The organism is Falsiruegeria sp. JB4-1 (genome assembly GCF_055693495.1).
On record NZ_JBVFTZ010000001.1, the window covers coordinates 3,126,209 to 3,181,154 of the forward strand.

Genomic DNA, 54,946 nt, shown 5'->3' on the forward strand with positions numbered 1-54,946 from the left:
CCGGGAACTCGGGCACCGTCGGCCAGCCGCCGGTTGCAACCAGGATATGCTTGGCGGTTTTGCGAGTGCCGTCGGCCAGTTCAACCGTATGCGGATCAACCACGGTGGCGCGCAGATCAAAGCTTTCGACGCCGTTGTTCTTCAGAATGTTGCGATAGATGCCTTCGAGGCGGTCCAGCTCGGCATGCAGCTTGCCCTTGAACGCGTCCCAGTTGAAGGCGCCCGGCTGAATGTTCCAGCCATAGCTTTGTGCATCCTCGACCATGCCGGAGTATTCGCTGGCAAAAACCATCAGTTTCTTTGGCACACAGCCCCGGATCACGCAGGTGCCGCCATAGCGGTCCTCTTCGGCCAGCGCCACTTTGGCACCGGTGTCACCCGCGGCCACGCGCGCAGCACGTACACCGCCCGAACCGCCGCCAATCACGAAGAGATCATAGTCAAAGCTCATGAGTTTCTGCCTCATCTGTCTGCCTGTACCGCGTGCGCGGCTCAGAAGGGGTGTACCTTATCGAGGGCTGCTGTCCAGCCCGTAGCGCCTGATTGTCGCTTAAACAGCGCACCGATCAGATATGTTGCCGTGGTTGGAATGTAAGGGGCGTCCTTGGAGATCAATCCGCCAGATCCGTGAAAAGGTTATCGCTTTCGACAAAGTCCAAACGATCGTGTTCCACCGTACCCTGATTGATGTCGCGCAGCTCGACCCGTCCATCGCCATAGCCGATGACTACCGTGTCGCAAATGTCGATGAACAGCCCGTTTTCCACCACGCCCGGCATCTGGTTTATCACCAGCGCCAATTGCCGCGCATTACCGATCCGGTTGAGGTGCAAGTCCAGGATATGGTTGCCTTCGTCGGTGATAAAAGGCGTGTCTCCGTTCATCCGCAAGGTCGCAGACCGGCCTAGCACATCCATCGAGATCAGTGTTTCCTCGATCAGCGCCTGCGTCGTCTGCCAGCCAAAGGGGATCACTTCGACTGGCAGCGGAAAGTTACCAAGGGTTTCCACCTCTTTGCCAATGTCTGCAATCACGACCATTTGATCCGAAGCGGTCGCCACAATCTTCTCTTGCAACAGGGCGCCGCCACCGCCCTTGATCAGATTCAGGTCGCCGTCAAACTCATCCGCGCCATCAATCGTGATGTCGAGCCAGCGCGCCTCGTCCAGACTGATGACGTCTATCCCCACATCGCGGGCTAGTTCCGCGGTGCGGGTCGAGGTGGGCACGCCCTTGATCTTGAGCCCCTCGTCGCGAACCATCTCACCCAGACAGCGTACCAACCAGGCGGCGGTCGAGCCGGTTCCCAAACCAACGCGCATCCCGTCCTCGACAAAATCGGCCGCCCGTTTGGCAGCCACGAATTTGGCCTTGTCGATGGGCGACAATTCTCCGGTCATGGCAGCTCTTCCCCCTTGTGTTCCGCACCCGGTTATAGGTCAGAACCACGGGCCGCGCGAGGCTCTTTTGCAGACAAGTTTCGCCTCTCGCCGACGAAACGGTTGATTTGCGGGCACGTGAACTCAGGTCTGGCGCGATCTTCTGCTATGATCGCTGTGAGTTGAGAAACTAATCTTTTGATGAATGGTGAATTGGGATGTTGAAATTTGATGAAGAAACCACCCTGGTTCTGGACAACGCATACCGAGGCCGGGATATCACAATCAGACGGCTGGAAAATCTTGCATCGCTGGCCCCAGGCCCTGGAGAGCGGATCCTCGACATTGGATGCGGCAACGGGTTGATGACCTCTGAACTGTCGCGGTCCGTCGGGCCTGATGGCCGTGTTACCGGCATCGACCCAAGTGGCAGCATGTTGAACTCGGCCAAGGCACATTGCGACACGCAATCAAATGTCTCGTTCGTTGAAACCACAGCGCACAACATGCCGTTCGAGGAACAAAGCTTTGATGGGGCCGTCTCGGTTCAAGTCTTCGAATACGTTGACGACATCTCAGCGGCCCTTGCCGAAATTTATCGCGTACTCAAACCTGGCGGACGTTTGGTCATCGGGGGAACACATTGGGATACGTTGGCGTGGTACAGTCGTGACCGGGATCGAATGCAAAAGATCCTATCGATCTGGGACGATCACTTGGTCGACCGCGAAACGCCCGCCAAGCTTCCGCACATGATGCGAACGGCAGGGTTCGCTTTTGATCACACGCGCCAGATCTCCTTTTGTGACACGCAGCTCAGATCGGATGGCATCGCCATGATGGGGCTGAAACTGATCCAGGCCTATGCGTTGCAATCCGGCGCGGTGAGTGAAAGCGAAGCTGGGGACTGGGCACAAGAGCAATATGATCTGGCTAAGCGACGGTCAGTTCTTTTTCAGCCTCAGTCACTTTATCTGCGTCGCTCAGAAACCTTAATCTCTGGGGCAACATTGCGCGTTTCCGATTGGAAACGTCGCAATCGAACCCACCTAGGGGCTTGCCGATCTGTAGGACGATAGCATGACACAGGACCTGCGCCTTCACTATGCCCCCGACAACGCCTCGCTGGTTATCCGGCTGTCGTTGCTTGAGATGGACGTGCCGTTTGAAACGGTACTGGTGGATCGTGGGATGCGCGAACAAGACAGCGCCGCCTATCGCGCGCTTAACCCGAATGGGTTGATCCCGGTGCTTGAGACGCCGCAGGGGCCGCTTTTTGAAACCGCTGCAATACTGTTGTGGCTGGTCGAGACATATGACCAGCTTGGGCCCGAAGATGCTGAGCGCGGCGCCTTTCTCAAGTGGCTGTTTTTTGCCTCGAACACGCTGCATGCGGATCTGCGCATTCTGTTCTACGCCGAAAAATACATCGCCGCGTCCGAGGCCGAGACCCTGCGGACAGGCATTCGCCCGCGTCTGCGACAGCACCTTGGTCTGCTGGATGCCCTCGCCAAGGAAGCACCGTCCTGGTTCAGCGCTGACACTCCATCGGTGATGACTTACTATGCCGCCTGCATGATGCGCTGGATGGCACTCTATCCGGCGGGCAGCGATCGCAGTTGGTACAACATCAGCGACACGCCCTATTTGCAACGGATCCTGCAAACACTGGAAACCCGCCCCGCCACCCGCACCGCCGTTCAGGCCGAGGGATTGGGCGCAACACCGTTCACCTCACCCACCTATGCCAATCCTCCAGAAGGCTCAGCTCTCTAACGATGTTTCTCTCTGTCTTCGATATGTTCAAAGTGGGCGTCGGCCCGTCTTCGTCTCACACCATGGGTCCGATGGTCGCCGCTGCGCGGTTTCTGGACCTGATGCGCGCCTCGCCGTTCGAGTTTCATGGTCTCAAGGGTTCGCTTCATGGTTCATTGGCCTTCACTGGCGTAGGTCACGCGACTGATCGTGCAACCATCCTAGGCCTCGCAGGTTTCCTCCCCGACACCTATGACAACGACAAGGCCGAGGCCACGCTGGCTGCGATTGCCAAGACACACACCGTGTCCCCTGAAGGCCTGCCCGAACTGAAGTTTGACCCCAAGGCCGATCTGATCTTTGACTACGACCAGAACCTGCCCGGCCACGCCAATGGCATGGTCCTGATGGCCACGGATGCCCAAGGCGACGTGATCCTGCGGCAGGTTTACTACTCGATCGGTGGCGGCTTTGTCCTGACCGAAGAGGAATTGGCCGAGGGCAAGGCCACGGACGAGGGCGACCCGGTCCCCTACCCGTTCAAATCTGCCGCCGAGATGCTCGAGATGGCCAATGCCAGCGGCAAGTCGATTGCCGAGATGAAACGCGAGAACGAGATATCCCGCGGTTGTGCCGTGAGCTTTGCCAACGGCACGGCCCGCATCTGGGAAGTGATGAACGGCTGCATCGAGCGTGGTCTGGTCACTGATGGCATCCTGCCCGGCGGCCTGAACGTGCGCCGCCGCGCCAAGGGCATCCACGATGCGCTGCAAGCCGAGCGGGGCATGAACCTGAACGCGCCGCACACCATCAATGACTGGATGAGCGTCTATGCGATGGCAGTAAACGAGGAAAACGCCGCCGGTGGTCAGGTCGTTACCGCCCCCACCAATGGCGCGGCGGGAACACTGCCCGCTGTGATCCGCTATTACCTTGACCACGTGCACTGGCGCATCCGAGACCCACATCGAAGACTTTCTTCTGACCGCGGCCGCCATCGGAGGGCTGGTCAAGTTCAACGCCTCGATCTCGGGCGCCGAAGCTGGCTGTCAGGCCGAGGTGGGCAGCGCAGCCGCCATGGCCGCAGCCGGTCTGTGCGCAGTGATGGGTGGCACCCCCCAGCAAGTGGAGAACGCAGCCGAGATCGCGCTGGAGCATCATCTGGGCATGACCTGCGATCCAGTCAAAGGGCTGGTGCAAGTGCCTTGTATCGAGCGCAACGGGTTGGCTGCGATCAAGGCGGTCTCAGCGGCATCGCTGGCGTTGCGAGGCGACGGGCAGCATTTCGTACCCCTGGACGCCTGCATCGAAACCATGCGTCAGACAGGTCATGACATGCACGAGAAGTACAAGGAAACCTCGCTCGGCGGGTTGGCGGTCAACATCCCCAACTGCTAGCCTCGGGCGCTAACCCTGGGTCAAGTCTGGAATGGGTTGATCACTGTCTTGCCATTCCATAGCGTTGCCGCATGTCACAAGACCGGCCTGTTCTGGGTATTCTCTTGATGCTTGGCTTTTGTGTTGTTGCTCCTATGGGCGACGCGGTCGCCAAACTGTTGAGCGGCGCCATACCGTTGGGAGAGCTGCTGCTGGTTCGTTTCGCGGTGCAGGCTACGGTGCTGATCCCGCTCGTCGCCTTAACCGGACGCCCTTGGCGTATTCGCGGGCGGCTGTTGCGACTGACGGCTTTGCGTACCGTGCTACATATCATTGGCATTGGCGCGATGTTCACCGCGTTACAGTATCTGCCGCTTGCCGATGCTGTAGCGATTGCTTTTGTCATGCCATTCATCATGCTTTTGCTTGGCAAATATGTTTTGGACGAAGAGGTTGGCACTCGCCGCTTGGGCGCCTGTATTGTTGGCTTTGTCGGTACACTTCTGGTCATTCAGCCAAGTTTTGTGGAGGTTGGGTGGCCTGCTCTTCTGCCGCTGGTGGTCGCGGTTGTTTTCTCACTCTTCATGTTGGTCACGCGTCAATTGGCCAAGGACACTGACCCCGTGGGCCTGCAAGCCGTGTCTGGCGTCATGGCCTCGGTTGTATTGCTGCCTGCCCTTCTGATTGGTCACCAAATGGGGGTTGAACCACTGACCCTGACCATGCCCGACGTCACGACCAGTTGGCTGATGCTGGCCATTGGTCTGCTGGGCACGCTTGCGCATCTGTTGATGACCTGGTCGTTGCGCTATGCACCCTCGGCCACTTTGGCGCCCATGCAGTACCTGGAAATTCCCGTGGCCACCCTGATCGGCTGGTTGATCTTCAGCGACCTGCCCAATGGGCTGGCCAGCGTAGGAATTTGCATAACAATCGCCGTCGGCCTCTACATTATCCTTCGCGAGCGGGCCACAGCGCGCGCTCAGTTGACCGAAACGCCTGCGTAACCAGATCAAAGGCGCTTCGTGGCACCATGACCAACAACCCGGGTTGATCGACCTCCAGCGTCACAGTTCCTGTACTGAGATTTGATGTTCCGATTTGTCCCGAGGGGTCAAACGTGAGGTGATCAATTGGCCATTCCAATCCTGTAGATCGGCCCGATACGCGCGCGAATGGAAACAATGACACCACGCTTCCCGGCTCCAATCCCAACTCGATCCGCGGTGGTGCATGGAACAGAACTTCATGCCTACCCAGCAACACACACGACATCGCAGCCTTGCGTACCAAGGTGTTGAAGACGGCCAACTGGTGATCCACTCTCCCACCAAGGAACCCGACCCCAACGACAAACGGCGCCCGAAGGTGACGCAGCGCCTTGTCGAAATCGGTGGTGTCTTGTTCTTGCACTGGAAACAGCCGTTCGGAAGGAACCTGATGCCTTACGTCATCCGAAATCGAGTCAAAATCGCCAATGACCGCATGCGGCATATGCCCTCTCGCAAGAGCCTGATCGGCTCCGCCATCTGCTGCCACAAGCGTCTGAGCCACCGAAAGAGCCAGCTCGAGGTCGTTTTCACCCACCTCTCCGCCACCAATCAGCGTTATTGGTTCCGATTGATCAACAATAAGGGGTTTCATTTGTCGATTTGGCCTTATTTTGGAAACGGGCCACAATCTGGTCACAAAATGATACGCTCATTTGCACAGATTCGGGCCGAAATTGACGCCTCGGGGATGGTAAACGGGTTGCCATAAGTATGTAGAGGACGAGCATCCCATGGTACAGAACAACAAGGTATTGACCGTCTCATACGGGACATTTTCCTGCACGTTGGAGGGTTTCGAGGACTCTTTCGACACCATGAAAGCCATTGCCGAGTATTTCAGGGATTTGGCCGCTGACGATCGTTACTTCGGTGCCGAACCACCGCAACCCGACGCCGACATGCTGGCACGGATTGCTCAACGCGAAATTTCCCGCCAGGTCGAAGCCCGCACCGATTCCAAAGGTATTGTCCTGCGTGCTGCAGAAGCAGCGCCAGTTGTCACCCCTGCTGCCGATGAAGCTGTCGAGGCACAGCCCGAACCTGCACCTGCACCAGTTGCCGACCCCGAGCCAACACCGGTTGAGGAAACCCCTGTTGTGGAGGCTCAGTACGAAGAGGCCGCGACCATCGCGGATGAAAATCCAGATGACGTGCTGGCAAAAGACGCCAACGAAGAAACCTCTGTCGAAGAGGCCGCAGACGAGTCCGTAGTCGAAGCGTCGTCGGTTGAAGAGCCAGTTGCCGCCCCCACATCGGAAAACGCTACGACAGAAGTAGCAGCTGATCCGGCCGTCGATGTAGACGTCGAGCAATTCGAAGAACAGATCGACGAAGAGTCAATCACGGATGTCCCGTCCGAAGCGGATGATCTGCAGAACGAAGCGGAAGCCGAAGTTGCTGCCGAAACAGTAATTGAAGTTGATGCACCTGCCATCGACACACCGACAATCGCAAAGGCAGAGGACGCACCCGAGTTCGAGACCGAGGACACAGCAGATGACGCTGATGAGGCTTTCGAAGTCGACACCAGCGCCGAAGAGATCGAAGAAGACGCGGCCTTGGCAGCCATCGCCGCGCGCGTAGCCGATCCCGAAGACGCAGCGCCTATCCTCGATGCCGAGCCCGTCAAAAAGGAAGACACAGTTCCTGCGTCTGATAGCATTGCAGCCAAGCTGCAACGCATCCGCGCCGTCGTGTCCCGCAACGAACAGGCGTCACAGGCTGAAACCTATGCCGAAGACGAACACGCCGAAGACCTGACAAGCCCGGCCGCGACGGCCATGGCAGCGGCCATGCAGATGGACGATGATCAGGAATACGAAGAAGACGTATCGGATGCAGATGATGCTCCACTGGTTCTGGCGTCCACGGACGAAGTCACCGATTATGACGATGACTTCGAGGACGATCAGGACGTTGCAGTAGATGACTCGGACAAAGTTCTCTTTTCTGACTTGGACGCAGAAGATGAAGACGAGGCTATGGACGACCTGGACAACATTCTGGGTACAGAAAAAGCCCCGGCAAAGCTTTCGCAGCCGGTAAGCCGCGTACTGAAGGTCAAGCGGAGTGACTTGGAGCACGTGCTTGCGGCAGGTGACCAGAACGAAGATGAGGCAACCGAGGAAACTGGCGGGTCAGAGGACTCGGACAGCAAAAGCAACAGTTCACTTCGGCCGGAAGATGAAGAAGATCTAATGCGAGAGCTGGCGGCAGTCGAGGCTGAGCTCAACCCGCAGGTCGAAGTTTCTGCCGAAATCCAGGACGCTGATGATCACGAAGTGGATCAGGATGCAGAAGATCACGAAGCGGCATCCAAGGTAGAACCAGAAGACATCGAATCTGATGAAGACGCTGAGTTCAGTGAAGATGCCCTGTCGACCGAAACGAACGACGATGATTTGTCGCGCCTGATGGCAACCGCGGAAGAAAAACTTGACGATCCCGACACTTCGTCCAACCGCGAAGCGTACACCCATCTGCGTGCAGCGGTCGCAGCGGCTCAGGCAGAACGCTCTGCCGGAGGCACTGTGGGCACCCACGCCAGTGATGACGAGTATCGCGAAGATCTTGCCAACGTTGTGCGCCCGCGTCGACCGGAAGCCAAAGTTTCCAGCCCACGCCCTCGTTCGGCAACACAACGCCCCGCTCCGCTCAAACTTGTGGCAGAACAGCGTGTTGATGTGCCATCGGAAACATCTCAGCGCGGGCCTGTCCGCCCACGTCGCGTAGCTTCTGTTGTAGCTGAGGAACCAGCCGTAGCTTCCGAATCTGGGTTTGCTGAATTCGCAGCCGAAAACGGTGCCTCAACCCTGCCGGATCTGCTTGAAGCAGCGGCGGCCTACCTGTCGTTCGTAGAAGGACGTGAGCAGTTTTCCCGCCCACAACTGATGAACAAAGTCCGTCAACTCGACAATCAATCGTTCAACCGCGAAGACGGTCTGCGCTCATTTGGGCAACTGCTGCGTGACGGCAAAATCGAAAAGGCAGGCGGTGGACGCTTTGTTGCTTCCGGAGATATCGGGTTCCACCCAAACAAACGCGCTGCCGGTTAATCAGAAGACCCTAAATTGCAAAGCACGCTGCTGGTTTCAGTAGCGTGCTTTGCGTTTTCGCGACATCGCGTCGACCGGTCAGACCGAATGGTTTTGCTGGTTGAATGTGCGTTCACGTGATTGAACTCATGCAATCACGCAAAGGCATCTATTCTTCCGGCTCGTTAAGGGAGTCTGGGTCGGCCTGACCAACACCGCGGAATATTGCCTTGAAAGGCAAAATCCAGGCAATCCCAAGCCCGATGTACACAAGCAACTCCACCCAAATTGGCGGGCGGTTCAGCAGGCTTAGAACAAACACCACCAAGATGATGTAAATCGGCATCCCTAGCAAAAGGATGACCAAGGCCCACCGACGGCGGGCTTTGTAGCTCAAACCGGGTTTCTTTTCGTCAGCCATCAGTCTGCAAACGGGTCAGTGACAAGAATGGTGTCCTCACGCTCGGGTGAGGTGGACAGTAGCGCGACCGGGCAGTCGATCAACTCTTCAACGCGGCGCACGTATTTGATCGCGTTTGCAGGCAATTCCGCCCAACTGCGGGCGCCTTCAGTGGATTCGCTCCAACCCGGCAGCTCTTCATAGATCGGCTTGCAGCGCGCCTGTTGATCGGCAGCCGTTGGCAGGTAATCCAGACGCTCCCCATCCAGATCATAGCCTACGCAAACTTTTAGCGTGTCAAACCCGTCAAGCACATCCAGCTTGGTCAGGGCGATCCCGCTGACACCGCTGGTGGCACAGGTTTGGCGCAGCAAAGCCGCATCAAACCAGCCGCATCGACGCTTACGACCCGTTGTGGTGCCGAACTCATGTCCGCGCTCGCCCAAACGCTGGCCGTCGTCATCATGCAACTCGGTCGGAAACGGCCCCTCGCCTACACGGGTTGTATAGGCCTTAACGATGCCAAGCACAAAGTCGATCGAGTTCGGACCGATACCTACGCCAGTTGCCGATTGACCCGCGATCACGTTTGAGGACGTAACAAATGGGTATGTGCCAAAGTCGATATCCAAGAGCGCTCCCTGAGCCCCTTCGAACAGGATACGCTTGCCTGCTTTGCGCTTTTCATTCAGCACCTTCCACACCGGGGCAGCAAAAGGCAGAATTTTGGACGCGATCTCTTTCAACTGCGCAACCAAGGCATCGCGGTCTACGGGCTCGATTCCCAGTCCCTTTCGCAACGGATCGTGGTGCTGCAAGGCCCGGTCCACGCGCGCCTCGAGCGTCGCGTCATCTGCCAAGTCCGCTACACGAATGGCCCGACGACCTACTTTGTCTTCATAGCAAGGACCGATACCGCGTCCGGTGGTCCCGATCTTGGTCCCTTTGCTGGCCGCTTCCTCACGGGCGCGGTCCAGCTCGCCGTGGATTGGCAGAATCAGCGGCGTGTTTTCCGCGATCATCAGCGTCTCGGGCGTAATCTCGACACCCTGCGCCTGCACAGTCTCGATCTCTTTCATCAAATGCCAGGGATCCAAAACCACACCGTTACCGATGACGCTCAGCTTACCCCCGCGTACAACGCCGGATGGCAATGCATGCAGCTTGTAGACTTTACCGTCGATCACAAGGGTATGCCCGGCGTTGTGACCGCCCTGGAACCGTGCAATCACGTCAGCGCGCTCGCTGAGCCAATCCACGATTTTGCCTTTACCCTCGTCGCCCCATTGAGCGCCGACTACTACGACATTGGCCATATCCGGTCCTTTGCTGCGAAGTATCAAACCCGCGTTCATATACAGAGGCGCATGCAACAGTGAAACCGCAAATTCGCCGCAGGCTGCCCGAAAAACTGACAAAGAGAGATGACCCGGGCAAATCTGCGCGTCAGAGGAAGGTTCATAATTGCAGCTTGGCTTATCAAGATCACCGAACAGTGTGCCCCAGTCGGGAATCTTGTCCCTGTCCCTGATCAAGGAATTCAGATAAAACTGACAGGAGTGTTCGGCTTCAGCTTACCGGACGGCTTCATGTGGAAGATGAGGATGGACAAACCTGACAATAGTTTTGAGCGGTTCTACTATACCAAGGTAGGCTTGGGTGAAGGATGCGGGTGCGCCGAAAAGATCATTGATGTGCATGAATTCAATCGGCTGGCTGGCAAGCCTCGGCTTAGCGCGCCGCGGTTCTCACTGCCCACTCGCACCAGTTTGCGAAGATTTTTGCAAAAAGCGGGCCTGACGTCACGCCCGCGTTCACGCAGCCAATAGTTTATTCCAATGCAGCAGGTTGTCAGGGCCGTCGACCTTGTAGCTACTCCGTGGAAAAACGGTGGCGGCCTGACCCGTGAGATCCTTACACAAAAAGAAGGCGATCGGTTGACCTGGCGACTGAGCATTGCAGACGTGGACAAGGACGGTCCGTTTTCGACCTTTTCTGGCTTTGTCCGCATCTTGACGGTGATCGAAGGCAGCGGGATGGATTTGATCTCTCCGGACGGTATTTTGCGCGCGAGACCGCTGCGCCCATTGACCTTTGCTGGGGATTTACCTGTGAATGGTCGACTTCGCGGTGGTGCGGTGCAAAATTTCAACCTCATCTTTGACCCAAAGCGCATTACACCGTCAGTGTGCCACTACGTTGGCACGCAAGAGTTTACCCTGTCGCAGTGCCAGCACGCCATTCATTGCCTGTGTGGAACAACAAGTCTGAACGGAATACAATTGTCGGCTGGAGACACTGGATTGACCTTTGGTGGCCGGGTTCAACTTGCAGCTGGCGCCCAAATCCTCACTGTCACATTGTAATCGGCCCTGCGCGACTTGCCCGTCTTTGAGGCAGACAATGCGCGGTCACCCGTCCAATTTGACTGCTGCTCCGTGTGGCGTGCTCAGAAAAGCCCGCTCCCAGGCGTCTTTGATCGGTGAAACCTCACCTTTCAAGGCTGCGCCGTCTTCGTCCAGCAATGCCTCTAACGTTTCCAACCAGGCATGAAAATAATCATCCCCGCCATCCAATTCACGCGACAACCCGTGCCGTTTCAGGGTTGCCGAAAACCTTTCGGCCCACTCGGGCCAGGCCAATCGCCCGCTTTCGTTCAGATGTACCGTCAGGGCAAAGACCTGAGCGTGCCAAGGCTCCGCAAAGACCGGCTCGCGAGCGCTTTGTGTCACACAATCACTCATGTCGGCTCCAGATAACTTTGCCACAAGTCCAGAACGACTTCATCGTCCGGGCTTTCCGCGTCGGCCCACAATTCAGACGCCGGAAATACCACCGCGTAGAGCGGCTCGGGGGCCTCGCCCAACCCATGTGCGTTACTGTCAGGCAAAACGTGGGTGCCATGCGCCAACAAAATCCGGCCCCTTGCACCTTGCGCATACGAGGGGAGCCGTGTGTGCCCGCCATCTACAAATCGGTTCGCCGACGGTCGCACCGTCCGCACTGTCTGCCCAACGACATAGATGGGTTCTACTTCCGATGGTCGATCTGCAGGACCACCTTTGGCCAAGACACCTGGCACAGCCGCCGCGGTCATCGCCTTGTGAGCCAAAGGATGCGACGTGTCTTCGCCTTTGTCTGTCAGATCCTCCAATGTCAGTACACCGGTCTGCACCAGCAGATCCGCAAGCGCCGAGATCCACTTCTCGTAATAGCTGAACCGTGTGTAATCCTTGGGTGACAACCGCTCTCGCGCATGGCGTGACACGTCGATGTTCCACTTGCCCAACGCGCCCGAGGCCAACGTCACCGCCAACGCCCGTGCATGCCAGTCTTTCTCGAACACCGGATCATCCTCGGCATCCGGCACCACTGGCCCATCGCCAAACCGTCCGCCCATATCGTGCACGCGAGTCATGACGGCACCTTTGGAAGGTCAGTGCCGATCATGCTGTCACGGGTCACCAGATCGGCCAACTCATCTTCGGACAAGCCTTCAGTCCCTTCTGGTCGCATTGGCAGAACCAGGTAGCGTACCTCGGCGGTCAGAATCCCAGACCCGCACAGAGGTTCCCTCGGGCAGGCTCACCCCAAAATCGGCCAGCACTTTGCGTGGCTCACGCACCGCACGGGCGCGGTAGGCATCAGATTTGTACCACCCCGGAGGTATGCCCAGCAAAGGCCACGGGTAGCAACTGCACAAGGTGCAAACCACCATGTTGTGCTGCTGAGGCGTATTCTCGACCACCACCATGTGCTCGCCCTGGCGGCCATAATAACCCAAGTCTGCCACCACTGGCGTGGCATCTGCCAGCAGCGCGGCCTTGAATTCCGGATCCGTCCACGCCCGCGCAACAACTCGTGCGCCGTTCTTGGGACCAATGCGATTTTCATAAGTATCGATCAACTCATCCAAAGCAGCCGGGTCAATCAGCCCTTTGCGCGTGAGAATCGTTTCCAGTGCCTTGACCCGCAGGGCGGGCTCGGGTGGCAACAGGGCGTGCGGGTGGTCGTGATCATCATGTGGCATGGGCCGCATGATTGAACCGCAATGGCGCCAAGTCCAGTGTCAAATCCGTGATAGAGGCAATCACGTGGTGTGATGGCAAACTCCTCCCTTGCCCCTGACCGCAAACTTGCCTACATACCGCGCGGTACATACCACGCTCTGCAGGGTCTCCATGGAAAACGTCGTCCTCATCATTCACCTTCTCCTGGCTCTTGGCCTGATCGTTGTCGTTCTGATGCAGCGGTCCGAGGGTGGAGGTCTGGGCATGGGCGGTGGCGGCGGCGGTGCCGTATCGGGCCGTGCGGCGGCAACGGCGCTTGGCAAGCTGACCTGGATCCTGGCGGCGGCATTCATCGTGACATCGATCACGCTGACCATTCTGGCCGCGCAAAAATCCGCGGGCTCTTCGGTCATCGACCGCCTTGGTGTTCCAGCGCCTGCATCCGAGCAGAGTACGCCTGACGTTCCAGCGGGTTCTGACCTGTTGCCGCCGACCCAAGGCGACAATGCTCCGCTGATTCCAAAGGCCGACTGAACCACTATACCTTGAATTCCGGATGAGAACCGCAACAGCATCTTGCGGTTCTCTTGCGTTTAGTGCGCGAATCCTTTATACGTGAAGTCCCGTGATGCTGTGGTTTTTGGGCGTGCGTTCGAAGCCACCGGGCACCTGAATTTTGACCACTCACGGGGGCAGCCGAACACTCATGGCGCGTTTTATCTTTATCACTGGCGGTGTTGTATCTTCGCTCGGCAAAGGTCTGGCATCCGCCGCCTTGGGATCGCTGTTGCAAGCGCGCGGCTACTCGGTGCGCCTGCGCAAGTTGGACCCGTATCTGAACGTCGATCCCGGCACCATGTCACCTTTTGAACATGGCGAAGTGTTTGTCACCGACGATGGAGCGGAAACCGACCTGGACCTGGGCCACTATGAACGCTTCACCGGTGTGCCAGCGCGCAAGACCGACTCTGTGTCTTCGGGCCGGATCTATTCCAACGTGCTGGAAAAAGAGCGCCGCGGCGATTACTTGGGCAAAACCATTCAGGTGGTGCCCCACGTCACCAACGAGATCAAGGACTTCATCTCGATCGGCGAGGATGAGGTTGATTTCATGCTGTGCGAAATCGGCGGCACCGTGGGCGATATCGAAGGTCTGCCGTTTTTCGAAGCCATCCGTCAGTTCAGCCACGACAAACCGCGTGGCCAATGCATTTTCATGCATCTGACGCTTCTGCCCTATTTGGCTGCTTCGGGTGAATTGAAGACAAAACCAACCCAGCACTCGGTCAAGGAACTGCAATCCATCGGGATCGCGCCAGACATTCTGGTCTGTCGTTCAGAGCACCCGATTCCGGAAAAGGAACGCGAGAAAATCGCGCTGTTCTGTAACGTCCGGAAAGAGGCTGTTGTGGCGGCCTATGACCTGAACTCGATCTACGAGGCGCCGCTGGCCTATCACGAGCAGGGTCTGGATCAAGCCGTGCTCGACGCCTTCAACATCTCGCCCGCGCCCAAACCCGACCTCGCCGTTTGGAACGACGTCAAAGACCGCATTCGCAACACCGACGGTGAAGTGAACGTGGCTATCGTGGGCAAATACACGCAGCTTGAAGACGCCTATAAGTCGATCAAGGAGGCCCTAACCCACGGCGGCATGGCCAATCGGGTCAAGGTGAACGTGTCCTGGGTCGATGCCGAGGTCTTTGATCGGGGCGACGCTGCCCCGCATCTGGAAGGGTTCCACGCAATCCTGGTACCCGGTGGCTTTGGCGAACGTGGCACCGAAGGCAAGATCAAGGCAGCTGAATTCGCCCGCTCGCGCAAGATCCCCTATCTGGGGATTTGCCTGGGCATGCAAATGGCGGTGATCGAAGCCGCACGGAATGTCGCGGGTATCGAGGCAGCAGGCTCCGAAGAGTTTGACCACGAAGCCGGTGCAAAGCGGTTCGAACCGGTGGTCTATCACCTAAAAGAATGGGTGCAGGGCAACCATACCGTTCAACGCAAAGCCGATGACGACAAAGGCGGCACCATGCGCCTGGGGGCCTATGATGCGGCGCTTGCCGAAGGGTCGAAAGTGGCCGAGGTATATGGCTCGACCGGTATCGAAGAACGTCACCGCCACCGCTATGAAGTGGACATCAAGTATCGCAAACAGCTGGAAGACTGCGGCCTGTCCTTCTCTGGCATGTCGCCGGACGGTCGTCTGCCTGAGATCGTGGAATGGAAAGACCACCCTTGGTTCATTGGGGTTCAGTTCCACCCCGAACTGAAGTCCAAGCCCTTTGCACCGCACCCTTTGTTTGCGGATTTCGTGCGAGCAGCCAAAGACACCTCACGCCTGGTGTGATCAGTTGATGGGGGCTTTTCCCCCGTCGCTTTGCTCCTCCCCGGGATATTTTGAGCATGAGGAAGATGGGCGATTGCGTTCTTCGCAGTCGCGCCGCACTCTGCGTCTGATGGCAAGAGGGAGAGGATGATGGCCAAAGGATATTGGGTGGCGCATGTCGACGTAGACGACATGGAGACCTACAAGAACTACATTGCGGCAAACGCAGCGCCGTTTGCGGAGTTTGGCGCGAAGTTTCTGGTACGTGGCGGAGAGCAGCAGGTGCGCGAAGGGCAAGCTCGGGCGCGCACCGTGGTGCTGGAATTTGAAAGCTACGAACAGGCACTGGTTTGCTACGAAAGCATCGGTTATCAGGCAGCAAAGGATATCCGTGATCCAGTTTCAACCGGGGATCTTGTTATCGTCGAAGGCTATACCGGGTAGTTCACGCTTGGCGAAACGCAAAATATGGGGTAATTTTGGACCATGTTGAAGAAATTGTTCCAGGCGTTTCGCCCAACTAGTCCTGCCCCGTTACCCGACCCGGATGCCGAGTTGGCCCTGGGGGCGCTGCTTGTACGCGTCGCGCAATCCGACCGCGAATACCAGTTGGAAGAGATCAGCTTGATCGACCGCATTCTAGCTCGCCTTTATCAGCACAACGCGATCGAGGCCGCCAAAGTGCGCGCCACTTGTGAAAAGCTGCATGCGGCCGCTCCGGAAACAGATACGTTTGGCCGCTTGATCCGTGAAACCACGGGCCTCGAAGAAAGAATGGCAGCCCTCGATGCCCTTTGGGAAGTTGTCCTGGCCGACGGAGAACAGAAGGAAGGCGAGATCAAGATTGTCGAAGAGGCCCGAGTGGCAATGGGCCTGAGCTTCAAAGACAGCGAGGCTGCACGCCAACGTGCGATGGAAAAACTCTAAGGCTCTTGGCGCATCCTTGATCGCATCCTATACCTTGGCGCATGTTTCGTGATTTCCTGACACGGCTGACTCAGCCCGAACCCGCCCAACTGCCTGACGAAGATGCCCGCCTTGCGCTGACAGCGCTGTTGGTACGCATTGCCAAGTCGGACAATGACTATGCCCCCGAAGAGATGGCGCGCATCGACCGTATCACGGCGGCACGCTACGGCCTGTCCCCGTTCGAGGCAGCCAGCCTGCGGTCGCAGGCCGAAGTGCTGGAAGCCGAGGCGCCTGATACTGTCCGCTTTACCCGCGCCATAAAAGACGCAGTGGCCTATGAAGACCGCCGCGCCGTGGTCGAATCTCTGTGGTCAGTGGTTCTGGCTGATGGCGAACGGGCCGAGGAGGAGAACGCGTTACTGCGTCTGGTTGCAAATCTGTTGGGCGTCAATGATCGCGATTCGGCTCTTGCAAGACAAAAGGCAGCCCGTTCATGACGGCAATGCTTGGAATGTACGACTTACCTGCCTTGCGCGCCGCCAACGATATCTTTTGGGCCGCACTGCGCGAGCATTTGCGAGAAGGACCCGAAACCCTGGATCGAGAGCGGGACTTCTGGGATATCTGGTGCGACCCCCAAATGATTTTTTCACAGACCTGCGGGATGCCATTTAGAACCAAGTTGCATGGCAAAGTAACATTGGTCGGAACGCCGGACTATGGCCTACCCGATTGTCCCCCGGGTTACTATTATTCGACGTTTGTCGCGCGGGCAGACGACGTTCGCCTGCTCGAAGAATTGGCTAGTGGAACGTTTGCGTACAACGAACCACTATCGCAATCCGGCTGGGCCGCCCCCACCACGCATCTGCAATCTATGGGATTGGAGTTGGGGCCCCTATTGCAATCGGGCGGTCATGCGCTGTCGGCGCGGGCAGTGGCCGAGGGGCGCGCAGATCTTGCCTCTCTGGATGCGCTAACCTGGGTCTTGTTGACCGAGCATGACCCGGAACTCGCGCAAAAGCTGCGCGTCGTGGCGCGCACCGAACCAACGCCAACCTTGCCTTACATCACCGCCCAGTCCCGCGATCCCGCTCCAATTGCGGCAGCGATCCGGGCAGCTATAGACGGGCTGGATGAAGAAACCCGACAATTGCTACACATCCGGGGGCTGATCGATATTCCCGCAGAGGTGTACCTAGCTGTGCCAACACCGCCTTCGCCCGCCGAAAAAGACGGTTCCGTATAGTCAATTCGGCGCATTCAGGGGCGAAACATTCGTTTTGCAAGTTGCATTGCGACAAAAATTCAGCCCTATTAGCCCACCAAAACCGGTACAAACCTTCGGATTCCACGTGTCAGACACACCTCCTGTCATCCAGATCAATAACCTGCACAAAAGCTTTGGCCAGCTAGAGGTGCTCAAAGGCGTCGACATCACAGCCCATCGGGGCGACGTTGTTTCGCTGATCGGATCCTCAGGATCGGGAAAGTCAACTCTGTTGCGGTGCTGTAACTTACTCGAAGACAGCCAACAGGGCGAAATTCTGTTCAAGGGTGAGCCGGTCGCATGGAAAGGTGAACACCACGGTCGCAGTCCTGCCGACCCCAAACAGGTGCTGCGCATTCGCACAAACCTGTCGATGGTGTTCCAGCAGTTCAACCTGTGGGCCCATATGACCATTCTGCAAAATGTGATGGAAGCCCCGGTGACCGTCCTGGGCCGAGACAAAGCCGAGGTCGAAGAAAGCGCCCGCAAGTATTTGCAGCAGGTGGGCATTGGCGACAAATGCGATGTCTATCCGGCGCAGCTGTCAGGTGGCCAACAACAGCGTGCCGCCATTGCGCGTGGTCTGTGCATGGAGCCTGAAGCGCTCTTGTTTGACGAGCCCACATCGGCGCTGGACCCTGAGCTGGAACAGGAAGTGATCAAGGTGATCAAGGACCTGGCCGCCGAGGGTCGCACCATGATCATCGTGACCCATGACATGAAAATGGCCGCTGACATTTCCAGCCACGTGGTGTTCCTGCACCAGGGGCTGATCGAAGAAGAGGGCTCGCCGGATCAACTGTTCGGCGCACCCAAATCCGAACGTCTGCAGGGCTTTTTGTCCGCCACGCAGGCTACTTAACCAGAAACGAAACCAAAAATAGGGGAGTGAAAACATGAAAAAACTGATCCTGACAACGGCCGCACTGGCACTGAGCGCCGGTATGGCAATGGCCGAAACCGTGCGCATGGGCACCGAGGGCGCCTACCCTCCGTACAACTTCATCAATGATGCCGGCGAAATCGACGGCTTCGAACGCGAAGTGGGCGACGAACTGTGCAAACGCGCTGGCCTGACCTGCGAGTGGGTCAAAAACGACTGGGACTCGATCATTCCGAACCTGGTTTCAGGCAACTACGACACCATCATCGCTGGCATGTCGATCACAGCCGAACGGGATGAGGTCATTGACTTCACACAAGACTACTATCCTCCGACTGCATCGGCTTATGTCGCAGCCGCCGAAGGCGCTGACGTAACCGGTGGTGTAGTTGCTGCCCAAACCGCGACCATCCAAGCGGGTCACGTGGCCGAATCGGGTGCAACGCTGGTCGAATTCGCGACACCGGAAGAAACCATCGCAGCAGTCCGCAACGGCGAAGCAGACGCCGTTCTGGCCGACCGCGACTATCTTGTTCCGCTGGTCGAAGAATCGAACGGCGAACTGATTTTCATTGGCGACCCGGTTCCCCTGGGTGGTGGCGTCGGCATGGGTCTGCGTGAATCTGATGGTGAACTGCGTGGCAAGTTCGACAACGCCATCACCTCGATGAAAGAGGACGGCACACTGAACGACCTGCTGAAAAAGTGGTTCGGCGAAGACACCCAAACGTACTGATCCCTAAGTATTGCGATCCCGCATGGAACATGTGCGGGATCGTTCCTTTGGCAGATCTCGATAGACTGCCGAACCTGCCCCGCCCAAGGCTGACTTGATGTTTTCCTACTGCGCCGATCCTGACACGCTTGGCACCTTTCGTTGGTTCTCCTGCTATCTGACCAACGGCGTGCACATGTCGTTCTACCTGTCCTTCATCAAGGTTCTGGCCTTGCTGGCCGTCACCGCGCCCGTGGCGCTGGCCTTTGGCTTTGCGGGTGCCATGTCGGCCCGGTCGCATATCGCCCCCCTAAGCTGGTTGGGCAAAGGCTATATCGCCATCGTGCGCGGCGTGCCCGATATCGCGTTTTTCCTGTTTTTTGTCATCGCGCTGGATCAGGCGTTCGAATGGACAAGGCATCAGATTCTCTGCCCTGATTGGACTGATCCGATCCGGCAGGGCAATGATTTTCTGGTCTGCGCGCAGGCTAAACTACCCCTGGGCACATCGCCCGAGTGGGTGCATCAGACATACGGCTTTTTCTTGGCCGTAATCACTTTTGCCATCGTCTTTGGCGCATTTGCGGGCAATGTTCTATTCGGCGGCATGCGCGCTGTGCCCCACGCACAACTAGAAACGGCCGAAGCCTATGGCATGAGCCGTCGCCAGACGTTCTGGCGCATTCTGGTCCCACAGATGTGGGTTTACGCCCTGCCCGGCCTTTCGAACCTTTGGATGGTTTTAATCAAGGCCACTCCGCTCTTGTTCCTGCTAGGGGTCGAGGACATCGTGTATTGGGCACGCGAACTCGGCGGAACCAAGACCTCCAAGTTCACAGCCTATCCGCATGGTGATTGGCGCATGTGGTATTTCCTGTTCCTGCTGGTGTTCTACCTTGCTTTCACCCGCGTGTCCGAAATCGCGCTGGAGCGGCTGATGCAACGTCTTAGCCACGGCCAAGCCACCACCGGCGGCGAAGCACAGCGTAAGGAGGCTGCGGCATGAGCTGTCTTCAAACCATCCAGGACTATGGCCTACGCTCTCTGGGCTATGGCGAACGCCTGCTGCCCAAAACCGATTTTACCTTGTGCGAACAGTTCACACTGATCGGCTCCGGGATGATCTGGAACATTTATTTCGGCCTAATGGCGCTGGTGACCGGGTTCTTTCTGGCAACAGCGCTGGCTCTTGGAAAGGCTTCCAGCAACATCTGGCTACGCAAACCATCGGAATGGTTCATCTTCATCTTCCGGGGCTCACCGCTTTTCATCCAGTTCTTCTTTGCCTACTTCTTCTTCCTGTCGCTGAAGAAAGCCTATCCGATGTTCGACGCCTTCACGTCAGCTTGGTTGGGGGCGTTGATCGTATTGTTCTTCAACACGGCCGCTTATTCGGGCGAGATCTTTTACGGCGCGCTACGCTCAATCCCCAAGGGTGACGTCGAAGCCGCTGACGCCTACGGCATGTCCGGCTGGTCGCGCTTTCGCCGCATCATCTGGCCCACCATGCTGCGGCTGGCTTGGCCCGCCTACACGAACGAGGCGATCTTTCTGTTCCACGCCACGACGCTTGTGTTCTTTTCGGCCTTCCCAGCCTGGCGGCAAAAGGGCGATGCGCTGTATTACGCCAGCTATTTTGCGGACAAGACGTTCAACCCATTTGTCCCTTATCCAATTCTGGCCTTCTATTTCATCCTGCTGACACTGATAGTTGTGGGCATCTTCGGACTGATCAACGCGCATCTGAACCGACACCTTCCGAAAGCCAAAAAGGCCAAAATACGCTTTCGCCCCAATCTTGCACGCTGAAAGCGGCTCCACGGGCCAGCCGGTCGCGACGATGCAATTTTGGTACGTTGCAACGATCAAAAGCACACGCGACGAAATCAAAATGCTGCTCAAAGTCGGCAGCAAGTAGCGGTTGATGATCCTGACTTCCCTCCAAGAAAATTTGATCAAATCTAGTGACAAGGCCCCACAGGCTCGGCTATCTCTCTGAAAACGGCTTCGGAGCGTCCCATGGATCTTGCACTATTCGATACTTTCCGCGTTGCGGCCTGCGACCTGAATGGGCAATTGCGAGGCAAGCGTGTTCCGTCATCGTATTCCGGAAAATTGGACAAAGGCGCCGTGCGCATCCCCTTTTCCGCGCTGAATGTCGATCTCTGGGGAGCAGACATCGAAAACAGCCCATTGGTTTTCGAAAGCGGTGATGCAGACGGAATGTTGAAGCCGACTGGCAGGAGTCCTGTACCAATGCCCTGGCTGGCGCAGCCATCGGCGCTGGTGTTGATGGAGCTCTATCATGACGATGGCAACCGGTTTGATGGTGATCCCCGCCATGCTCTGGCTGCGGTGCTGGACCGGTATGCATCCCGTGGATGGTCCGTCATAGCCGCAACCGAATTGGAATTTACCTTACTCGACGACAGCGGGGATACCCCTTGCCCGCCGCGCAATCCAATCACCGGGCGTCTTCTCTCTGACACGGCGGTTCTTTCCGTCACCGAGCTGGACGCATTTGACGCGTTTTTTCTGATTTGTATCAAGCTTGTTCTGACATGGAGGTGCCAGCACAAACATCAATATCAGAGGCTGGAATTGGCCAGTTCGAGGTCAATTTGAACCATCAAGACGCGATGAGATGCGCTGACGACACCCTACTGTTCAAGACATTGGTCCGCGGATTGGCGCGTAAACATGGCTATGCGGCGACCTTCATGGCCAAACCTTACCCTGACGACGCCTAGCAACGGGATGCATGTGCATTTTTCTGTCGTTGATGAAAAAGGTAAGAATGTATTCGACAATGGCGGTCCAGACGGCACAGACATTCTTCGCCAGGCCGTTGCCGGATGCGTTGCCGCAATGCCCGACTGCACGCTGATCTTTGCTCCTCATGGAAATTCCTACACCCGCCTTGTTCCTGGTGCTCATGCCCCAACAGGCGCATGCTGGGCCTATGAAAACCGTACTGCGGCCATCCGAATTCCCGGCGGGGCTCCAGTGGCTCGGCGCATCGAACACCGGGTCGCAGGCGGCGACACCAACCCGTATCTGATGCTAACGGCCGTCCTGGGCGCGGCTTTGATCGGGATCGAAGACGCCATGTCTCCACCGCCCCCAATTTCGGGGAATGCCTATGAACTTGATGACATACCTCAACTGGCTTCAGATTGGACTGCGGCGGTGGACCGCTTTGAGGCGAGCGCAGTAGCGGCCCGCATTTTTTCGCCTGCGATGATCCAAAACCTAGTGATGACCAAGCGTCAAGAGATCGCCCTGTTCGCCGAAAAAGCACCTGAAACGCATTGGCTCAGCTATCTGGAAGCAGTCTGATGTCTTGCGGCACGTCGCAGGCTGCGGTAGGCTTGAATTTGATCAAATTTGGTGACTCATGAAAATCGGCATACTGATAACGGGCCATGCACCGGACGCCCTGATTGGGAAAACGGGCGACTATGATAAAATTTTTGCGCGCCTTCTAAGCGGCCACGGGCACGAATTTGATTTTGCCGCCTATGCCGTGGTCGACAATGAGTTTCCCAAAGTGCCGATGATTGCGATGGTTGGCTTTTGACGGGATCAAAGCACGGGGCGTACGAAGACCACGACTGGATTCCCCCACTGGAGCAGTTGATCCGCGACATCCACGCCCGTGGATTGCCAATGATCGGTGTTTGTTTCGGACACCAGATCATCGCCCAGGCACTTGGTGGCAAGGTCGAGAAATTCAGCCGCGGATGGGCCATCGGCCCGACCGAGTATGACTATGGCGACCGCCAGATGGTAATGAACGCCTGGCATCAGGATCAGGTGACCGAACTGCCCAAAGGGGCAACGGTGCTTGCAAGCAACGACTTCTGCAAGAACGCGGTGCTTGCCTACGGCAACGCCATCTGGACCGTGCAGCCGCATCCCGAGTTCGACAATGAGTTTGTCGATGGGCTGATCAAGGCGCGTGGGCGCGGGCTGGTTCCTGACACCATTCTTGACGCCGCCGAAACCCGACTGACTGATACCATCGACAGCCCGCAGATCGCGCGCGAGATGGCCAATTTTTTGCAGAAGCAGGTGCAGCATGACCGATTGGAAAGACAATCTCCCCGAAGCCGCGAAAACCTATCTTGAAGGCAGACGCCTGGATGAAGTCGAGTGTGTGATCTCGGACCTGCCTGGCATCGCGCGCGGCAAGGCCGTGCCTGCTAGCAAGTTCGCCAAGCAGGACTATTTCCACCTGCCCGACAGCATCTTTTACCAGACCATCACCGGCGACTGGGGTGAAGCTGCTGGCGATGACGGCTTCATTGAAAAGGACATGATCCTGAAGCCCGATATGACCACTGCAACTGCCGCCCCGTGGACCGGCGACTGGACGTTGCAAGTGATACACGATGCCTATGATCGTGATGGTGAGGCGATCCCATATTCGCCGAGAAACGTTCTCAAACGTGTGGTGCAGCTCTACCGTGACCAAGGATGGGACCCGATCGTGGCCCCAGAGATGGAGTTCTTTCTGGTCGCCCGCAACGTCGACCCGGCCAAGGCCATCGAACCTATGATGGGCCGTTCGGGTCGCCCTGCCGCCGCGCGACAGGCCTATTCGATGACCGCTGTGGATGAGTTTGGCCCGGTGATCGACGACATCTATGATTTCGCCGAGCATCAAGGGTTCGAGATCGACGGCATCACACAGGAAGGCGGCGCAGGTCAGCTCGAGATCAACTTGCTGCACGGCGACCCAGTCAAGCTGGCGGACGAGGTGTTCTATTTCAAGCGCCTGATCCGCGAGGCAGCGCTGCGTCACGATTGTTTCGCCACGTTTATGGCCAAACCGATCGAGGACGAACCCGGAAGTGCCATGCACATTCACCATTCGATCGTGGACGTCGAAACGGGCCAGAACATCTTTGTTGGGCCGCAAGGCGGCGAGACAGACGCCTTTTATCACTTTATCGCCGGCCTGCAGAACCACCTGCCATCGGGCCTTGCGGTCATGGCGCCTTATGTGAACTCTTACCGACGATATGTGAAAGACCATGCGGCACCTATCAACCTGGAATGGGCGCGCGACAATCGCACCACTGGCATTCGCGTGCCGTTGTCCGGCCCCGCAGCACGTCGGGTTGAAAACCGGATCGCCGGAATGGACTGCAACCCTTATCTGGGTATCGCAGTCTCGTTGGCGTGCGGCTATCTGGGCCTGACCGAGCAACAGCGCCCCCGCCGCCAGTTCTATGGCGATGCCTACGAAGGCGAAGGCGACATCCCTCAAGTCTTGGGTCAAGCGCTGGATATGTTTGACGGTGCCAAAGCTCTGCACGACGTACTGGGCCCCGAATTCGCACGGGTCTATTCCATCGTCAAACGCGCTGAGTACGAAGAGTTTTTGCAAGTGATCTCGCCATGGGAGCGGGAACATCTGCTACTAAACGTCTAATCCTGATCAGGCCCTGGAATCTTCTCTGGCCGCAGGAATTAAGCTGACCCGCCCCGGATCACTCCGGTGGCGGGTTTCTTTTTGTCGTGTCACAGATCTTTAGCTTGGCAGGCGGAGGGCTTTGTTTTAGATTTATCAAAGGGACCCTGTAGGAATTTGAAATATGAAGACTCCCCCAAACGTCCATGCGGCTGAACCCATTCCGGCCGCAGCCCGCGAAGCCATCGATACATTACTGACCTCTGGCGACCTGTTTCGCTACACCGCGCCCCAAGACGCGCCAGTTGCCCTGTTGGAACGTGAGTTTGCCGAGCTACTGGGCTCAAAATACGCACTTGCGGTGTCCTCCTGTTCGGCCGCACTGTTCCTGTCCCTCAAGGCGCTGGACCTGCCGCGTGATGCGCGTGTCCTGATCCCCGGTTTCACCTTTGCCGCCGTGCCATCATCGGTCGTGCATGCCGATTGCGTGCCGGTCCTATGCGAAGTGGGCGACAACTATCGCATTGATCTTGCAGACTTCGAGGCCAAGCTTGGCAGCGTTCACGCGGTGATAATAAGCCACATGCGCGGCCACACCTCGGACATGGACGCGATCATGTCGCTGTGCGACGCGCGTGATATCCCGGTGATCGAGGATGCCGCGCATTCTCTGGGAACCACGTGGAACGGACGTAATATTGGCTCCATAGGCAAAATCGGCTGTTTCAGCTTTCAGTCCTATAAGATGATCAATGCAGGCGAAGGTGGCATCCTGATCACTGACGACGCCGATCTTGTGGCGCGCGCGATCATCATGTCGGGCGCTTACGAGCACAATTGGAAGAAACATCCCGTACTCCAAGACAGCTTTGCCAAGTGGCAGAACCAGCTACCGCTCTATAACCTGCGAATGAGCAACCTGAGCGCCGCTGTCATTCGCCCTCAATTGCCTGAACTGGCTTAGCCGTGTGACAGATGGGCTTGCAAATCACGACTACGTCGCCGCGCGGCTCAACACCTCTGCCTACATCGACGTTCCCACGCCCCTGCCCGCAGAACGCCGCGCACCGGATTCAATCCAATTCAATTTGAACGGGCTGGACGAAGCCGAGATCCGGCAATTTGCCCACGCCGCCGAGGCGCGTGGGGTCAAAGTGCAGGTGTTCGGGCTGAGTGAGGACAACGCCCGCGCCTTCTGGAACTGGCAATTCATCCACGACTTGCCGGAACTTCCCAAAACCCGCGCCATGCTGATGCACGCCTGTGATGTGCGTCTGCCTGTTGCCTTGACCCGCAAGGACTTGGACGCAGTCGCCGACATCCTGCTTGAGGCGATGGCCGAAGCCGCTGGCCCCGTGCGCAGCTACGGCACGTGATAGCGGACAAACGGCGGTGCCGCGCCGGGCACAGCCCGGCGCCCGGCCCAACGGGAGGTGGAGTTTCGTAAGAAACTTTGCCGACGAGCGGGAGCCATCCGGAACAAAAAAGCCGCGCCCGTTGCCGGGGGCGGCTTAAACTCAACAGATCTGATCCTGTCAGCTTAGCTTGGACAGCTTGTTCTGCAATTCCGCCAGTTGCTTCTTGATCTCGTCCAGATCTTCGCCGCTCTCGTCGGATTTGGCGTTCTCAGACGCATCCGGGGCTGACCAGTTGGTCGACAACCCACCGGTCATTGCCTTAAGAAACGCCTCTTGCTGGGCTTGCATCGCCTCGAACCCCGGTATCTGGGCCATTGGGTTCATCGCGTTCATGTTTTCCATCATCTTCGACTGGCTCTCGCGCAGCATCTCGAACGAGGATTGCAGGAACTGAGGCATCATACCACCACCGGGCACCATGTAACTGCGGACCAGGTCGTTGAGCACATTAACAGGCAGGACGTTCTCGCCACGGCTTTCGTGTTCAGCAATGATCTGCAGCAGATATTGGCGGGTCAGGTCATCACCGGACTTCAGATCAACAATCTGTACCTCACGTCCATCCCGGATGAACCCCGCAATATCCTCGAGCGTTACATAGTCGCTGGTTTCGGTGTTGTAGAGCCGTCGGCTGGCATAGCGCTTGATCAGCAGTGGTTTTTCTTGTTCTGCCACCGAGTATCCTCCCCAGGAATGATGCATTGCAGCAAGAGCCTATGCGAGCGCAGAACAAAAGAAAAGAGGTCAGGCATTGACTTAAGTGTCAGCAGACCAAACCCGAACAAAAAAGAAAGGGCAGGTCAATTGACCTGCCCTACGCGGGATGCACCAAAAAAGTGGGAGGAGAGGGATCGGTGCAGACCCGCTCTGTCGCTTACTTAGCAGCTGCTTTTTTGGCTGCGGCGGTCACATCGTTGGTGGCCTTTTTCACAGCGGCAGTTGCGTCTTCGGTGATGTCTTTGCCCGCAGCCATGAACAGCTCAACAGTGTCCATCTGGACTTTTTTGGCGATCTCAGCAAAAGCAGCCATGTTTTCAGCAGCAACTTCGGCCGAAGCGGATGCGAAATCGGTTGCGGCTTTGGCATAGTCGGCCGGGTCGGTTTTTGCTTTCAGAAACTTCGGTCAGTTTGGCCAGGGTGTCCTTGGTCCATTTGTTCGAAATCTCGGCCGATTTCTCGGCTGCTTCCAGAGCAACGTTCGACAGTTTTTCGTTCAGGGTCGCGGTCGATTTGAACGCGTCTTCCATCGCCGATGTGTCAACCGGGAACGAGCCCATTACGTCTTTCATGATCGCGGTAAAGTCTTGGGTCTTTGCCATTGTCTTAATCCTCTTTGCTGTCCGGGCCCACCCCGGTGTTCGTCAGCTTGAGAGGAATATGCTTTCTGCATCGCAGCATTTCAAGTTTTTTCTTGCTGCGCTGCAGAATAATTTTCATTTATCAATTATTTCAATAACTTGCCTTTACGGCAACATAGGTTCCGGGTGCCGGCGACAAGGGCGGGTGCTTCGAGATCGCCTGGTTCACGTGCAGGTATTTGCTTTCCAGACCGCTTCTTGAGCCACGCCTCCCACATCGGCCACCAGGATCCTTCGTGATAGTCAGCCTCTTTCATCCAAGTGTCTGCATCCCGGGTCAGGTCAGGGTTTGTGTAATGACCGTATTTCTTTTTGCTCGGCGGGTTCACAATGCCAGCGATATGCCCTGACTCGGAAACCACGAAGGATTTCGATCGAGACCCCATCTGCTGCACCCCACGGTAGCAATCTTTCCATGCTGCAATGTGATCAGTTTCACATGTTATGGCCATGAGCGGAACATCGACATCGCTGATGTGAAGCTTGTGGCCCATCAACTCGACGCCGTCTGTCACGAATTCATTTCGCTGACACAGACCGCGCAAGTACTGCATGGCCATCTTTGCGGGCAAGTTTGCGCCATCTCCGTTCCAGTACAGCAAGTCAAAGGCAGGGGGTGTTTCACCCAGCATGTAGCTTCGGATCGCAGGTGAATAAATCAAGTCGTTTGACCGCAGATAGGACATCGTCCGTCCAATCACCCAGGATCGCAAGACGCCGTCCCTGCTTACTTGCTCCTCAATCCCATCAATGAAATCGTTCTGCAGAAACGGTGTAAACTCACCCTGCTCCGAAAAATCCGTCAAAGTGGTGAAGAATGTCGCGGATTTGATGGACTTGTCACCACGTTGCTTCAACAACGACAAGGTCAGGTTAAGTGTCGTTCCGGCGATACAATACCCCACCGCGTTCACCTGCTTAACCTTGCAGATATCCTTGACCGTTTCGATCGCCGTCAAGAACCCGTCTTGAACATAGTCTTCCATGCCAATGTCGGCATAAGACTGGTCAGGGTTCACCCAACTAACGACAAAGAGAGTGTACCCCTGCTCGACAACCCATTTTATCAGACTGTTCTGCGCCTTGAGATCAAGAATGTAGAACTTGTTGATCCACGGTGGAAACAAAACAATCGGGGTCTCACAGACCGTATCTGTGACCGGGCTGTACTGGATCAGCTCGATCATTTTGTTGCGATAGACCACCTCACCAGGAGTTGTGGCAATATTACCACCCAGTTCAAAGGCACTTTCGTCCGCAAGGCGGACTACCATCTCACCATCGTTGGCCTCAAGATCAGCCACCAGATTCTCAAGCCCTTTGACCAGTGACTGCCCTTCAGTTTCAACCGCCTTTTCCAAGGCATCCGGATTGGTCGCAAGAAAATTGGTCGGCGCCATCAGATCGATGATCTGCTGCGAAAAATAGTTCAGGCGTCGCCGGTCCTTTTCTTCCAGATCATCCTGCACCGCTTCCACAGCCTGCGAGATGGCCTGAGCGTTGGTCTGATATTGTTGCTTGATAAAGTGAAAATATGGGTTGTTGTCCCACATCGGGTTGGCAAAGCGGCGATCTTTGGATTTTTCTCCGTCGGTTTCAATTCCGCCACTGGCAAGTGCCTTCTGGGCATCGGCAAAATTCAGAACCGATTTCCCCCAGAACTCTATTTGCTGCTCCCAAAGCTTGGCCGGGTTTTGTATTGCCTCGCTCCAATAAGCAGTTGCTGCTCGTGCGAAAAGCTCTTGATTCGGGCCGTCCAAAGCAGGCGTGTGAGGCTTTTTGCTGGCCATAACTTCGACCAGCCGTTTTGACAGAGTTTCGACTTTGGCCATATTTTCCTTAAGTCGATCAAGGTGTTCACCGGTCAATTCCGGTGCGGTGTCTTGGCTAGTTGTCATTTTAAGGAAACCCTCTTACTCTCGCTGCTATGCAGAATAACGTCGTGGGTTTGTGGGAACAAAGCGACGAATGGTCCGAACTGTTCGGTGCTATCAATTAGGAGACCCATTTATGCGCTATATGATGACCTACGACTTCATGGAAACCATGCGCAACACCAATCAATGGTTGGGCGCATCGGCAAATTCTCTCGCATCGTACCCTGTCTTTTCGATGATGCCAAACCCTGCGTTGAGCTGGATGGCGGCTTGGGGCGAGGTGACAGAACGCACATACCAGCGCATGGTCGTCAAGCCAGATTGGGGCATCCGAACCTTTACCTGCGAAGACGGCAAAGACCACCTGGTCGATATCGCGACAGTTGTTGAGCGCCCGTTTGGCGACTTGGTGCATTTCAAGGTCAATGGGCGCGAAGAACAGCCTCGCAAGGTTCTATTGGTGGCGCCGATGTCCGGACACTACGCCACCTTGTTGCGTTCGACCGTTAAGAGCCTGATCGTTAACTGCGAAGTTTATGTCACCGACTGGCACAACGCACGCGACATCCCGGTTTCCGCAGGCAAATTCGATGTCGAAGACTACACACAATACCTGGTTGATTTTATGCGCGAAATGGGCCCCGATACCCATGTAATCGCCGTCTGCCAGCCCGCTCCTTTGACATTGGCTGCCACTGCCTATTTAGCCGAACAGGACCCGGATGCACAGCCCTTGTCTCTGACTCTGATCGGCGGTCCTGTTGACCCGGATGCAACTCCGACTGAAGTCACCGATTTCGGCCGCCGTGTGACTATGGGTCAGCTCGAAGAAACGATGATCCAGCGTGTGGGCTTTAAGTACAAAGGTGTGGGCCGCATGGTCTATCCTGGTCTACTACAGCTGACCTCGTTCATGTCGATGAACGGTGAGCGTCACTCCAAGGCCTTCTCCGACCAGATCCAGCGCGTAATGCGCGGCGAGGCGTCGGACCATGACGCACACAACAGATTCTATGACGAGTATCTGGCTGTCATGGATATGCCAGCCGAGTTCTACCTTTCGACGGTAGAACGGGTCTTCAAGAAGCGTGAAATCGCCAAGAATGAATTCGTTGTGAACGGGCACAAGGTGGACATGAGCAAGATCACCAGCGTTGCTGTTAAAACTGTCGAAGGCGCCAACGACGATATTTCGGCGCCGGGGCAGTGTATTGCAGCATTGGACCTGTGTACCGGACTGCCCGACAGCAAGAAAGCGAGCCACGTTGAACCCGGTGCGGGTCACTATGGCATCTTCGCGGGCCGCAGCTGGCGCGACAACATCCGCCCTCTGGTCATCGACTTCATGAACGCAAACGCCGAACGCAAGTCACCTAGCAAGCCTGCGCGCAAGTCACCTCGCAAGGCAGCCAACAAAAACACGGCAGCCTGACCTTGGCTGCTCGGGGGAAAGACGGGCCCCTCGGTTTTGCGTGTTCTTGCGGCGCGCTCAAAGGGCACGTCACCGCCGAGGGCGTGAAATCCGGTACCCATGTCGTCTGTTATTGTTCCGATTGCCGAGCGGGGGAGTTGTATTTTCAGCAACCTGACCCGGCTCCGGATCCCGTCGATATCTTTCAACTCAGCCCCGACACCTTAGTCATCGAGCAAGGAGCCGAGCATCTGGCTGTGATAAGGCTAAGTCCCAGGGGCATATTTCGGTGGTATGCCAAATGTTGCAGCACACCGATATGCACGACACTGAAATCGGCTAAAACCCCTTCGCCGGAATGAATGTAAATCGGTTTGACGATCCTGAACGCCTGGGACCCGTGGTCTCGAAAGCGTTTGTTCCTGCCGCCGACGGCAGCCGAAAGCATGAAACTGCGGCTCGCGCGGCGTGGCCTCTGGTCAAACGAATGGCAGTGGCGCGACTAACCGGGCGGTGGCGACATACGCCGTTTTTTGATGCGGCCTCTGGAGCACCTGTTGTAGAACCCCGTGTCATCGACAAATCGGAACGAGACGCTCTTTATTCCTGAGGTTCGGCTTTTTTAGCCCTGTCTTGGGTGTTGTCCCCAAAGTCTTACAAGTGTTTCAGGAGGACAACTGGTCTAGTGGAGGTTTTTGCAGCCACCGGGTCAATGCCTGAGTAACGATATCTGGCGTTTCAAGGGTAGGAAGATGACCTGCGTTTTCAATGACCTGCAATTCCGCTCCTGGTATCAGATCTGCCATGAAACTGTGCCGTTTCACCGGGGTCAGCCCATCATGAGCTCCGCACAACACCAACGTGGGCACTTTGATCTTGCGCAACGTCCCCTGTTGATCCGGGCGCCGCTGCAAGGCACGTGATTGTCGTACAAACGCCTCTTCTCCCATGTCGCGGGCCATTGCATAAACCTGCTCCAACACTTGCATGCGATTGGGATTGGGTGCCAAAAATTCGGGTTTCACCGCTTCGCGCATCACCTCATCCAAACGACCAGTTTTGGCGCCAACGATCAGCGGTTCTCGCGCGGCGGCGATCTGAGGGGTTTCTGCCTGCACGTCCGTATCCATGAGGCACAGTCGTGTAACGCGATCGGGCGCCCGACGAACGAGCTCCATCGCGACGATGCCCCCCATACTCAGCCCAGCCAGGGCAAATCGTTGCGGCAACTGATCAAGCAATGCCGAAGCGATTTTTTCTACCCTCTCTTCCATGTGAATAGGGGCCACCATGACCACGCGTTCGCGGCCAAGCGTCAAGAGTTGATGTGCATACAATCGGGCATCACTCATCATGCCCGGCAACAAAACAAGCGGCTCAACCATATTTGGATACCGCCAGCCAAGAACGGATCATAACACTGTCCCATGCATTTGATTTTTCCGCAGAATGCGAAACTTGCGGCCCACAGGCAAGAGTCACTTCACGGATATTGAATTCCTCGAAAGGCAGGGAAATCCTTATAGCGCCTGCATCGTTGCTCCTGGGTTTCATCAGGGGCCTCCCCGGCTTTCAGCAACCGCCCGCGCGGAGCGATGTAACTGTCGATCCGGCGCAGGGGTTCAGGGCGCCAGACAAGGTTAAATGCACATAGTTTGGGAAAGAACCAGATCTCTGAAAAATCAAGATGGTCATGCATCCACCATGCTAGATCGCGCCAGTCCCGACCCCGTTCGTATTGGTCGGCAAACCACGGGATCACCACTGATGCACCTGCAATTCGATCCGTTCCTTCCCCACGGTCCCATATATGACATTCAAGTGGGTGCGTGTTACGGGCGCAATTTAGTTTTCTGTCGTTGCCAAACTGGTTGAGTGATGGCGAACGATAACCGGATCGAACGGCGACCCGACCAAAGGTCTCTTCCAAAGGGTCCATCAGCGTTTCACAGAACGCACGCCCCGTTTCGATCGCCAGATCAGGATTGTCCGGAATATTTTGTTTTTGATGAAAATTCCCGATCTCGGAATAAAGAAAGTCCCGCATGAAGAAGTGCCGCGACAGCCGTACCCGACCAAGTGTTTCAAGGCTCCACATACTGCCGGGTTTGCGCATCAGTTCAGTTCCTCAATTATCGCTTTGGCCATCTGATTGGCGAGGCGGTCGTGAAACAGCGGCAAAAGCTTTGCTCCCGCGGGGTCCCAGCCAAGCGATAGACGCCATCGGGCATAGAACAGTAGCTCCACTGCATGGGTTTGCAGTCTTGGCCATGCTTCTCTTAGGTGACGTCGCAGATTGTCGACCTCTGGCCTTTTGGGATCCTGTCCGCGCTTGCGTACCTCTGCGGCCCAATTCTCACACAGTGCCAAATGTGCGTCAGTACGCTCTTCAATCCAACGTTCAGTCGCAGGCCGCGAGATTGCCCCAATGGCCTCTTTCACATCCCTCGGCATCGTGCGCAAACACGTCTGGAAAGCAACTTGAAAGATCTCTTCCTCCGGGACAGTCATGCCCCAAGCCGACGGTTGTTCGCGCAACAGCAATGTATGTGCCTGCTCGGTCCAGGTGCCCTCGTGAATCACTCCCAACAGTTCCAAAACTCTGTGCACCTCGGTACTGATCCACGCGGGTCCAAACCCACCGCTCGCGGCGACGTTGGGGGGCAGAACCTTGGGCGGTTCGGCCGCTACGTTAGTCCACGTTGCCCCAGCGGTACGAATTGGCCGACGTTGAACCGGCGCCCCGTCCATTTGCCGCCAACTGATTTCGTTGCATTGACCGGCAACGGCCAAAACGGCGACGGCGACATCTTCCACTATAGGTAACTGATCAGGCACCCGGGGTGCTGACAATTCAGCTGCGCCCCATGGCCGTGCTTCGGCATAACCACAAGCCTCAAGAAGCATACAGCCGAATTGCCAAGCCGTCGTGGCGTGATCGTTGAACCCGCCATGCTCGTCTTTCGGCAGGCGTTGCACAACATTATCGCAAACAGCCTCAACCCAGCTCATGCCTAGTACCCGTTCCAACGGAACGCGCCATCCTCGCGCAGGGACGAAAACGGATTGTGAGCGACTTCCCAAATGGTGCCATCCGGTGCACGAAAATACCCGTGATGTCCGCCCCAGAAAACATCCTGAGCAGGTTTGAGAATATCGGCACCGGCCTCTTGTGCTGCGTCCAAAACATTGGCCACTTCGCCCTTGGTTCGACAGTTGTAACTGAGCGTGATGGCCCCCTGCCCCAAAGCTTCGGCAGCAACACCGATTTCGTCGGCAAGCGCATTAATCGGGTAAAGTCCCAACACCTGTCCAACCAGGTCAAACGCAATCACTCCATCAGGAGTATCCACCCTTTGCCATCCCATCGCCTCATAGAACTCTGCCGCCGTTGTCGGGTCATAAACACCAAGAGTGATTAGGCTGACCCGCTGCTCCATCATTCTATTTCCAACGACTTGAGCCACGCCAAAACGTCTTGCACCGTAGGATCGGTTTGCCCCGGAGACATGATGTCACCGGCAATCACGTGAGAGGACGGATCATCGCCCGGCCCCATGGTCACAGGCTGCAACTCAACTGGTCCACCCCATTGCGCCGCAATCTCGCGCGCGATGTCGGCCCGCACGACCCGATCGTTGTCCGAGAACCGGAACAACGCAGGTATTTTTGCCTTGGAAAAATTCAAATCCACAACGGCTTGAACGATAACTGTCAAGGGAACGATCGCTTCCCAGGAATAATCGGTGCTCCAATATGTGTCCTTGTCAGTCTCGCCAGACGGTGGGTTTCGGGTTCCCCCCATCAGCGGTGGCAGCCAGATGCGTGCTCCTGGCAGAGAGGGTATCCAAGTGGCAGGTGCGTTTATGCCGAAATTGGGAGAGATGAATACCATCGCAGCAACATCTTTCGACAACTCTGGGTTCAGTGCAGCTGCCGCGATCAGGGTACCACCTGTTGAAGTGCTGAGAACCACGACCTTGTCGCCGACCGCCCGTGCCGCGGCGAGAGCTTCGGCGGTATCCCTCATCCAACCCGACGCGGTCCCTTCGGCCATTGCAGCGCCCCCACGACCATGGCCTTGCAGCCGCGTGTAGACCAGATTGGCGCCCAATGCGTTAGCAACCTTGTCCGGGACTGGCCTGATTTCCTCGGACGAAGCTGAAAATCCGTGAATGTAGAGTATGGAGTAAGGGGTTCGCTGCTCTTTCGCCCCTGGTTGCCAGATCACGCGCTTTTCTGTGCCCGGTACAATGTCGTCAAAACCGGATTCTATGCTTTCAAAATAGACCTGCACGCCCTCACCAAATTTGCGAGCTTCAAAATCCGGGTCCAGATCGACTTCTTCGCGCGGGCCAAAGACCAAAACTGAAGCTACCAGAACCAACAGACCAAGCAGCAATCGCCCCAGAAATTTTCCGAAGGACCTCATCTAACGGTCTCGATGACGTCCAGAACCGCCTGTTCCATCAGTCCCAGACAAGGGCCGTCCGAAAACCGGTGGTCCGCGTCCTTGACCAGCAACAATCGCATGTCGTCGCAGTTTGCATGCTCCAGCAATTTGAGCGCCGTTTCCGTCGAAACGGCCGTGTCCGCCGTTCCTTGCAGGCAGCGTACCGGAAACGGCAGTTTAAGCGCAGACCGCAACACCAACCGGTTGCGCCCATCCTCAATCATCCGCTTGGTGACGATGTAGGGTTCCATATAATCCGACGGCAAGGCAACTTGTCCCTCGGCTTCGAGCATTCGGCGCTGCGCATCATCGAACCCGGCCCACCAGCCGTCTTCGGTGAAGTCGGGCGCCGCAGCAATGGTAACCATCCCTACTATCCGTTCTGGCCGTTCGCGGGCCAAAAGCAGCGCCTGCCATCCGCCCATAGACGATCCCGCGATGATCAGCGAACCGTCCGTGAGTGCATCAATTGCCTCTAGCGTGTCTTCGTGCCAGTCACCTATGCAGCCCTCGTCGAAGATGCCCGAACTTTCGCCGTGCCCCGAATAATCGAACCGCAGAAATTTCTGCCCCCGTTCACGGCACCAAGCCTCAAGATGGACAGCTTTGGTGCCTTCCATGTCCGACTTCAGCCCGCCCAGAAACACTACGGTCGGCCCCTGCCCTTCGGTCTTGTGATAGGCCAAGGATCGGCCTTGCGCGGTCTTCAGAAAATCTGTTGCTGGCACGTCGGTCTCCTTCACGTTTACCCGATCATGCAAATCCACGGCAGCGGCTGCAATCAGCTTTTATAGGTGACCATCTTGTCACGTGACTATCTAATCACGTATAACTGATTCCATGGACATGATCTTCAAGGCTCTTGCTGATCCGACCAGGCGTGAATTGCTGGATCGGTTGCGCGCCCAGGATGGACAAAGCCTGCAACAATTGCAGGACGATCTGGACATGACCCGGTTCGGGGTCATGAAGCATCTGGGTGTTTTGGAAGAGGCCGGACTGATCGTGACCCGCAAGCAGGGACGGTTCAAACATCATTACCTGAACGCTGTGCCCCTGCAGGAAGCCATAGACCGGTGGATCGAACCCTTGATCGTCAAATCGGCAGCGCGAGCAGTGATCGACTTGAAAGCGAAACTGGAAGGACACGGCCCAATGGCAAAACCCGATTTCATGATGCAAACCTTTATTGAAACAACCCAAGACCAGCTGTGGGACGCGCTGACGAAAGGCGAGCTTGCAGCGCAGTATCACTTCGCCTGCCAAAACGTTGACGGCGACCTGGCCCCGGGCGGCGGGCAAAAGTACATTCTGCCAGATGGCAACCCGATGCTGGAACTGGATGTGCTCGACATCTCTCCCAAAGATCGGATCGAAATGACCTTTACCCCGCACTTCTTTGGTCCCGATGCTCCGACTTCGCGGTGCGTGTATCTGTTGGAACCTTCAGGAAGCGCAATGAAACTGACCATAGAACACTACGATGTCCCAGTCGGTCACGAAGGGGTCGGCGAAGGATGGGCACGACTGGCATCAGCGCTCAAATCCTTTCTCGAGGTTGGTCCGTCCGACACCAAGCGCTTTGGCTTTGCTTAAGGAGGTCACGTCATGAGCACCGAACTTGGTATTCTTACCTGCCTGATGATCCTCGCCGCCTCGATGTGGATTCCCTATGTCGTCGGCATCAGTTCCGATCCGTCCGAAGAAGACGCCTTTGATAGCCCTGCGGACATCAAGCGCCTGCGGCCTTGGGTTCAACGGGCGCATCGCGCGCATCTGAACCTGTTGGAGCAAGCCATCCCTTTTGCCATCCTCGTTCTGATCATCGACCGGGTTGGCGGATACAGCAGCCTGACATATTGGGCCACTATCGCATTTTTCTGGATTCGGGTTGCCCATGCTCTGGGCATGATCAGCGGTTACGCGAAGATGCCGCTGCGCCCAATCCTGTTCACTGCAGGATGGATCTGCACCTTGCTGATGGCCTACGCCGCATTCAGTGCAGCATGATCCGTAAAAAGCTTCGCTGAGGTTCAGTAGAACGCGCGAGGGGGCGGTTCCCCCTCGCCAGACACTTGACACTGCACGCACTCCTTGCGATGTGAGCCCTACACCATAACCCGCAACCGGGCGTTCTGTGGGCGCCAAACCGACGAGGAGAGCCAAATCATGGCCTTGGATTCAAAATCCGTCTCTCTCACCTTTCCCGATGGCAATGCACGTTCCTATGACGCAGGCGTAACCCCTGTGCAGGTGGCTGCCGATATCTCGACCTCTCTGGCGAAAAAGGCCATCTCGGCCACTGTCGACGGTCAGCATTGGGACCTGCAATGGCCCATCAATGCCGACGCGCAAGTCGCCATTCACACCATGAAGGACGAGGATCAAGCCAACGAGCTGATCCGCCACGATCTGGCGCACATCATGGCGCGTGCGGTGCAGGAAATCTGGCCCGACACCAAGGTCACCATCGGCCCGGTGATCGATAACGGCTGGTATTACGACTTTGACCGCGCCGAGCCGTTCACCCCCGAGGACCTGGGTGCTATCGAAAAAAAGATGAAGGAAATCATCAATAAGCGCGACGCTGTGACCACAGAGGTCTGGGATCGTCAGCGCGCGATCGATTTCTACACCGAAAACAACGAGCCCTATAAGGTCGAGCTGATCGACGCCATTCCGGGTGACGAACCGCTGCGCATGTACTGGCACGGCGACTGGCAAGACCTGTGCCGCGGCCCGCACCTGCAGCACACCGGCCAGGTCCCGGGTGACGCCTTCAAGCTGATGAGCATTGCGGGCGCCTATTGGCGTGGCGACAGCGACCGCGCGATGCTGCAGCGCATCTATGGCGTGGCCTTCACCGGCAAGGAAAAGCTGAAAGCGCACCTGCACATGCTGGAAGAGGCCGCCAAGCGCGACCACCGCAAGCTGGGCCGCGAAATGAACCTGTATCACATGCAGGAAGAGGCCCCCGGTCAGGTGTTCTGGCATCCCAACGGCTGGAAAATTTACACCACCCTGCAGGATTACATGCGCCGGATGCAGGAGCGTGACGGCTATGTCGAGGTGAACACGCCTCAAGTAGTTGACCGCAAACTGTGGGAGGCCTCGGGCCACTGGGACAAGTACCAGGAAAACATGTTCATCGTCGAAGTGGACGAAGAGCATGCCCGCGAAAAGGCGATCAATGCGCTGAAGCCAATGAACTGCCCCTGCCACGTGCAGGTGTTCAATCAGGGCCTGAAATCCTATCGCGACCTGCCACTGCGCATGGCCGAGTTCGGGTCCTGCGCGCGGTATGAACCCTCAGGCGCTCTGCACGGGATCATGCGGGTGCGTGGGTTCACTCAGGACGATGGCCACATCTTCTGTGCCGAGGATCAGATCGAGCCGGAAACCGCCAAGTTCATTGCCTTCCTGTCCAAGGTCTATGCCGATCTGGGCTTCCACGACTGGACCATCAAGCTGTCCACCCGCCCTGAAAAGCGGATCGGGTCGGATGAGAGCTGGGACTTCTTGGAGAAAGCACTGGGTGAGGCTTGCAAGGCCGCCGGCTATGAGTATGAGATCCTCGAGGGCGAAGGCGCATTCTATGGACCGAAGCTGGAATTCACCCTAACCGACGCCATCGGCCGGACCTGGCAGTGTGGCACCCTTCAGGTGGACTCCAACTTGCCCGAACGGCTGGACGCAACATTCATCGGTGCGGATGGATCGAAACATCGCCCCTATATGCTGCACCGTGCCTGCCTGGGATCGTTCGAGCGCTTCATCGGCATTCTGATCGAAGAGCACGCCGGGAAGCTGCCGTTCTGGCTGGCACCGCGTCAAGTGGTTGTCGCCTCGATCACATCCGAGGCAGATGACTACGTTAACGAGGTGGTTGAGACCCTGCGCGCTGCTGGTGTCCGGGCCGAGGCCGACATCCGCAACGAAAAGATCAACTACAAGGTCCGCGAGCATTCGGTCGGCAAAGTGCCCGTGATTTTGGCCGTGGGTCATCGCGAAGTTGAAGAGCGCACCGTGTCGGTTCGCCGCTTGGGTGATAAGCGCACCAGTGTCGAAAGCCTGATCGATGTAACAAATGCCCTGTCGACCGAGGCAACACCACCGGATCTTCTGTAACATTCGGCGAAAAAACACCTGCAATCCGGCCCCGATTTAAGGGCCGGATTGTAACATTTCAAAAAATCCCCTATAAAAACAAAATATTAACAAGTGCTCTGCCATGACATGGGCTGACGCGCGCGTGAGACACGGGCTCGTGAATTCAAACCCGGCTGACGAGGGGCTACCTTGTCAGTGTCAACAACAGACACACCGAAATCACCAAGAGGATTTACCGAGATGTCGAACACAGTCAAAACCCTTGCCGTTGCAGGCGCAGTTGCAGCAGCTCTGGCTGCCACCACCACCACCGTGAGCGCGCAGGCCAAAGAGAAATGCTATGGCGTTTCGCTGGCTGGCGAAAATGACTGCGCAGCAGGCCCCGGCACCACATGCGCGGGCACCTCGACTGTCGATTATCAGGGCAACGCATGGACCCTGGTTGATGCAGGCACCTGCGAAACCATGGAACTGCCTGCTCAGGCAGACGGCTCCGCACGCCAAGGTTCGTTGGAAGCGCAAGAGCGCGACCTGCTAGGCATAAGCCGCACTGCTTATCAAGACGAATTCTGGGGGCGGGTGGCGCAAATCGCCCGCCCCTTTACCAATCTTTTCAAGCATTTCCCTGAGGTCCTGACATGCTGGACGATACCCGCAAATCGAACCACCTGCCCGCGACGGCTGGGGTCGGGTACAAACCGCAGCATTTCTCGGACATTCTTGAAAACCCAGGCCCCGTGGGTTGGCTGGAAATTCACGCGGAAAACTACATGGGGGACGGCGGCCGCCCACTGGCGCAACTGCGCCATATGGCAGAACGTTTTCCCATTTCGGTCCACGGTGTGGGCCTGTCCATCGGCGGAGAAGGGCCGCTGGATGCCGACCATCTGGGTCGGCTCAAGCAACTGATCGGCTGGTTGAACCCGGCAAGTTTCTCAGAACACCTGGCTTGGTCCACTCACGGAGCAGAGTTTCTGAACGATCTGTTGCCCCTTCCTTATACTGACGCCTCGCTGGCCCGGATCTGTGACCACATTGATCAGGTGCAGGAACACGTGGGCCGCAAGATGCTGCTCGAAAACCCGTCGAGTTATCTGGCCTTTGCTGAAAGCACCTGGTCTGAGCCCGATTTCCTGCGCGAGGTGGCGCGGCGGACCGGCTGTGGCCTGCTGCTCGATGTGAACAACGTCTTTGTCTCGGCCACCAATCTGGAATTCTCTCCCCAAGGCTACATCGACGCCTACCCGCTTGACCTGGTTGGGGAAATCCATCTGGGTGGCCACGACGAGGATGAAGACGACCACGGCAAACCACTGCTGATCGACAGTCACGGGCGCGAGGTAGTCGATCCGGTTTGGTCCCTACTTGATTACGTGCTGGAACGCTCGGGCCCAAAACCCTTGCTCATCGAATGGGACACCGATGTTCCCGACTGGCCGATCCTTCGGGCCGAGGCCGAGCGAGGCCAGGCTGCGCTGGAGCGGGTACCGGCATGAACGTCACCCAGGATCAGTTTCGTGCCGCGCTTCTGGATTCAGCGAAACCCGTCCCGGATGGGTTGCTGGACGCCAAAGACGGCCCGGCCGGTCGTCGGTTCAACGTCTACCGCAACAACGTCGCAGTCTCGCTGACTGAGGCGATGCATCAGGCTTTTCCAGTGATTACCAAGCTGCTCGGTGCGCAGAACATGGACGGGTTGGCAGGGATATTCCTGCGCCAACATCCGCCTTCATCGCCGCTGATGATGCACTATGGTGAAGCTTTCCCCGAGTTTCTGGCCGGTATGCAGCAGTTGTCTCATCTTGGCTACCTGCCGGATGTGGCCCGGTTGGAGCTGGCCCTGCGCCGGTCATACCACGCCGCCGACAGCACACCGATTTCGCCCGAAGAATTGGCCATCGACCCCGAAGTTCTGATGGCGGCCACTGTGGAATTCGCTCCTGCGATGGGCCTTATCCGCTCGCAATGGCCCATTGCCAGCATCTGGACATTTAACACCGTAGAAGGCAGCCCAAAACCACAAGCGGCGGCCGAAGATGTACTGATTACCCGGGTCGAGTTTGACCCCGAGCCCCATGTCCTCTCCCCGGCGGTGCCGATTGGATAGACGCGCTGATGGCTGGTAAATCCATCGGCGAAGCTCATGAAATTGCTGAAGGTCTCTTTCCCGGTTTTGACCTCGGCGCAACGCTAGCCCTGTTGTTGCAAGGCGGCGCAATCATCACACTCACGACCAAAGGATAAGGCCATGCACGCACTTGTCTCGCGCTATACAACGGCGCTCAACTCATTGGACCGTATGTCGGACTTCATGGTCCCGACCCTGGCCCGCCTGACATTTGTCGCCGTCTTGCTGTTTTACTATTGGAACTCGGCAATGCTCAAAATCGATGGCTCGATTTTCTCTGCTTCAGCTGGTGCATTTGGCCAGATCTTCCCCAAGGCCGCCGAAGAGGTCTTGTGGGACGTGAGTCAGATGAACATCTTTCAGCGTCTGGTGATTTTCTTTGGCACCGTGGCTGAATTTGTCCTGCCTGCCCTGATCCTCGTCGGGTTGCTCACCCGCATAGCCGCATTGGGCATGATCGGTTTCATCTGGGTGCAAACCATCGTCGACATCACCGGTCATGGTGTAAAACTGGGCAGTTTGTTCGACAACACACTGACGCTGGTCGATCAGCGTGTGATGTGGACCTTCCTGATGCTGGTGCTGGTCTTCAAAGGTGCCGGAGCACTGTCCGTCGATGCCCTGTTTCGGAAACGCGGTGAACCGGCAGTCGCCTGATTTGCCCAGAACATTTTGGTAATGAGTGTCATGCACCGCCCTTAGGGGCGGTGTATTTGTTTAGAAATGTGCCTGGGGCTCATCCGGTTTGCCCGCTGAAATAGCAAGCAAGCCGCCAACTGCCGCAAAGGCAACCGGAAACATGGTGAACACGTTGAACCCAAAGGCATAATACATACCACCAGCTGAAATCAGCAGCAGCACCCCACCCCACAAGGCCCGCGAGCGGGCCATAGCACCACCGGCGATGGCCAGCATAGGTGCAAGGATGGACATCAGCTGAATCAGATCCGAGTTTTCAACCTGTTCAAAGAATCCATCCACCTCTCCAAAGTGCTGGACCGCTTCGACATAGCCGAAACTGAAAAAACCGACGATCATCCCGATCAACCCGGCAATGACCCCCAAAACAAGAGCGGCATTACGCATCATGTTCTCCTTATTATTCAGTGCCTACCAAGCAGTCGTCAGGCCAAACCTAGGGCAGATCGGGTTTGGGTAGTCCAACCAAGATAAAGTTGTCCATCTGCTTCAATCAACGGGCGCTTCATCAATGTCGGATGTGCTGCAAGAAGGTCCTTCTTGGGTCGCAAACGCTCTGAGTCGTCCAGCCCACGCCAGGTTGTAGACCTTGTATTCAGCAGACTGTCGCCAAACTGCGTCAGCGCGGCATCTCGGACGTCATTCGGCAACCCGTCAACCCTCACATCGACAAATTCCATTTCTTCTATTTCTTTCAAAGCCTTACGGCAGGTGTCACAGGTTTTGATCCCGTAGAGTTTCATATTTTCTCCATTCTAGGATGCTGAAATATCTATCAAACAACAGAATTTCACCCCCTTTCGCTTGATTTTTGAACGCACCATGCGATCTTGTCGTCGGTGTAACACACCATCAGACTTCCGCCTTGACGTGTATGAGCCGGTCGCCTGAACGGTCGGTTATGCTGTTCGCACCCCCGAGAAATTAGGGGAAACGTGGAAAGTAGAAGGAGACACGGGACATGCCTACCGGCACCGTGAAATGGTTTAATACGACTAAAGGGTACGGCTTTATCGCACCTGACGAAGGCGGAAAGGACGTTTTTGTCCACATTTCTGCTGTGGAACGTTCGGGCCTGACGGGCTTGGCTGACAATCAAAAAGTTGCCTACGAACTTCAGGATGGACGCGACGGTCGCCAGATGGCATCCGATCTGAAGCCATTGTGAGTTTCTAACAAGACGCGCCTTCCCAGCTTCAGTGGGGCGGCGCATTAATCGGCGGCTGAGGTGAGCAGCCGCCGATATACTTTACCCCACGCACATGATCTTACGAAAATTCTGTATAGACCCGACATCCGCGCAGTCGGCATATTTGCGGTGTGGTCCATCGTGAATTGGGACACAACGTATGCGCTCCGCTTCCTCGATTGTGCAGCGCAAATGAATCCTATCGAGTTCAATTGCCCTGGACGACATCTTCAAATTCGCGCCATTCGCGAGCTGACATGCCCGAATTTTCCTGAACGACCTGCTCTCCCTTGAGCATTCGGCGCATGCAATCAACCATTTGCGCCGACATTGTCACAGAACCCAAGCGATAGTCTTCGAACGCCTTGTAAGCAAAGGGTACCCAGTCCGCAACGATCTCGCATATTGCATCAGCGTACACCCGGATTTCGTATTGTGCATGGGAATCCGCCCGCAGACGCAAGAAGTGGAACAGGTTGTGCAGATCCACTTTCCAATACCATTGCGTATAGATGTTGGCGGGCAAATTCATGCGCGCTAGTTCTCGTGCCAAGCCTTGCTGGCCTTCTTGGCTGATCATCTCTTCATAATGATCATAAGCCCGCATCGAATCCCCCTTCAGGATATCCAGAACACGCGCGGCCTCCTCGCCCTGCAGTGCCTCGCCGCGGCCCTGGTTGTTGATCACGGATTGCGCGGCCATCTGATCCGGCGCAGGGATGTAAAACTCCCGATCCAAAATGGAATACCGGGCGGAATACTCGTTGACGTTCGCCGTACGGTGGCGAATCCACTGACGCGCGACAAAGACCGGCAGCTTTACATGCAACTTCAGCTCACACATCTCGAATGGAGTTGAATGCCAGTGGCGCATCAAATATCGGATCAGCCCTTCGTCATTCTGAACGGACTTTGTACCCTTGCCATAGGACACACGTGCCGCTTGGCAAATCGCGGCGTCGTCTCCCATGTAGTCGATCACCCGTACAAATCCGTGGTCGAGCACCTGCTTTGCAGAATAAAGGTGCGTTTCCATGCCCGGCGATACTGTCCGAAGTGTCGTCTGCGAATGCGTACGTTGCTCTTCGATTTCGGCAAGTTGCTCGGGCGACAATGGCATAGGCGGGGCTCCTTGGTGTTCTCAGAGAATCTCTCTTTTTCAAACTATATATGGGCAAGGCAGCGGGGTGAACCGCAATATCAAGGTCACACTTAGGTCACGGTCTACAGGCAAGACGCGTAAGCGCATTGACTTTTTCAAGCAAGTCACCCAGCGTGCGTAAAAAAACCTATAAACAGAGGTTGAGGCAGATGAAGCGGTTTTGGCTTGGTATCGCAGCGGTGGCTGCGATGTCGGCATGTGGCAGCAGTGATGTTTTCAATACAGAGGAAACGGACCCTGATCCCGTCCCGACAACGCCTGAAGTGCCCGAAGCAATTGCGGGCAATGTAACCAGCGTCAGCTATGATGCGGCCAATCAAACCCTTACTGTGGTCGGTAGCCAGCTTGACGAAACACCGTTCGAAGCGGTCTACACACGTAAGCCTAGCTTGGATGTTCCAGGTTATGAAGCCTACACTGCCCAGGACAGCTCGTTGGATCGTCACTTCACCGCGTTCGTTCGGGAACGCGACGGAGTGCATGCGGCGGTTGTTGGGTCAGGTCCGCAGTTTAACTCGGTCATCCTTGGTGCAAACTTTGGTCGCGATGGCGCCTATGACCCACCCGCAACTACGCCGTCCGGTGGACTTGTCAGCTATGCCGGTAATTATGTTGGCGTGCTCAACGCAGCAGGGGATGGCGGGGATCTTTTGCCGGTCACACCAGGAACGGATGCTGATGTGAGACCCACTCAGGTCGCCGAGGTAACAGGACTAATCTTCTTGAACGCGGACTTTGCAGACAACAGCGTCAACGGCATCGTCTACGACCGGAATTGGGTCGATGGTGTTGGTGAAATCGACAATCTGTCCCTGTTCCCCGGAGACATTGATGAAACCGGACATTTCAATGGCGAAGTCCGTGTCGGATCGACCGATAGTGTCGGAACCTACGCCGGGGTGTTTGGTGGAGAAGATGCTTCGGCCGTCGCAGGTGCTTTGGAAGCGACCAATCACATCGATAATGTTTCGGGCACTGCAATCGAGCACGGTGTTTTTGTTCTGGCTCAATGTGGCACAGCTAATGCCGACCCGATCTGTAATCAACCGACACCGTAGTCCCTTGCGAGCAGCCCTTTTTGCGGCTGCTCTTTTGCTTGCTGCACCCGTTGCAGCTTATGCCGAGGAACAAACCCATACGCTGACGTTGGACCAGGCTTTCGCAACCGCCGTCAAAGCGCTGCGCATTGGTCAACCAGAGGTGACCTTAACAATGACGCACGGCCTGCTGCAGGCCAAACCCAAAGACCCCCTGCTGCACTACTTGCAAGCAACGGCATATGCGCGACTGAATGACCCCGAGGCTGGTCGCAAATCTGCCGCCCTTGCCTATCGCAACTCCCGGGATCAAGCGTCCTTGTTCCAGTCAGCGCAATTGGCGGCACGCCTTTCGGTGCAAGCTGGTCGTCCCACAGCAGCCCAATTTTGGCTTCGCCGTACGGCCGTTCACGCACCGGATGAAAAAGCTGAACAAGCCATCGCTGCCGACTATAAAAAACTTCGGCGGATCAACCCTTGGGCCTTTCGTATCCGGGGAGAGATCAAGCCGTCGAGCAATATCAACAACGGGGCCGATACAGCCCTACAGATCATCGACGGCGTGCCAGTGGTTGGACGCCTGAGTGGCGCCGCACGTGCTTTGTCTGGAGTCATCGGCATCGTTGATGTGACCAGTTCCTATCGGCTCCAACAATCAGACCAAAACCTGACAACATTGGCGGGTCGATTGTATGTTCAGCGTGTCTCGTTTTCGTCTGATGCAAAAGCCATCGCGCCGACAGTGACGGCATCTCAGTATGCCTCGACCTTTGGCGAAGTTAACCTGCGCCATGCCTTTGTTGCAGGCCCGGCTGAAAAACTCGGCTCGGCGGCGGTAGATTTCGCTTTAGGCACGTCATGGTATGGCGGAGAGCGCAGCTACAACTTTGCACGTCTGGGCGGGGAAAGAACGTGGCGCATGGCTGACGGTGCATATCTGCGTCTCAATGCGCTTGCTGAAACCAGGTTTGCTGAACGGTTCGGAACAAATGATGCAGACATCATCGGCTTTGGTGCGCTCTATCGTCGACCGGTCGGAAAGGGCAATCATCTGTCGGTGAGTATGGCGTACAGGGACACACGAGCCCGTTGGTTCACCGGGACTTTCAGAGCCGCATCAGTTCGAGTTGCTTATGACCTTGGACGTGCCGTCGGCCCAGCCAAGCTGAGTGCAGGTTTGGTTTTGGGATACACTGACTATCCCAGCTATGCGGTCGGTTTCCTGCTGGCTCCGGGTGGGCGTCAAGACACGTCAATTTATGGCGATGTCAGCTTGTTTTTTGATCGATACGATTATGCCGGGTTTGCTCCGATGCTGCGAATTAGGACAGGTAAAAAGAACTCGAACATCAGCCGATTTGATATTCGAGAGTTTTCTGTTTCACTGGGAATTGAATCCAAATTCTGATTTTTTGACGCCACCCTCTGGCGCGTCCGCAACATCCCACTAGAGTCGCGTCTGAACGAAGCGGAGAAAAACATGAGCCTTAAATATTTGCACGTAATGGTGCGCGTCAAAGATCTGGAAAAATCCATGGCGTTCTATGAACTTCTCGGCCTGCGGGAAATTCGTCGCTACGACAGCGAACAAGGGCGTTTCACATTGGTCTATCTTGCCGCCCCCGGCCAGGACGAAACCCCGCTAGAGCTGACCTACAATTGGGATGGAGACGATGAGCTGCCGAGCGACAGCCGCCACTTTGGCCACTTGGCCTATGGCGTCGATGACATCTACGGAATGTGCCAATTGCTGCAGGACAACGGTGTAACCATCAATCGCCCACCTCGCGACGGAAGGATGGCCTTTATTCGTTCGCCCGACAACATCTCCATCGAGCTGTTGCAGAACGGGGAAGCGTTGGCTCCCGCAGAGCCTTGGGCTAGCATGGAAAGCGTCGGCCACTGGTGATCCGACTACCTGGCGTTGCGCTGTCTATCAGCGCAACGCTCCTTGCCGCGCATCTGTATGCCCAGTCGGCACGGCCGTCAGATCCGCAATACGATTTGGTGCTTTGCAACTGGATCGAGTGACCAAGTGTGGGAAAAAATATGTTGGGCATTTCGGGAGACGGGACATAAATTCCACCCCCAAGCCATCTAAGAAACACTAGAACCCAAAGTTCGAACGATAAACACACTTACGATCGGTACCGATGTTCAAAACGGCACCGATACGCGGCAAGTGCGGGTCGGACAGCTCGTCGTCTATTTTCAGCGACAGGCGTTGTTGGGATTGGACGCATTTGTGGAAATCGCTGTGATTTCACACGCATCGGCCCTATCCGAAAAAACGCCTACTCCGGATCAATAGATGTACCGGATCTGATCCGTCCAATACCTTTCTACCCGCTTCAACGAACGCGTAATGTCCTCAATCCCAGAGGCGTCAATCACGGCTCGTTGTTCCAGTCCCTCGGCGTGACGCGAAAACAGTTCCGAAACCACATCGCGAACATCGCGCCCCTTTGTCGTTAACCGAACCCGGACCGAACGGCGGTCAATTTCGCACCTTTGATGGTGCATATACCCCATTTCGACCAACTTCTTCAGGTTGTAGCTGACATTGCTCCCCTGATAATAGCCACGGCTTTTCAATTCGCCCGCCGTCACTTCGTTGTCCCCGATATTGAACAACAACAGCGCCTGAACCGCGTTGATTTCCAAAACGCCGACCCGTTCGAATTCATCCTTGATCACATCCAGCAACAGGCGGTGTAGTCTTTCGACCAATGCCAGCGTTTCTAGATAGCTGGTCATGAACCCCTTGTTGCCGGTCGGGGCAATCTGCATCTCCATACTCATCCGTTTCTCCGACTCGCTCTGCTTTCATCAGAAAATGAGCGCAAAAGCCAAAGAATCAGTTAAGCTGAAAACTGTGTTATTTTTGAAACGTTTGGGCGACGTCCGCGATCAGTTCACCAAATGGCTCGGGAGCAACAACCTGTCCCGTGACCCATTGGTAGAGGTCCTGATCGTTTTCTTGCAGCATCGCCTCGTACAAATCCAGTTGTCCTGGATCCATCTCTTGAAGACGCAGATCACAATAGGCCGACAAGATGATGTCCATCTCTTTGATACCTCGGCGCATCGACCTCATCTTCAGTCGTTTGAGCCGATGTTCCAGCAGTTCGGCCATCAGGGTTGCCCCAGCATCTGCCGCAGACGTTTTTCCAATCGCGCGGCGCGTTCTGCATTTGCACGCATCTCGGCTCGGATCGCCCGAAGCTCCATTACCACGTCAGACAACCCTTCTATGGGGGTAACCTCTCCGGCAGGTTCTTCCATGCCCTCGCCTTCGCCGGTCAAAAGCCACATGATTGAAACATTGAGCAGCCCTGCCATCATCGACAGTTTGTTGGCCCGGGGCTCGGACAGGTCCTGCTCCCAACCTGAGATCGTAGCCTTTTTCACCCCGAGTCTGCGGGCAAGTTGAGCCTGCGTCATCCCGGCCGCTTCGCGGGCGCCAGCTACACGATCCCCAAAGGTTGCTGAATCCGGTCCGAACCAATCATTGTCAGTGCTCATCTGGGCTCTCCTGCCGCTCTAACTGTATATCACTTGATCGTCATTCGGGCGCACCCTATGACAGGTTTGATCAACATACAAACCGAGGCCGCCCATGAGTTTCCTGTCTGCGACATTGTCCCGCGTCAAACCTTCGCCCACAATCGCAATGACAGCCAAGGCCGCCGAGTTGAAGGCCGCCGGACGCGACGTTGTTGGCCTGAGCGCGGGCGAGCCGGATTTTGACACGCCCCAGAACATCAAGGACGCCGCCGTCGCCGCGATTGCCGCGGGTAAGACGAAGTACACCGCGCCCGACGGCATCCCTGAACTGAAGCAAGCTGTCTGTGCCAAGATGAAGCGCGATCACGGGCTGGACTACACGCCAGCACAGGTGTCAGTCGGAACGGGCGGCAAACAAACGCTTTACAACGCGCTGATGGCAACGCTGAACGAAGGCGACGAGGTGGTCATCCCGGCCCCCTATTGGGTCAGCTACCCGGATATGGTGCTGCTGTCTGGTGGCACGCCGGTGATTGCCGAAACCTCGATCCAGACCAATTTCAAACTGACCGCAGATCAGCTTGAGGCCGCGATCACGCCCAAGACAAAATGGTTCATTTTCAACTCGCCGTCGAACCCGACCGGTGCAGGGTACAGCCGTGAGGAGTTGAAAGAGCTTACAGACGTGCTGCTGCGTCACCCCCATGTCTGGGTAATGACTGATGATATGTACGAGCATCTGGCATATGACGGGTTCGAATTCTGCACGCCTGCCCAAGTCGAGCCGCAGCTGTATGAGCGCACGTTGACCTGCAATGGCGTGTCCAAGGCCTATGCCATGACGGGCTGGCGTATTGGCTATGCCGCGGGGCCAGTGGAACTGATCGCCGCCATGCGCAAGGTGCAGTCTCAGTCCACCTCGAACCCCTGCTCGGTCAGCCAATGGGCGGCGGTTGAGGCGCTAAATGGTACGCAAGAGATTTTGGCCCCCAACAACGAACTGTTCGTGCGTCGTCGCGATCTCGTGGTGAAAATGCTGAACGCCATCGATGGGATTTCATGCCCCACACCCGAAGGCGCGTTTTATGTCTATCCCTCAATCGCTGGTCTGATTGGCAAGACCACGCCCAAAGGTACCCTTATCGACAGTGATGAGACTTTTGCCATCGCCCTGCTCGAAGAGGCGGATGTTGCAGTGGTCTTTGGTGCGGCCTTCGGGCTTTCACCAAACTTCCGGGTAAGCTACGCTACATCGGACGAGGCCCTGAAAGAGGCCTGCACGCGCATCCAGCGGTTCTGCGCGTCGCTGACGTAAAACAAAGGAACAGGCATGGCCCCCGAGTTGCCCGAATACTATTTTCGCGTCCGCGACAACGGCGCCTTTGTCTTTCGCGTCGACACCGAGAACCGGCAGCGCCGGATCGAGATGGAGCAAATCGCCGTCGTCAACATCCGCAACGGCGAGATCAAACCGCATGGCGGGCGTAAGCTGACCAAAGCGGACATGCATGAAATCAACGCCTGGATGAAAAATCGTGTCGCGCTCTTGACCGAGCGCGATATCGACGACATCTTTCGCGCCGTCGACTACCTCAATCAGGTGACCCATTGGGCGCAATCCAAAGCCAAGGACAAACAGTTGGAAGAAGTGACCGACGACTTGTTGTTGGCAATGCACGACCTACGGTCGGTGCTGGTGCGCAAAAAGGCAGATCGACTGCTCAAAAAGTAAATCCAATCGGGAACACCGCCCAATGAAGCTGGAATTTCACCACATCAATTTTGTGTCCGAGGACGTAGACCGGCTGCATGATTTCTACACCAATGTTCTGGGGCTCGACGACATCCCCCAGGACAACTTCCCCCGGACCGAAGCCACCAAAGAACTAGGATTTGATGGCAAGATCCGCTTTGCCACGGATGGAGGTATGCAGATGCATCTGGCCGAGCGGGCTTTTGACGTGGCCTTCAAGAACGGTCAGGTGATCAACCCGGTGGAACGTGGCCATATCGCATTTCGCACCGATGACTTGCCTGCGTTCCTGCGCAAGCTTGAAGAAAACGGCATCCCTTATTCCGACTACGGGACAACGTTTGCCAAGGAATGGCATCAAGTGTTTTTCATGGATCCCGAAGGCAACGTGATCGAAGTTCACCAACAGGTCGCCTGAGCTGACCTGGGACAGTTCAGATCACTCGGCCGGGGCCGCGTTGCCAACCTGTTTGATCGAACGCTTCCAGAACCGAGCCATTAGCAGCACCGCAGCACAGGCCAGCCCCAGAACAAGGCCCAACCAGACGCCGATGCCCTCCATTCCCAGAACAAAGCCGAAGACATAAGATGCAGGGATCCCTACGGCCCAATAGCTGAGCGCCGCCATCACCATCGGTACTGCTGTATCCTGTACGCCACGCAACACTCCAAGAGCAATGGCTTGCACTCCGTCCACCAGCTGGAACAGCGCTGCCATACCCAGCAGGCCAGTACCGATCGCCAGGATCTGCGCCAGGTTCGGTTCATCGCTTTCGACAAACAGCTGGATGAGCGGCTCTGCACAGGTCAGGAACACCACCATCGAAATGGCGGATACCGCAAGCGACATCACTGTCACAACCACGGCCCCTTTGGCCATATGCGGCCGATCTTGACGACCAAACGCATTGCCCGCCCGGATCGTCGCGGCGCTACTGAGCCCCAGATGCACCATGAAAGTGGCCGAGGCGAGTTGCACGGCAATTCCGTGGGCTGCAAGTGGTACGGTGCCCAGCCACCCCATCATCATTGCAGAGGCACCAAACATCGATACCTCAGACAGATTGGTCAGACCGATGGGAACTCCGATCTTGAACACCTTGCCAAACATCTCCCAATCCGGGCGCCAAAAGCGTTGAAACAGAGCATGCTGCGGCAGTACCTTGAGCGCATAGATAATTACGGCCACCAGCGAGACCAGCTGCGTCAGAACCGAAGCGATACCTGCGCCGATGATCCCCAACTCAGGCGCCCCCCAATTGCCGAAGATTAAAGCATAGTTTCCGAGGGCGTTCACGACGGCCGCGAGAACGGTGATCCAGAGCACGATCTGCGTACGCTCCAGCCCGGCTAGGTACGATTTGAGCACCATGACCCATAACGCCGGAAAGATGCCCCAGCCCGCAACTCGCAGGTATTCGGCCGCCAGCCCCGCCACATCCGGTTTCTGCCCCAAAAGCAACAGGATCGGTTCTGACCACCACAGCATGCCCATGGCCAACACGCCGAACATCGCCGTCTGCCACAGCCCCATACGCGTTACACGGCGGATTGACGTGTCATCACCCTGCGCGTCCGAGGCGGCAACCAGCGGCATGATCGCCATGGCCAAACCGCCGCCAACCATGAAAAGGATAAAGAAGTAGCTGCTTGCCAGCGTGACGGCTGCCAGTTCCTCGACCCCGTACCAGCCCAGCATGACGGTATCCGTCAGGCCAATGGCAAACTGCGCCAGATGCCCGCCGATAAGTGGCAGGCCCAGGATCGCGATCGCGCGGGCATGCCCGCTATATGTCATCATTTTGCTCACCAGACAGGCTTAGGGTTCGGGCATTGCACACGCAAGAGGCAGACTGCACCTTCCCCTAAAATATCGTTGTGATACCTTGTTCGCGACAGCAGGAGGTCGCTTATGCCTGATCCGTTTTCCCAGCTTATCCCCGAGGCTCGGAGTTTTTTGTCAGACCTGTCGCACAATAACACCCGCGAGTGGTTCACCGAACACAAGCCCCGATACGAGGCGCAGCTGAAGACCCCGGCATTGCATCTGCTGGACCAGATCGCGACGCAAATTGGCGACGGCGTCACCACCAAGCTTTTCCGACCACAGCGAGACGTTCGGTTTTCCAAGGACAAGACACCCTACAACACCCACCTGCACATGCTGTGGATGATGCCGGGAAGCGGCACCCGGCCTGCGCTATTCTTCGGGATCGGGCTTGACTATGTCAGTGTCGGAGGCGGGATCATGGGGTTCGACAAGGCGGCTCTGAGCGACTGGCGCTCAGGCGTTGATGGGCCCATGGGATCTAAGTTGGCGGATGTCACCAATGCGTTGATCGCAGAAGGGTTTCGCTTATCCGAACCTGAGTTGAAGCGCATTCCGGCCCCTTATGACAAGGAACACCCTCTGGGTGATCTGTTGCGGCGAAAGTCACTGACCTTATGGAATGATCTACCTGACAGCCGACTCCATGCCCCGACCGCGTCGATTACCGAAACCCTGAGCAGCCTACGCCCTCTGTTCGACGCTTTGAGCCGCGCGTTTTAACCAAACAGGCGACCAAGGCCGCCTGTTTCGAATGACGTCTCACTTCTGGCGTTGATCCGGATGCAAGGCCGTGCCCAGGATGTGGTCCGAACGGTGGATGACATGATGGGCCTGCCCCACGATCAGCGGATCTGGTTGGCCAACAATGTCCAGATCCTTGTCCGGGTAATCCAGCGTCGACAAGAAATGGCGCATGCAGTTCAAGCGGGCGCGTTTCTTGTCGTTCGACTTGATGATGGTCCACGGCGCATCGGCGGTGTCGGTGTAAAAGAACATCGCTTCTTTCGCCTCGGTGTAGTCGTCCCATTTGTCCAGCGACGCTTTGTCGATAGGGCTGAGCTTCCAGCGTTTGAGCGGGTCCGTCGCGCGAGAATCGAACCGGCGTTTCTGTTCGGGCTGCGTGACCGAGAACCAGTATTTGTAGAACCGAATACCTGACCGCACGAGCATCCGTTCAAGTTCGGGCGCTTGGCGCATGAACTCCAGGTATTCGGTCGGCTCGCAGAAGCCCATCACACGCTCAACACCTGCGCGGTTGTACCAAGAGCGGTCATAAAACACCATTTCACCGGTTGTCGGCAGCTCCTGCACATAGCGCTGGAAATACCATTGCCCCTTTTCCTCCCATGTAGGTTTGTTCAGGGCAACGACCCGGGCATGGCGTGGGTTCAAATGCTCCATGAACCGCTTGATGGTGCCGCCCTTGCCTGCAGCGTCGCGACCTTCGAACAACAAAACAAAACGTTCCCCGGTTTCCTGAGCCCAATGCTGTACCTTGAGCAGCTCCGCCTGCAACTTGGCTTTTTCCGCCTCATAAGCGCGACGTTGCATTTTGCGGGCATAGGGGTAATGACCGCTTTCAAACGCTCTGCGGATCTTTTCCGCCTCGGTCTCGCCCGGTTTATTTTGTGAGGCCTTCCCGGTCTCTGGCACTTTGGCATTGACGGGTTCACGGGGCGGATTTGTTGTTTCGATCGAAGTCACTGTCGCCATTTCTTGGTCCTTTGTTTTTGTCGTCCATCGCCTAGCAAATCGCCCTCGTTTCTGCCTTGATCGGTGTCAAAGCTGGATCAATTTCTCATATTTTCTCGACATGTATGTCTAGTATCCGGACTGATGTGCACGCTGACTGACGAAGGGTCATTGCAAAGTATCGTTCCAAAGCTGCGCCAAGCCTGTTTCACTGAAACAGGAACACCTGAGGGGAGGCACCAATGCGCAGCAAGTTCGTGGACCTGAACGGACAGGCATTCTTTGTCCGCAGCTGGGGCGACCCGTCTTTGCCCACACTGCTGATGCTGCATGGCTTTCCCGAATATGGCGGGGCTTGGGGCGATCTGGCCCCGCACCTGTCGCAGCACTTTCACTGTGTTGCCCCGGATCAGCGCGGCTATGGCCAAAGCTGGGCGCCCGATGGGGTCGAAAACTATGTGACTTCGGCCCTTGTCAGCGACATGGTTGCCCTGATCGAACATCTTGGTTCTCCCGTAACGGTCATGGGTCATGACTGGGGCGCGGCGGTGGCTTATGGTTTGGCGATGTTCAAGCCCAAACTGGTCGACCGTCTGATCATCGCCAACGGTGTCCACCCGGTCCCCTTCCAGCGCGAGATGGCGGCCGGTGGCGCGCAATCAGAAGCCTCGCAATACATCAACATGCTGCGTTCTCCGGATGCTGCCGAGAAGATGAGCACCAATGGTTACGCCGGAATCGAGAAATTCTTTCGCCGACATCTGGGCAAGGACTGGCTGGACGATATG

56 protein-coding genes and 9 pseudogenes (2 of these 65 cut by a window edge) are annotated in these 54,946 nt (G+C 56.6%); 40 read left to right on the top strand and 25 right to left on the bottom strand.

Annotated features, from left to right (window positions below; translation table 11 throughout):
- Both gor and rpiA read right to left on the bottom strand, forming a co-directional pair.
- Positions 1-451, bottom strand: partial view of a glutathione-disulfide reductase gene (gor, locus tag ACZ1HE_RS15990; RefSeq protein ID WP_472624507.1) — the start only. Its footprint begins 908 nt before the window's first position; the window shows 451 of its 1,359 coding nt (coding positions 1-451); it begins with the start codon at positions 449-451; the stop codon falls past the left edge of the window.
- A 160-nt stretch (positions 452-611) separates the two neighbouring features.
- Positions 612-1,400: a ribose-5-phosphate isomerase RpiA gene (rpiA, locus tag ACZ1HE_RS15995; protein ID WP_472622356.1), complete on the bottom strand. Its 789-nt coding sequence runs from the start codon at positions 1,398-1,400 to the stop codon at positions 612-614.
- A 197-nt stretch (positions 1,401-1,597) separates the two neighbouring features.
- On the opposite strand from rpiA, the gene ACZ1HE_RS16000 reads away from it, so the two are divergent.
- From ACZ1HE_RS16000 to ACZ1HE_RS16015, 4 genes and pseudogenes are all read left to right on the top strand, one after another.
- Complete coding sequence (locus tag ACZ1HE_RS16000) at positions 1,598-2,458, top strand: methyltransferase domain-containing protein (RefSeq protein ID WP_472622358.1); 861 nt, start codon at positions 1,598-1,600, stop codon at positions 2,456-2,458.
- A 1-nt stretch (position 2,459) separates the two neighbouring features.
- Entirely contained in the window at positions 2,460-3,155 is a 696-nt protein-coding gene (locus tag ACZ1HE_RS16005; RefSeq protein ID WP_472622360.1) for a glutathione S-transferase family protein, read from the top strand.
- Between the two features lie 2 nt (positions 3,156-3,157).
- Positions 3,158-4,532: pseudogene (locus ACZ1HE_RS16010) on the top strand (L-serine ammonia-lyase).
- 71 nt (positions 4,533-4,603) lie between these two features.
- Positions 4,604-5,518, top strand: a complete 915-nt coding sequence (locus tag ACZ1HE_RS16015) for a DMT family transporter (protein ID WP_472622362.1) — start codon at positions 4,604-4,606, stop codon at positions 5,516-5,518.
- Here ACZ1HE_RS16015 and ACZ1HE_RS16020 read toward each other — a convergent pair.
- Complete coding sequence (locus tag ACZ1HE_RS16020) at positions 5,463-6,155, bottom strand: thiamine diphosphokinase (protein WP_472622364.1); 693 nt, start codon at positions 6,153-6,155, stop codon at positions 5,463-5,465. The two genes, ACZ1HE_RS16015 and ACZ1HE_RS16020, sit on opposite strands and share 56 nt — an antisense overlap.
- Before the next feature lie 139 nt (positions 6,156-6,294).
- Between ACZ1HE_RS16020 and ACZ1HE_RS16025 the strand changes: the two genes are divergently transcribed.
- Positions 6,295-8,619, top strand: a complete 2,325-nt coding sequence (locus tag ACZ1HE_RS16025; RefSeq protein WP_472622366.1) for a chemotaxis protein CheA — start codon at positions 6,295-6,297, stop codon at positions 8,617-8,619.
- Positions 8,620-8,767: 148 nt separating this feature from the next.
- On the opposite strand, the gene ACZ1HE_RS16030 is transcribed toward ACZ1HE_RS16025, so the two are convergent.
- Both ACZ1HE_RS16030 and ACZ1HE_RS16035 read right to left on the bottom strand, forming a co-directional pair.
- On the bottom strand, positions 8,768-9,019 hold the full coding sequence (locus ACZ1HE_RS16030; RefSeq protein WP_472622368.1) for a DUF2842 domain-containing protein: 252 nt from the start codon (positions 9,017-9,019) through the stop codon (positions 8,768-8,770).
- The gene (locus ACZ1HE_RS16035; protein ID WP_472622370.1) at positions 9,019-10,314 is read right to left on the bottom strand and encodes an adenylosuccinate synthase; all 1,296 of its coding nucleotides are present in this window, start codon (positions 10,312-10,314) and stop codon (positions 9,019-9,021) included. The genes ACZ1HE_RS16030 and ACZ1HE_RS16035 overlap by 1 nt, the downstream gene beginning before the upstream one ends.
- Positions 10,315-10,602: 288 nt before the next feature.
- Between ACZ1HE_RS16035 and ACZ1HE_RS16040 the strand changes: the two genes are divergently transcribed.
- Entirely contained in the window at positions 10,603-10,827 is a 225-nt protein-coding gene (locus ACZ1HE_RS16040; RefSeq protein ID WP_472622372.1) for a hypothetical protein, read from the top strand.
- 9 nt (positions 10,828-10,836) lie between these two features.
- Positions 10,837-11,364, top strand: a complete 528-nt coding sequence (locus ACZ1HE_RS16045) for a HutD/Ves family protein (RefSeq protein ID WP_472622374.1) — start codon at positions 10,837-10,839, stop codon at positions 11,362-11,364.
- Between the two features lie 45 nt (positions 11,365-11,409).
- Here ACZ1HE_RS16045 and ACZ1HE_RS16050 read toward each other — a convergent pair whose 3' ends face one another.
- The 3 genes and pseudogenes from ACZ1HE_RS16050 to nthA form a co-directional block, all read right to left on the bottom strand.
- On the bottom strand, positions 11,410-11,742 hold the full coding sequence (locus ACZ1HE_RS16050) for a nitrile hydratase accessory protein (RefSeq protein WP_472622376.1): 333 nt from the start codon (positions 11,740-11,742) through the stop codon (positions 11,410-11,412).
- The gene (nthB, locus tag ACZ1HE_RS16055) at positions 11,739-12,416 is read right to left on the bottom strand and encodes a nitrile hydratase subunit beta (RefSeq protein ID WP_472622378.1); all 678 of its coding nucleotides are present in this window, start codon (positions 12,414-12,416) and stop codon (positions 11,739-11,741) included. Before nthB ends, ACZ1HE_RS16050 begins: the two co-directional genes overlap by 4 nt.
- Positions 12,413-13,028 (bottom strand): annotated as a pseudogene (nthA, locus tag ACZ1HE_RS16060) (nitrile hydratase subunit alpha). The gene nthB and the pseudogene nthA overlap by 4 nt, the downstream one beginning before the upstream one ends.
- Before the next feature lie 151 nt (positions 13,029-13,179).
- Between nthA and secG the strand changes: the two are divergent.
- From secG to ACZ1HE_RS16130, 14 genes and pseudogenes are all read left to right on the top strand, one after another.
- Positions 13,180-13,542 carry a preprotein translocase subunit SecG gene (secG, locus tag ACZ1HE_RS16065; protein ID WP_472622380.1) on the top strand — a complete coding sequence of 121 codons (363 nt, stop codon included), beginning with the start codon at positions 13,180-13,182 and terminating at the stop codon, positions 13,540-13,542.
- 172 nt (positions 13,543-13,714) lie between these two features.
- Positions 13,715-15,358: a CTP synthase gene (locus tag ACZ1HE_RS16070; RefSeq protein WP_472622382.1), complete on the top strand. Its 1,644-nt coding sequence runs from the start codon at positions 13,715-13,717 to the stop codon at positions 15,356-15,358.
- Positions 15,359-15,487: 129 nt separating this feature from the next.
- The gene (locus ACZ1HE_RS16075) at positions 15,488-15,781 is read left to right on the top strand and encodes a DUF1330 domain-containing protein (RefSeq protein WP_472622384.1); all 294 of its coding nucleotides are present in this window, start codon (positions 15,488-15,490) and stop codon (positions 15,779-15,781) included.
- A 42-nt stretch (positions 15,782-15,823) separates the two neighbouring features.
- Positions 15,824-16,264: a tellurite resistance TerB family protein gene (locus ACZ1HE_RS16080; protein ID WP_472622386.1), complete on the top strand. Its 441-nt coding sequence runs from the start codon at positions 15,824-15,826 to the stop codon at positions 16,262-16,264.
- Positions 16,265-16,305: 41 nt separating this feature from the next.
- Positions 16,306-16,743 carry a tellurite resistance TerB family protein gene (locus ACZ1HE_RS16085; RefSeq protein WP_472622388.1) on the top strand — a complete coding sequence of 146 codons (438 nt, stop codon included), beginning with the start codon at positions 16,306-16,308 and terminating at the stop codon, positions 16,741-16,743.
- Entirely contained in the window at positions 16,740-17,495 is a 756-nt protein-coding gene (locus ACZ1HE_RS16090; RefSeq protein ID WP_472622390.1) for a phosphate/phosphite/phosphonate ABC transporter substrate-binding protein, read from the top strand. Before ACZ1HE_RS16085 ends, ACZ1HE_RS16090 begins: the two co-directional genes overlap by 4 nt.
- 106 nt (positions 17,496-17,601) lie before the next feature.
- A complete protein-coding gene (locus ACZ1HE_RS16095) occupies positions 17,602-18,378 on the top strand; it encodes an ABC transporter ATP-binding protein (RefSeq protein ID WP_472622392.1) in 777 nt (258 codons plus the stop codon).
- Between the two features lie 34 nt (positions 18,379-18,412).
- On the top strand, positions 18,413-19,135 hold the full coding sequence (locus ACZ1HE_RS16100; RefSeq protein WP_472622394.1) for a transporter substrate-binding domain-containing protein: 723 nt from the start codon (positions 18,413-18,415) through the stop codon (positions 19,133-19,135).
- Positions 19,136-19,232: 97 nt separating this feature from the next.
- Positions 19,233-20,120, top strand: coding sequence for an ABC transporter permease (locus tag ACZ1HE_RS16105; RefSeq protein WP_472622396.1), 888 nt, complete (start codon positions 19,233-19,235; stop codon positions 20,118-20,120).
- The gene (locus ACZ1HE_RS16110) at positions 20,117-20,923 is read left to right on the top strand and encodes an ABC transporter permease (RefSeq protein ID WP_472622398.1); all 807 of its coding nucleotides are present in this window, start codon (positions 20,117-20,119) and stop codon (positions 20,921-20,923) included. Before ACZ1HE_RS16105 ends, ACZ1HE_RS16110 begins: the two co-directional genes overlap by 4 nt.
- 210 nt (positions 20,924-21,133) lie before the next feature.
- Positions 21,134-22,453, top strand: a pseudogene (locus ACZ1HE_RS16115) (glutamine synthetase family protein).
- A gap of 58 nt (positions 22,454-22,511) precedes the next feature.
- Positions 22,512-23,245, top strand: a pseudogene (locus ACZ1HE_RS16120) (type 1 glutamine amidotransferase).
- Positions 23,196-24,554: a glutamine synthetase family protein gene (locus ACZ1HE_RS16125; RefSeq protein WP_472622400.1), complete on the top strand. Its 1,359-nt coding sequence runs from the start codon at positions 23,196-23,198 to the stop codon at positions 24,552-24,554. The pseudogene ACZ1HE_RS16120 and the gene ACZ1HE_RS16125 overlap by 50 nt, the downstream one beginning before the upstream one ends.
- A gap of 163 nt (positions 24,555-24,717) precedes the next feature.
- Positions 24,718-25,909 (top strand): annotated as a pseudogene (locus ACZ1HE_RS16130) (DegT/DnrJ/EryC1/StrS family aminotransferase).
- Between the two features lie 159 nt (positions 25,910-26,068).
- On the opposite strand, the gene phaR reads toward ACZ1HE_RS16130, so the two are convergent.
- From phaR to phaC, 3 genes and pseudogenes are all read right to left on the bottom strand, one after another.
- On the bottom strand, positions 26,069-26,626 hold the full coding sequence (gene phaR, locus ACZ1HE_RS16135; RefSeq protein ID WP_472622402.1) for a polyhydroxyalkanoate synthesis repressor PhaR: 558 nt from the start codon (positions 26,624-26,626) through the stop codon (positions 26,069-26,071).
- A gap of 199 nt (positions 26,627-26,825) precedes the next feature.
- Positions 26,826-27,270 (bottom strand): annotated as a pseudogene (locus ACZ1HE_RS16140) (phasin family protein).
- Positions 27,271-27,400: 130 nt separating this feature from the next.
- Positions 27,401-29,207 (bottom strand): annotated as a pseudogene (phaC, locus tag ACZ1HE_RS16145) (class I poly(R)-hydroxyalkanoic acid synthase).
- 112 nt (positions 29,208-29,319) lie between these two features.
- Here phaC and phaZ point away from each other — a divergent pair.
- The 3 genes from phaZ to ACZ1HE_RS16160 all read left to right on the top strand — a co-directional run bounded on the left by phaZ (position 29,320) and on the right by ACZ1HE_RS16160 (position 31,207).
- Positions 29,320-30,618: a polyhydroxyalkanoate depolymerase gene (gene phaZ / locus ACZ1HE_RS16150; protein WP_472622404.1), complete on the top strand. Its 1,299-nt coding sequence runs from the start codon at positions 29,320-29,322 to the stop codon at positions 30,616-30,618.
- An 83-nt stretch (positions 30,619-30,701) separates the two neighbouring features.
- A complete protein-coding gene (locus ACZ1HE_RS16155) occupies positions 30,702-30,959 on the top strand; it encodes a DUF6151 family protein (RefSeq protein ID WP_472622406.1) in 258 nt (85 codons plus the stop codon).
- Complete coding sequence (locus ACZ1HE_RS16160; RefSeq protein WP_472622408.1) at positions 30,956-31,207, top strand: hypothetical protein; 252 nt, start codon at positions 30,956-30,958, stop codon at positions 31,205-31,207. The genes ACZ1HE_RS16155 and ACZ1HE_RS16160 overlap by 4 nt, the downstream gene beginning before the upstream one ends.
- Positions 31,208-31,262: 55 nt before the next feature.
- Here the strand turns inward: ACZ1HE_RS16160 and ACZ1HE_RS16165 are convergent, their stop codons facing one another.
- The 6 genes from ACZ1HE_RS16165 to ACZ1HE_RS16190 all read right to left on the bottom strand — a co-directional run bounded on the left by ACZ1HE_RS16165 (position 31,263) and on the right by ACZ1HE_RS16190 (position 35,778).
- Entirely contained in the window at positions 31,263-31,982 is a 720-nt protein-coding gene (locus ACZ1HE_RS16165) for an alpha/beta fold hydrolase (protein ID WP_472622410.1), read from the bottom strand.
- Between the two features lie 98 nt (positions 31,983-32,080).
- Entirely contained in the window at positions 32,081-32,695 is a 615-nt protein-coding gene (locus tag ACZ1HE_RS16170; RefSeq protein ID WP_472624509.1) for a hypothetical protein, read from the bottom strand.
- A gap of 17 nt (positions 32,696-32,712) precedes the next feature.
- Positions 32,713-33,609 carry a hypothetical protein gene (locus ACZ1HE_RS16175; protein ID WP_472622412.1) on the bottom strand — a complete coding sequence of 299 codons (897 nt, stop codon included), beginning with the start codon at positions 33,607-33,609 and terminating at the stop codon, positions 32,713-32,715.
- 2 nt (positions 33,610-33,611) lie between these two features.
- Positions 33,612-34,037, bottom strand: a complete 426-nt coding sequence (locus ACZ1HE_RS16180) for a VOC family protein (protein ID WP_472624511.1) — start codon at positions 34,035-34,037, stop codon at positions 33,612-33,614.
- The gene (locus tag ACZ1HE_RS16185; protein ID WP_472622414.1) at positions 34,037-35,029 is read right to left on the bottom strand and encodes an alpha/beta hydrolase; all 993 of its coding nucleotides are present in this window, start codon (positions 35,027-35,029) and stop codon (positions 34,037-34,039) included. The genes ACZ1HE_RS16180 and ACZ1HE_RS16185 overlap by 1 nt, the downstream gene beginning before the upstream one ends.
- A complete protein-coding gene (locus ACZ1HE_RS16190; RefSeq protein WP_472622416.1) occupies positions 35,026-35,778 on the bottom strand; it encodes an alpha/beta hydrolase in 753 nt (250 codons plus the stop codon). The genes ACZ1HE_RS16185 and ACZ1HE_RS16190 overlap by 4 nt, the downstream gene beginning before the upstream one ends.
- Positions 35,779-35,890: 112 nt before the next feature.
- On the opposite strand from ACZ1HE_RS16190, the gene ACZ1HE_RS16195 reads away from it, so the two are divergent.
- The 7 genes and pseudogenes from ACZ1HE_RS16195 (at position 35,891) to ACZ1HE_RS16225 (ending at position 41,945) form a co-directional block, all read left to right on the top strand.
- Entirely contained in the window at positions 35,891-36,646 is a 756-nt protein-coding gene (locus ACZ1HE_RS16195; RefSeq protein ID WP_472622418.1) for an ArsR/SmtB family transcription factor, read from the top strand.
- 12 nt (positions 36,647-36,658) lie between these two features.
- Positions 36,659-37,060, top strand: a complete 402-nt coding sequence (locus ACZ1HE_RS16200; RefSeq protein WP_472622420.1) for an MAPEG family protein — start codon at positions 36,659-36,661, stop codon at positions 37,058-37,060.
- Between the two features lie 159 nt (positions 37,061-37,219).
- Positions 37,220-39,178 carry a threonine--tRNA ligase gene (gene thrS, locus ACZ1HE_RS16205; protein ID WP_472622422.1) on the top strand — a complete coding sequence of 653 codons (1,959 nt, stop codon included), beginning with the start codon at positions 37,220-37,222 and terminating at the stop codon, positions 39,176-39,178.
- A 222-nt stretch (positions 39,179-39,400) separates the two neighbouring features.
- Positions 39,401-39,694: pseudogene (locus tag ACZ1HE_RS16210) on the top strand (BufA1 family periplasmic bufferin-type metallophore); the annotation flags it as partial.
- A gap of 104 nt (positions 39,695-39,798) precedes the next feature.
- On the top strand, positions 39,799-40,656 hold the full coding sequence (bufB, locus tag ACZ1HE_RS16215) for an MNIO family bufferin maturase (protein ID WP_472622424.1): 858 nt from the start codon (positions 39,799-39,801) through the stop codon (positions 40,654-40,656).
- Positions 40,653-41,404 (top strand): annotated as a pseudogene (locus ACZ1HE_RS16220) (HvfC/BufC family peptide modification chaperone). Before bufB ends, ACZ1HE_RS16220 begins: the two are co-directional and overlap by 4 nt.
- 4 nt (positions 41,405-41,408) lie before the next feature.
- Positions 41,409-41,945: a DoxX family protein gene (locus ACZ1HE_RS16225; RefSeq protein WP_472622426.1), complete on the top strand. Its 537-nt coding sequence runs from the start codon at positions 41,409-41,411 to the stop codon at positions 41,943-41,945.
- A gap of 60 nt (positions 41,946-42,005) precedes the next feature.
- Here the strand turns inward: ACZ1HE_RS16225 and ACZ1HE_RS16230 are convergent, their stop codons facing one another.
- Together ACZ1HE_RS16230 and ACZ1HE_RS16235 are read right to left on the bottom strand one after the other, a co-directional pair.
- Positions 42,006-42,374, bottom strand: a complete 369-nt coding sequence (locus ACZ1HE_RS16230) for a hypothetical protein (RefSeq protein WP_472622428.1) — start codon at positions 42,372-42,374, stop codon at positions 42,006-42,008.
- A gap of 38 nt (positions 42,375-42,412) precedes the next feature.
- The gene (locus ACZ1HE_RS16235) at positions 42,413-42,730 is read right to left on the bottom strand and encodes an ArsC/Spx/MgsR family protein (protein WP_472622430.1); all 318 of its coding nucleotides are present in this window, start codon (positions 42,728-42,730) and stop codon (positions 42,413-42,415) included.
- Positions 42,731-42,948: 218 nt separating this feature from the next.
- On the opposite strand from ACZ1HE_RS16235, the gene ACZ1HE_RS16240 reads away from it, so the two are divergent.
- Positions 42,949-43,155 (top strand): cold-shock protein, encoded by a 207-nt coding sequence (locus ACZ1HE_RS16240; RefSeq protein ID WP_085796749.1) that lies wholly within the window; start codon positions 42,949-42,951, stop codon positions 43,153-43,155.
- A gap of 229 nt (positions 43,156-43,384) precedes the next feature.
- Here ACZ1HE_RS16240 and thyX read toward each other — a convergent pair whose 3' ends face one another.
- Entirely contained in the window at positions 43,385-44,296 is a 912-nt protein-coding gene (gene thyX, locus ACZ1HE_RS16245; protein ID WP_472622432.1) for an FAD-dependent thymidylate synthase, read from the bottom strand.
- Between the two features lie 191 nt (positions 44,297-44,487).
- Between thyX and ACZ1HE_RS16250 the strand changes: the two genes are divergently transcribed.
- The 3 genes from ACZ1HE_RS16250 (at position 44,488) to ACZ1HE_RS16260 (ending at position 47,284) form a co-directional block, all read left to right on the top strand.
- Positions 44,488-45,396, top strand: a complete 909-nt coding sequence (locus ACZ1HE_RS16250) for a thymidylate synthase (RefSeq protein WP_472622434.1) — start codon at positions 44,488-44,490, stop codon at positions 45,394-45,396.
- A gap of 4 nt (positions 45,397-45,400) precedes the next feature.
- Complete coding sequence (locus tag ACZ1HE_RS16255; RefSeq protein WP_472622436.1) at positions 45,401-46,783, top strand: hypothetical protein; 1,383 nt, start codon at positions 45,401-45,403, stop codon at positions 46,781-46,783.
- 72 nt (positions 46,784-46,855) lie between these two features.
- Positions 46,856-47,284 carry a VOC family protein gene (locus ACZ1HE_RS16260; protein WP_472622438.1) on the top strand — a complete coding sequence of 143 codons (429 nt, stop codon included), beginning with the start codon at positions 46,856-46,858 and terminating at the stop codon, positions 47,282-47,284.
- A 395-nt stretch (positions 47,285-47,679) separates the two neighbouring features.
- Here ACZ1HE_RS16260 and ACZ1HE_RS16265 read toward each other — a convergent pair whose 3' ends face one another.
- The 3 genes from ACZ1HE_RS16265 to ACZ1HE_RS16275 form a co-directional block, all read right to left on the bottom strand.
- Positions 47,680-48,177 carry a MarR family winged helix-turn-helix transcriptional regulator gene (locus tag ACZ1HE_RS16265; RefSeq protein ID WP_472622440.1) on the bottom strand — a complete coding sequence of 166 codons (498 nt, stop codon included), beginning with the start codon at positions 48,175-48,177 and terminating at the stop codon, positions 47,680-47,682.
- 76 nt (positions 48,178-48,253) lie between these two features.
- Positions 48,254-48,511, bottom strand: a complete 258-nt coding sequence (locus ACZ1HE_RS16270; RefSeq protein WP_472622442.1) for an FAD assembly factor SdhE — start codon at positions 48,509-48,511, stop codon at positions 48,254-48,256.
- The gene (locus ACZ1HE_RS16275) at positions 48,511-48,900 is read right to left on the bottom strand and encodes a helix-turn-helix domain-containing protein (RefSeq protein WP_472622444.1); all 390 of its coding nucleotides are present in this window, start codon (positions 48,898-48,900) and stop codon (positions 48,511-48,513) included. Before ACZ1HE_RS16275 ends, ACZ1HE_RS16270 begins: the two co-directional genes overlap by 1 nt.
- A gap of 94 nt (positions 48,901-48,994) precedes the next feature.
- Between ACZ1HE_RS16275 and ACZ1HE_RS16280 the strand changes: the two genes are divergently transcribed.
- Genes ACZ1HE_RS16280 through ACZ1HE_RS16290 form a run of 3 tightly spaced genes read left to right on the top strand, consistent with a single transcriptional unit; the run spans position 48,995 to position 51,053 of the window.
- Positions 48,995-50,197: a pyridoxal phosphate-dependent aminotransferase gene (locus tag ACZ1HE_RS16280; protein ID WP_472622446.1), complete on the top strand. Its 1,203-nt coding sequence runs from the start codon at positions 48,995-48,997 to the stop codon at positions 50,195-50,197.
- Positions 50,198-50,212: 15 nt separating this feature from the next.
- Entirely contained in the window at positions 50,213-50,614 is a 402-nt protein-coding gene (locus ACZ1HE_RS16285) for a hypothetical protein (protein WP_472622448.1), read from the top strand.
- Between the two features lie 22 nt (positions 50,615-50,636).
- A complete protein-coding gene (locus tag ACZ1HE_RS16290; RefSeq protein ID WP_472622450.1) occupies positions 50,637-51,053 on the top strand; it encodes a VOC family protein in 417 nt (138 codons plus the stop codon).
- A 21-nt stretch (positions 51,054-51,074) separates the two neighbouring features.
- On the opposite strand, the gene ACZ1HE_RS16295 is transcribed toward ACZ1HE_RS16290, so the two are convergent.
- Positions 51,075-52,433, bottom strand: coding sequence for an MATE family efflux transporter (locus ACZ1HE_RS16295; RefSeq protein ID WP_472624513.1), 1,359 nt, complete (start codon positions 52,431-52,433; stop codon positions 51,075-51,077).
- A 114-nt stretch (positions 52,434-52,547) separates the two neighbouring features.
- Between ACZ1HE_RS16295 and ACZ1HE_RS16300 the strand changes: the two genes are divergently transcribed.
- Complete coding sequence (locus ACZ1HE_RS16300) at positions 52,548-53,186, top strand: TIGR02453 family protein (protein ID WP_472622452.1); 639 nt, start codon at positions 52,548-52,550, stop codon at positions 53,184-53,186.
- A gap of 39 nt (positions 53,187-53,225) precedes the next feature.
- Here the strand turns inward: ACZ1HE_RS16300 and ppk2 are convergent, their stop codons facing one another.
- Positions 53,226-54,179: a polyphosphate kinase 2 gene (gene ppk2, locus ACZ1HE_RS16305; RefSeq protein ID WP_472622454.1), complete on the bottom strand. Its 954-nt coding sequence runs from the start codon at positions 54,177-54,179 to the stop codon at positions 53,226-53,228.
- Between the two features lie 221 nt (positions 54,180-54,400).
- Between ppk2 and ACZ1HE_RS16310 the strand changes: the two genes are divergently transcribed.
- Positions 54,401-54,946, top strand: the 5' portion of a protein-coding gene (locus ACZ1HE_RS16310) for an alpha/beta fold hydrolase (RefSeq protein ID WP_472622456.1). It continues 345 nt past the right edge of the window; only the first 546 of its 891 coding nucleotides appear in the window; the start codon lies at positions 54,401-54,403; the stop codon falls past the right edge of the window.

Bases quoted from the DNA above. Each gene is read 5' to 3' on its own strand.
- ACZ1HE_RS16290 (WP_472622450.1), top strand. From the start codon at position 50,637: ATGAAGCTGGAATTTCACCACATCAATTTTGTGTCCGAGGACGTAGAC.
- ACZ1HE_RS16125 (WP_472622400.1), top strand. From the start codon at position 23,196: ATGACCGATTGGAAAGACAATCTCCCCGAAGCCGCGAAAACCTATCTT.
- thyX (WP_472622432.1), bottom strand. From the start codon at position 44,296: ATGCCATTGTCGCCCGAGCAACTTGCCGAAATCGAAGAGCAACGTACG.
- ACZ1HE_RS16185 (WP_472622414.1), bottom strand. From the start codon at position 35,029: ATGAGGTCCTTCGGAAAATTTCTGGGGCGATTGCTGCTTGGTCTGTTG.
- ACZ1HE_RS16165 (WP_472622410.1), bottom strand. From the start codon at position 31,982: ATGGTTGAGCCGCTTGTTTTGTTGCCGGGCATGATGAGTGATGCCCGA.
- ppk2 (WP_472622454.1), bottom strand. From the start codon at position 54,179: ATGGCGACAGTGACTTCGATCGAAACAACAAATCCGCCCCGTGAACCC.
- ACZ1HE_RS16175 (WP_472622412.1), bottom strand. From the start codon at position 33,609: ATGAGCTGGGTTGAGGCTGTTTGCGATAATGTTGTGCAACGCCTGCCG.
- ACZ1HE_RS16070 (WP_472622382.1), top strand. From the start codon at position 13,715: ATGGCGCGTTTTATCTTTATCACTGGCGGTGTTGTATCTTCGCTCGGC.
- ACZ1HE_RS16275 (WP_472622444.1), bottom strand. From the start codon at position 48,900: ATGAGCACTGACAATGATTGGTTCGGACCGGATTCAGCAACCTTTGGG.
- ACZ1HE_RS16235 (WP_472622430.1), bottom strand. From the start codon at position 42,730: ATGAAACTCTACGGGATCAAAACCTGTGACACCTGCCGTAAGGCTTTG.
- ACZ1HE_RS16015 (WP_472622362.1), top strand. From the start codon at position 4,604: ATGTCACAAGACCGGCCTGTTCTGGGTATTCTCTTGATGCTTGGCTTT.
- ACZ1HE_RS16085 (WP_472622388.1), top strand. From the start codon at position 16,306: ATGTTTCGTGATTTCCTGACACGGCTGACTCAGCCCGAACCCGCCCAA.
- ACZ1HE_RS16090 (WP_472622390.1), top strand. From the start codon at position 16,740: ATGACGGCAATGCTTGGAATGTACGACTTACCTGCCTTGCGCGCCGCC.
- ACZ1HE_RS16285 (WP_472622448.1), top strand. From the start codon at position 50,213: ATGGCCCCCGAGTTGCCCGAATACTATTTTCGCGTCCGCGACAACGGC.
- ACZ1HE_RS16280 (WP_472622446.1), top strand. From the start codon at position 48,995: ATGAGTTTCCTGTCTGCGACATTGTCCCGCGTCAAACCTTCGCCCACA.
- ACZ1HE_RS16105 (WP_472622396.1), top strand. From the start codon at position 19,233: ATGTTTTCCTACTGCGCCGATCCTGACACGCTTGGCACCTTTCGTTGG.
- ACZ1HE_RS16160 (WP_472622408.1), top strand. From the start codon at position 30,956: ATGAATGTAAATCGGTTTGACGATCCTGAACGCCTGGGACCCGTGGTC.
- ACZ1HE_RS16005 (WP_472622360.1), top strand. From the start codon at position 2,460: ATGACACAGGACCTGCGCCTTCACTATGCCCCCGACAACGCCTCGCTG.
- ACZ1HE_RS16195 (WP_472622418.1), top strand. From the start codon at position 35,891: ATGGACATGATCTTCAAGGCTCTTGCTGATCCGACCAGGCGTGAATTG.
- ACZ1HE_RS16050 (WP_472622376.1), bottom strand. From the start codon at position 11,742: ATGAGTGATTGTGTGACACAAAGCGCTCGCGAGCCGGTCTTTGCGGAG.
- ACZ1HE_RS16025 (WP_472622366.1), top strand. From the start codon at position 6,295: ATGGTACAGAACAACAAGGTATTGACCGTCTCATACGGGACATTTTCC.
- ACZ1HE_RS16030 (WP_472622368.1), bottom strand. From the start codon at position 9,019: ATGGCTGACGAAAAGAAACCCGGTTTGAGCTACAAAGCCCGCCGTCGG.
- bufB (WP_472622424.1), top strand. From the start codon at position 39,799: ATGCTGGACGATACCCGCAAATCGAACCACCTGCCCGCGACGGCTGGG.
- ACZ1HE_RS16180 (WP_472624511.1), bottom strand. From the start codon at position 34,037: ATGGAGCAGCGGGTCAGCCTAATCACTCTTGGTGTTTATGACCCGACA.
- ACZ1HE_RS16080 (WP_472622386.1), top strand. From the start codon at position 15,824: ATGTTGAAGAAATTGTTCCAGGCGTTTCGCCCAACTAGTCCTGCCCCG.
- ACZ1HE_RS16075 (WP_472622384.1), top strand. From the start codon at position 15,488: ATGGCCAAAGGATATTGGGTGGCGCATGTCGACGTAGACGACATGGAG.
- ACZ1HE_RS16110 (WP_472622398.1), top strand. From the start codon at position 20,117: ATGAGCTGTCTTCAAACCATCCAGGACTATGGCCTACGCTCTCTGGGC.
- rpiA (WP_472622356.1), bottom strand. From the start codon at position 1,400: ATGACCGGAGAATTGTCGCCCATCGACAAGGCCAAATTCGTGGCTGCC.
- ACZ1HE_RS16250 (WP_472622434.1), top strand. From the start codon at position 44,488: ATGAAGCGGTTTTGGCTTGGTATCGCAGCGGTGGCTGCGATGTCGGCA.
- ACZ1HE_RS16040 (WP_472622372.1), top strand. From the start codon at position 10,603: ATGGACAAACCTGACAATAGTTTTGAGCGGTTCTACTATACCAAGGTA.
- ACZ1HE_RS16300 (WP_472622452.1), top strand. From the start codon at position 52,548: ATGCCTGATCCGTTTTCCCAGCTTATCCCCGAGGCTCGGAGTTTTTTG.
- ACZ1HE_RS16035 (WP_472622370.1), bottom strand. From the start codon at position 10,314: ATGGCCAATGTCGTAGTAGTCGGCGCTCAATGGGGCGACGAGGGTAAA.
- ACZ1HE_RS16225 (WP_472622426.1), top strand. From the start codon at position 41,409: ATGCACGCACTTGTCTCGCGCTATACAACGGCGCTCAACTCATTGGAC.
- ACZ1HE_RS16230 (WP_472622428.1), bottom strand. From the start codon at position 42,374: ATGCGTAATGCCGCTCTTGTTTTGGGGGTCATTGCCGGGTTGATCGGG.
- ACZ1HE_RS16260 (WP_472622438.1), top strand. From the start codon at position 46,856: ATGAGCCTTAAATATTTGCACGTAATGGTGCGCGTCAAAGATCTGGAA.
- ACZ1HE_RS16045 (WP_472622374.1), top strand. From the start codon at position 10,837: ATGCAGCAGGTTGTCAGGGCCGTCGACCTTGTAGCTACTCCGTGGAAA.
- ACZ1HE_RS16270 (WP_472622442.1), bottom strand. From the start codon at position 48,511: ATGGCCGAACTGCTGGAACATCGGCTCAAACGACTGAAGATGAGGTCG.
- phaZ (WP_472622404.1), top strand. From the start codon at position 29,320: ATGCGCTATATGATGACCTACGACTTCATGGAAACCATGCGCAACACC.
- ACZ1HE_RS16240 (WP_085796749.1), top strand. From the start codon at position 42,949: ATGCCTACCGGCACCGTGAAATGGTTTAATACGACTAAAGGGTACGGC.
- nthB (WP_472622378.1), bottom strand. From the start codon at position 12,416: ATGACTCGCGTGCACGATATGGGCGGACGGTTTGGCGATGGGCCAGTG.
- ACZ1HE_RS16000 (WP_472622358.1), top strand. From the start codon at position 1,598: ATGTTGAAATTTGATGAAGAAACCACCCTGGTTCTGGACAACGCATAC.
- ACZ1HE_RS16265 (WP_472622440.1), bottom strand. From the start codon at position 48,177: ATGAGTATGGAGATGCAGATTGCCCCGACCGGCAACAAGGGGTTCATG.
- ACZ1HE_RS16200 (WP_472622420.1), top strand. From the start codon at position 36,659: ATGAGCACCGAACTTGGTATTCTTACCTGCCTGATGATCCTCGCCGCC.
- thrS (WP_472622422.1), top strand. From the start codon at position 37,220: ATGGCCTTGGATTCAAAATCCGTCTCTCTCACCTTTCCCGATGGCAAT.
- ACZ1HE_RS16295 (WP_472624513.1), bottom strand. From the start codon at position 52,433: ATGACATATAGCGGGCATGCCCGCGCGATCGCGATCCTGGGCCTGCCA.
- ACZ1HE_RS16100 (WP_472622394.1), top strand. From the start codon at position 18,413: ATGAAAAAACTGATCCTGACAACGGCCGCACTGGCACTGAGCGCCGGT.
- ACZ1HE_RS16020 (WP_472622364.1), bottom strand. From the start codon at position 6,155: ATGAAACCCCTTATTGTTGATCAATCGGAACCAATAACGCTGATTGGT.
- ACZ1HE_RS16170 (WP_472624509.1), bottom strand. From the start codon at position 32,695: ATGTGGAGCCTTGAAACACTTGGTCGGGTACGGCTGTCGCGGCACTTC.
- secG (WP_472622380.1), top strand. From the start codon at position 13,180: ATGGAAAACGTCGTCCTCATCATTCACCTTCTCCTGGCTCTTGGCCTG.